Below are 56,307 nucleotides of genomic sequence, written 5' to 3' on the forward strand. Positions count from 1 at the left end.
GGACAAGCGGGAACTCGATCCCCTCTGCCACCGGGCGGCGCTCGCCGACTTTGACATGCTCGGGCGATTCCATATATTTATTCAGGAATGGTTTCAGCTTTTCCGGTATGGTCGCGGAGAAGACGTACATCTCAAGTTCTTTAGGCATACGGGAAGCCACCTGATCGATATCCTCGATGTAGCCCATATCAAAAGCGAGATCGGCTTCGTCGATGACCAGAATTTTAGCCGTATGGGCCAGCAGCGCATCCTGCTGGACGAGATCACGCAGCCTTCCGGGTGTCCCGACCGCAATGTGCGGCTGGGTCTTCAGCTTGTCGATGGAGCGCTGCTTGTCCGTGCCACCGATAAAGAGCCCGGAGCGGATGTCCGTCCCTTCTGTCATTTTTTGCAGTTCCGAATGGATCTGCTCCGCCAGTTCCCTGGTAGGCGCAGCAATGACAGCCTGGACCGTTTCGGCTTCTGTATCCGCACGTTCAACAATCGGGATCAGGAAACTGTGTGTCTTTCCGGTCCCTGTGTGGGCCTGTCCGATGGCGCTTTTTCCGGCAAGCATCAGCGGAATGACCGCTTCCTGCACCGGGGTCGGTGTTTCAAACCCTATTTTCCGGATGGCCTCTTGAACAAAAGGCTGGAGTTTCATATCTGTGAATTTCGGCATTCGTTTTCCTCCTCAACTGACCTTCATTTTAACACAGGCGGGCCGGATTCTCCCGTATCTTGCGGAGCGGCCCGATTGCGGGGAATCGGTGGCATTGCGGGGGGATCCGCATATGATTAAAGGAGAGCGTATTTTATAGAAAGGAGTCCGCCGGATGCGATATCAGTCATTTTACCCGTTTTCAGGCGGCGGAGGCGCTACCCGGATGCCGTTCGGCCAGCCTCCGCAAAGCGGCATGTTCAACGGCCCTCCAGCCGGCTTCGGAATGAATCCCGGCTTTGGTCCCGGAGGGGGTGGAGGAAGAGGTTTCGGTGGCGGCAGAGGCCCCGGCCCGGGAGGATTCGGTATGCCGGGCACAGCCGGAGGCCAGGGTGGCTCACGGCTTGAGAACTACATGAGAACCGCCGATAAATTCCTGTCCACCGCCCAGCAACTGTCTCCTCTGATCAGCCAGCTAAGCCCGATGATGCAAAACATCCCCGCGCTTTTCCAGATTTATCGGGGCTTCTCCGGAACACCGTCGGCAGGCGGAGGCGGCAGCCAGGCAGCCGGAAGCGCGCCGCAAAGTCGTGCGGATGCCGTCGCACCGAGGCCCGACGGGAATTCCGTTCCCCGCATTTTCCAGCCGCCTTTTTGAATCTTTGAATCCGCGGCCACGCTCGGCTATAATAGGGGCAGTGACCTGAAGGAGTGAAATCCATGAATGTAATCAAGATTTCGCCGAGGGGCTACTGCTATGGAGTCGTGGACGCGATGGTTATCGCCCAGAACGCCGCCATGGACAAGTCGCTTCCGAGGCCGATCTATATACTGGGAATGATCGTTCACAACAAACATGTGACCGATGCATTCGAACAAGATGGCATCATCACGCTTGATGGGCCGAACCGCAGAGAGATCCTGGAGCAAGTCGAAAACGGAACGGTCATCTTCACCGCACATGGCGTCTCTCCGGAAGTCCGGGAGATTGCCCGCCGCAAAGGCCTTGTCGCTATCGATGCGACTTGCCCGGATGTGACGACCACGCACGATCTGATAGAGGAAAAGACCGCAGAAGGCTATGACATCATCTACATCGGCAAAAAAGGCCATCCGGAACCGGAAGGCGCCATCGGCGTCGCTCCGGACAAGGTCCATCTGATCCAGACGCTGGCGGATGCCAATGCCCTGGATATCTCCGCCGACAAGCTGCTTGTCACCAACCAGACGACGATGAGCCAGTGGGATGTCGCCGAGATCATGGAACGCCTGCAGGAACGCTATCCGAACCTGGAAGTGCACCGCGAAATCTGCATGGCAACACAAGTGCGCCAGGAAGCAGTTGCCGAACAGGCAGGAGACGCCGATCTGCTGATTGTCGTCGGAGATCCGATGAGCAACAACTCCAACCGCCTGACCCAGGTCTCCATCGAGATCGCCGGCACGCCGTCTTACCGGGTCGAAGATGTCTCCGGCATCGACCTGTCCTGGCTCGAAGGCGTGGAGACTGTCGCCGTCACTGCCGGTGCATCCACTCCGACACCGATCGTCAAGGAAGTCATCAACTTCTTTGACCAGTACGATCCGAACGACCCTGCTACGCATGACACCACTTCCAAAGTGAAGCTTGAAAAGATCCTTCCGCGCATCAAGACTCCGAAGCCGGTCAAGCGGATCGATCCATACCCGGTCTGAGGGAACTAAAAGCGGGACTGCCTCCAAAAAGAGCAGTCCCGCTACATACTGCAGACAAAGTGAGCGATTTGCTCCTTTGTCTGCAGTTTTCTTTTTCTGCAATAATCAGGATTACCTCTCCTGAATGCATATGCTTTTACATAAACCTGAAAGGTTCCGTGATAATTGCCGATTCGATAAAGCCGCATTTGATGCCGGCTTTTTCCGCGTCCGTTTCCAGTCGTTCCCTGACTCCGCCGACCATAATCCGTTCAATGTGGTGTCCGGGATCGACAATGGATAAACCGAGGTTTGCTGCATCCTGGGCAGTATGGAAATCGATGTCCCCCGTCACCAGCACGTCGGCTTTTTTCCGGAGAGCCGCATCCACATACTTGCCACCCGATCCCCCGAGGACGGCCACTGTCCGGATGCCACGACCACCTCCGTCCACCACGCGCAGCGCGGGAACGGCCATTTGTTTTTTTGTATATTCGGCAAACGCATCAAGGCTCATTGTTTCAGGCAAGCTTCCGACCCGTCCGATACCATACTCTTCCATTCGTTGATCCAGGACGAAAAAGTCATAAGCGGGCTCCTCGTAAGGATGCGCCTCGATCATCGCCTGTTCAACACGGCCTCGGATCGAACCGGTCAGCACCACTTCAATTTTCGTTTCAGCAACTTCTTCTTCCTTGCCGACACTGCCGATATACGGGTCTGCACCGGCTGCCGGTGTGAAGCGGCCGGTACCCTCCAGTTCATAGCTGCAGTGGGTATAGTCCCCGATAGCACCTGCTCCGGCATCCCCCAGTGCCTTGCGAACTTTTTCCACACTGTCATGAGGCGTGAAGACGGACAGTTTAAAAAGCGGTTCCCTGTAGGTCTCTTCAAGGACGGAGATATCGGAAAGGCCAAGCCTCTCCGCAAGCATGTCGTTCACTCCGCCCGGGGCCACATCAAGATTTGTATGAGCTGCATAGACGGAGATGCCGTGACGCAGGCACAACTCGACGATTCTGCCCTGAGGGGTATCTGTGCGCACTGATTTCATCGGCCTGAACAGCACCGGGTGGTGGGCGATCACAAGTCCTGCACCTGCATCGGCCGCTTCCAGGATCACGTCCTCTGTCACATCGAGCGTGATGAGCACTTTTTCTGCAAAAGCGTCCGGCCGGCCGATCTGGAGGCCGATCGGGTCCCAGTCATAGGCCATTTTTTTAGGAGCCCATTCCTCCATCAGCCGGATGATGTCATTGACGGTTGTCTTCCCCATTTTCGAGCACCTCCAAAATTTGTCCGAGTGAGCGCCTGAGTTCCTCTTCCTTTGCATCCCTTTCTGATGAAGGGGATGCTTCTTTTATCCGATCCAGTATTTTTTGGAGTGAAGCGGCTTCATGCTCCCACTTCTTCCTGAACGTCTCAGGCTTTCGCTCGGACAATATTGGCCCGAAACGCAACTCCAGGTCATCATAGGACGCACTGCCCCGCTCAAGCACGAGGATTTCATAGATTTTCCTGTCTTCCTCGAGAATTTCCTCCTCGACAATATGCCAGCCGTTTTTTGCCGCCCAGGACCGGATAGCCAACGCGTGGATATTCGGCTGGAGAACGAGGCGGCTGACATTCTTCAGACGGTCCTTGCCGTCTTCGAGGATCGAGGCGATCAGCGGGCCGCCCATTCCCGCGATGGCGACCGTGTCGACGCCGTCTTCCTCGCGGATTGCAGCGAGACCGTCTGCCAGGCGCGCTTCCACCTTGCCGTCCAGTCCCGCATCACGGATCGTGGCCATTGCGGACTCATAGGGGCCTCTTGCCACTTCTCCGGCTATGCCCTTGCGGATCCGCCCGTCAAGCGCCAGGTGGGCCGGCAGATAGGCATGGTCACTGCCGATGTCCGCCAGCACCGCATCACGGCCGATATATGAAGCGACTGCTTGCAGCCGCATAGACAGTTTGTTCACATTCACCTTCTGACACCTCCTCTGTCAATTGTAAACAACAATCCTGAAAATGTTAAAGCCCTTATCCGGATTTCCGGACAAGGGCTCCTAAAGCAAGTTCATTATTGAAGCGAGAGGACCCATTCAGCCATCGCGTCGAGGTTCTCGTCCGGGACGAGACCGCCAGGCATTGCGCCTTTACCGTTCTTCAGAACGTCTTTGACTTCATCTGCACTTGAATCCAGGCCTACAAGGCTTGGACCGACAGAACCTTCATAGTTCTGGCCGTGGCAGGAAACACATTTACCTTGTGCCAGTGCCTCTGGATCAAAGTCACCGGAAGAAGCTTCGTCTCCGCCTTCACCACCGGCCTCGCCAGTAGCGGTATCGCCGCCGCTATCCTCGGATTGCTCCTGGTCAGCTGCAATTTCTTCCTTGTTATCCAGCCCGTAAAGAGACATGAAGAAAATAAGGCCGATTCCGAGTGCCATAATCAGGATATAAGGTACGACAGGATTTCTGTTCATCGACTAAAACCCCCTTTTCCGTGAGATAGCTGTACAATTTATATACAGTGAACAATACATATTGTACTTCATTCCCCCGAAAACTGAAAGCATTAGCCGGGAAGTTTTGCGACTTTGTGACAAATTCGGCAAAAGTCCGCGCGGCTTCGGGTCTTACACCCCAATATGGCGTGCAATGACCATATGCTGGACCTCTGATGTCCCTTCGCCGATTTCCAGCAGTTTCGCGTCGCGCATATAGCGCTCGACTTCATATTCTTTCATGTATCCATAACCGCCATGCAGCTGGATGGCCTCGTCCGCGACTTCCATGGCGATTTCGGATGCGTAGAGCTTGCACATCGCCGCTTCTTTTGAGAACGGACGGCCCTGATCTTTTAGCCAGGCGGCCTTATAGACCATCGTCCTGGCCAGTTCAATCTTCATTGCCATATCGGCAAGCTTAAACTGGTTCACCTGGAAGTCTGCAATGGCACGCCCGAACTGCTTGCGCTCCTTCGCATATTGAAGTGAACGGTCAAACGCAGCCTGCGCGATACCTACTGCCATCGCTCCGATTCCGATCCGTCCTCCATCAAGCGTCACGAGGAACTGGCGGAAGCCGTTGCCGCGCTTCCCAAGCAGGTTTTCCTGCGGAACTCGGACATTTTCAAGTACAAGCTCTGTCGTATTGGAGGCATTCAGCCCCATCTTTTCATAATTATCGATCACCTTGAATCCTTCCGCATCCGTCGGGACGATAATGGCGGAAATCTCTTTTTTGCCGTCGGCCGAACCGGTAATGGCGGTGAGCGCGAGATGTTTGGCATGGCTTGCATTCGTAATGAACACCTTGTTGCCGCTGATGACGAAATCGTCCCCTTCCGATTTCGCGGCCGTCTGCGTTCCGCCCGCATCGGAACCGGCATTCGGCTCTGTGAGGCCAAAGGCTCCCAGTGACTCCCCTGTACAGATCGGCACCAGATACTTTTCCTTCTGCTCTTCTGTACCGAATAAGTTCAGAGGCGCTCCTCCCAGTGAAATATGAGCCGAATACGTGATTCCTGTAGAAGCACAAGCACGGCTCAACTCTTCCGTCACAATGGCAAAGCTGACCGTATCTGCCCCCGCTCCCCCGTATTTCTCGTCGAACGGAAGGCCCATCATCCCCATTTCCCCAAGCTGCCGGAATATGTCCTTCGGAAATTCTTTTGTCCTGTCCCGCTCAATCGCCCCCGGAGCCACGACCTCGTCTGCAAATTCCCGAATGGTTTTTCGAATCATCTGCTGCTCATCAGTCAGGTCAAAGTTCATTTTGCATCCCCCTTTGTGAATACGCTTTCATAGATAGTATAACTGAACGAGCGCTCGCTTAACAACTCCAATAAAGCTGCTGCGGAAAGCAATTTCGTCAATGTCAACCAACCATGTTCAAACAAAACGAGCCGTCACCCCACAATCGGGTGACGGCTCGTCCACGTATTTCAGATGCCCGCCAATGCGGACGGCTGAATTTTATTCCAGAAAATCTTTAAGCCGCTTTGAGCGCGACGGATGGCGCAGCTTGCGGAGCGCCTTCGCCTCGATCTGGCGGATCCGTTCGCGAGTGACGCCGAATACCTTGCCCACTTCTTCGAGCGTACGGGTTCTTCCGTCATCAAGGCCGAAGCGGAGACGAAGAACATTCTCCTCACGGTCTGTCAGGGTATCAAGCACATCCTCAAGCTGTTCCTTGAGAAGCTCGTATGCTGCGTGGTCCGATGGGGACTGAGCCTCGGAGTCTTCGATGAAATCGCCAAGATGTGAGTCGTCCTCTTCTCCGATCGGAGTTTCCAGGGAAACAGGCTCTTGGGCAATCTTCAGGATTTCCCTGACTTTCTCTGCAGGAAGGTCCATCTCTTCCCCGATTTCCTCTGGCGTCGGTTCACGCCCAAGGTCCTGGAGCAGCTGTCTCTGGACACGGATCAGCTTGTTGATCGTCTCGACCATATGGACCGGAATTCGGATAGTCCTGGCCTGGTCCGCGATAGCGCGTGTGATTGCCTGCCGGATCCACCATGTCGCATACGTACTGAATTTAAATCCTTTGCGGTAGTCAAACTTCTCTACCGCTTTGATGAGGCCCATATTCCCTTCCTGGATCAGGTCCAGGAAAAGCATGCCGCGCCCGACATACCGTTTGGCAATTGAGACGACAAGCCGCAGGTTGGCTTCCGCCAGGCGTTTTTTAGCTTCTTCGTTCCCATCTTCGATTCGTTTGGCAAGTGAGATTTCCTCTTCCGCAGAAAGGAGGTCAACCCGGCCGATCTCTTTCAGATACATTCTGACAGGGTCATTGATTTTGACTCCGGGCGGCACGCTCAGATCATTGAGGTCAAATTCTTCTTCCTCGCCCTCTTCGCCCTTTTGGCCCTTACCTTTACGGTCGAGTTCAATGCCCTGTTCTTCGATCTGATCAAGGAATTCCTCGAAATGATCCGGCTCCATATCGAAAGCGGATAGTTTTTCCGTTACATAGTCAAAAGAAAGCTCGCCTGCCTTTTTACCTTGCTCAAGCAACTGTGCTTTCAATTCTTCAATTGTCATTTCGTGTTCGTGCTCATTAGACTGGCCTGAAAGGTCTGCCATTTTACTCCTCCTCCTGCAAAGCCGGCACTGTTACAATGCCGACAAGGACTTTCTCAATGCTATGATTTCACTGGATAATTGTAGGGCGCGGCTGAGATCACTCATCTTTTCCGCTTCCCTCGATTGCTGCAGCTTGTCGCTGATCGACATCTCGATCCTGTATTTTCTGATATGGCGGATGCTGTCCCGGATCTCTTCTTCCGCGTGTTCTCCGGAAGATCCCGCGATCGCCGTTTCCATGACGATTTTCCTCAGTTCCGGATCATCGAGGGTTTCACAGAACCGATGTACATCGGGTTCGCCATATTCCTCATAAAATCCTGCAAGTCTGACGAAAATCGCCGTATATTCATCATGAAAGAACGGGCTGCCTTCGTCTGAGTCCCTGAACCGGGCAAAAAGCGTACCGTCTCGGAGCATATGGTACAGCATAATCCGCTCTGCTCTGGCCACCGGGGATTTTCTGGGCTTCCCCTGGGGCCTGGCAGATTCGGCAGGCCTTCCAATCTCCTCGGACGGCGCATGCCGTTCTTTTCGGGTATGCCGGGCTTCCGACTTCCTGAATTGGGATGTGAGTGCATCCACGGAAACACCTGTCTCTTCGGACAGTTGCTTCAGGTAAATGTCACGCTCAACAGGAGTCGTCTTGCCTGCCAGTTCCTTCAAGACCTCGTGGATATACTGAAGAAGGTCATTTTCGTTCTTAAGGTTCTTTTCCCTTTTTGCATACATCATCGCGAACGAAAGAAGTGTGTGCGGTTGGCCGATAATACGGTCCCTGAACGCCTCGCCCCCGTACTTTTTAAGGTAATCGTCCGGGTCCAGCCCTTCCGGAACGATGGCCACCTTGGCATCAAGGCGGTTCGTCGGGAACATCCGGCTAAATCGCCTGGCAGCTTCCCAGCCCGCATTGTCACCATCCGTACAGATAATGACCTCGTTCGTCACACGGCCCAATAGCGACAAATGCTTGTCCGACATGGCGGTACCCATCAGGGCGACGCCGGACTGAATACCGGCCTCATCTGCCGAAATGACATCCATGAAACCTTCGAACAATATTACATTACCCGATTTACGGGCCGCGAGACGTGCATTGTGGTAATTATAGAGAATTTCGCTTTTGTTGAAGATAGGCGTCTCGGGGCTGTTGAGGTATTTCGGTTCATTACCGGCCTTTTGGATCACCCTTCCGGAAAACCCGACAGTTTTCCCATTCGTGTCATGGAGCGGAAACATGACCCTGTTCCTGAACCGGTCAAAAGCGCCGCTGCCATTATCGGGGATAATAGCCAGCCCCGACTCTGAAAGTTCTTCATCACTGAACCCTTTTCGTTTCAGCAAAGTGACAAGAGATTCCCGGTTGCCGAGTGACCAGCCGATTCCGAACTTCTCAATGGTATCCCGCGTAAAGCCCCGGCCGTACAGATAATTGAGCGCTTCCTCCCCTTCCACGGTGTTCAACAGCAAATGCCTGTAAAACTCTTCCGCGTACCGATGGGCTTCCAAAAGCCGGCGATGGCCCGAAGGCAACTGCTTTTCACTGCCCGCCATGTCTCCGACTTCCACTTCCACACCAGAACGCGCACCAAGTTTCGCCACCGCTTCAACGAATGACAGGTTTTCGACGTCCATAACGAACGTGATGGCGTTCCCGCCTGCCCCGCACCCGAAACAATGAAACATTTGCTTGTCTTCGGACACCGAGAAAGACGGGGAATTTTCATCATGGAACGGACAGAGTCCGAACCAGTTCCTTCCCCTTTTCGTCAGCTGTACATATTCACCGATCAGCCCGACGATATCTGTCTGGGAACGGATCGTTTCAATCTTCTCCTCCGGAATCCGCTTCATCCGTCACACCACACTTTCGGCCGTACTCTCGAATTCGAGATTCAATTTCGGAATCCTTCATCGTTCGACAAAAAAGTGCGCAGGAGAGAAGAAAATCGCCCACTACGCGCATTTTATTCACAATATCCAATTATAATACGCCTCAATGAACTTTTCCACCTTCAGATAGGCTTTTCTTTAAATTCTTCCTTAACATTCTGTACCGGCTGCCGCAAAAAAAGAACCTGCCTTTCAAAAAGGCGGTTCTGCCGTTTATCGTTCGCGGTTTTGCTTGATATTCAGGATTATATTCGCAGTTTCTTCCACTGCACGATCGGTCACATCGATGACTCTGCAGCCGATTCTGTCCGCCACCGAATAAAAATGATCGATTTCGGATTGAATCCTTTCGATTTTTGCATAGTTCGCATCGTCTTTTAAGCCAAGTGCCTTAAGACGCTCTTTTCGGATGGAATTCAGCTTTTCAGGCGAAATGACAAGACCGAAACACTTTTCCGGATCAATCTGGAACAATTCCTCCGGCGGCTCCACCTCGGGCACGAGCGGCACGTTTGCCACTTTGTATCGCTTGTGGGCAAGATACTGGGACAGAGGGGTCTTGGACGTCCGCGAGACTCCGATCAGAACAATATCGGCCAGCAACAAACCACGCGGATCACGCCCGTCATCGTACTTCACCGCAAACTCGATCGCTTCGATTTTCTGGAAATAGTCCTCATCCAGCATCCTGACGCGTCCCGGCTCTTCCGATGCCTTCTCGTTGAGCGTGCTTCCAATCACTTCGATGATCGGGCCGAGCAGGTCGATCGACGGGATATTCCTGCGCTCGCATTCCTTCTTAAGAAATGTCCTCATCTCATCCTTCACCAAAGTATAAAGGATGATGGCATTCTGTTCGGCGGCAAGCTCTGTGATTTCATGAAGCTGGTCGGTTGATTCCACATGTGGAATCCGTTTGACCGCAGTTGATTCGAAGTCTTCCCGGAACTGGCTGATGGCCGCCTTCGCCACCAGGTCGCCGGTTTCACCGATTGAATCGGATACAATATACATTTTCAGTTGATTCATAGGGCACCTCTCACAAATCGTGATTTTCCGCCAGCGACAAAAACGCCGATGTGATGTTTGTCTTCGTGATGCGACCGATGACCGAAAGGCCCTCTTCCGTTTCCTCGACGACCGGGAGCGCATCGATCTGCCGCTCGATCAGCACCTTGGCGACATGGACAAGGGCCTCGTTCTTCCTGCAATAAGCGATATTCGGCATCCTCGTCATAATCATATGGACGGGGATCTTTTCCAGGTCGGTTCCGCCGATTGCAGTTCTGAGCAAGTCTTTCCTGGACAGGATTCCGGTCAGCCTGGATTGGTCATCCACAACGATCAGGGTACCGACGTCCTCGAGGAACATCTGCGTGATCGCATCATAGACGGACAATGATTCCTTTACGACGACCGGAATCGACTGGAAGTCACGTACCTTCATATTCATCATGTTCTCGGTCAGGTGCTGATCCTTTTTCTTGCCCGAATAGAAATAGCCGACACGCGGCCGGGCATCCAGAAAACCTGCCATCGTCAGGATGGCTAGGTCGGGCCGTATCGTGGCGCGGGTCAGGCTGAGCCGTTCCGCGATCTGTTCGCCCGTGATCGGCCCGTCGGCCTTCACGATCTCCAGAATCTCATCCTGACGCTTATTGAGTTCCATACGACTCACATCCTGTACTTGATGGGTAATAGCCTAGTTCATTATATCTGAATCCCCGTCCGATTGCGAAACGATTGAACCCGTGCTACAATGTTGTCAAACTCCATACGGCACTGACGGGACAATCAAGTAGTATCCGACAACAGCGAGCAGGGACGGTGAAAGCCTGCAAGGATATGAAGCGGCATCCCCGAGCCGATCTCTCTGAAAGAGGGCCGGTCTACCGGCCAATCGGGGTGGAACCGCGGGTCATCAAGCACCCGTCCCCGGACCTTGTGTCCGGGGACGGGTGCTTTTTGAATTCAATTATTCGAGGAGGAACTGAAATGACAACAATGGAAACGATCGTCACACTGGCCAAGCACCGGGGATTTGTCTTCCCGGGATCCGACATTTACGGCGGCCTCGCCAACACATGGGACTACGGCCCACTCGGCGTAGAACTGAAAAACAACATCAAGAAAGCATGGTGGAAGAAGTTCATCCAGGAGTCCCCGTACAACGTTGGCCTCGACGCTGCAATCCTTATGAACCCCAAGGTCTGGCAGGCATCGGGCCATGTCGGCAACTTCAACGACCCGATGATCGACTGTAAAAGCTGTAAAGCCCGCCATCGTGCGGACAAACTGATTGAAAACAAACTTGAGGCAGAAGGCAACGAGATGGTGGTTGACGGCATGCCATTTGAAAAGATGCAGGAACTCATTTCTGAGCACAACATCACCTGCCCGGACTGCGGAGCACAGGACTTCACCGATATCCGCCAGTTCAACCTGATGTTCAAGACTTCGCAGGGCGTGACAGATTCTTCGTCCAACGACATCTACCTCCGGCCGGAAACAGCACAGGGAATTTTCGTCAACTTCAAGAATGTCCAGCGTTCCATGCGCAAAAAACTGCCGTTTGGAATTGCCCAGGTCGGCAAAAGCTTCCGGAATGAAATCACGCCGGGCAACTTCACTTTCCGCACACGGGAATTTGAACAGATGGAGCTGGAGTTTTTCTGCAAGCCGGGTGAAGACCTTGAGTGGTACGCCTACTGGCGCGACTTCTGCAAAAACTGGCTTGATCAGCTTAACATGACGGATGAAAACGTCCGTCTTCGTGAACATGACAAAGAAGAACTCTCCCACTATTCGAATGCGACCGTCGATATTGAATATAAATTCCCGTTCGGCTGGGGCGAACTTTGGGGAATCGCAGACCGCACCGATTTCGATCTGAAGCGTCACATGGAGCATTCCGGTGAAGACTTCACGTACACCGATCCGGAATCCGGCGAGAAATTTGTCCCTTATTGCATCGAACCTTCCCTCGGGGCGGACCGGGTCACACTTGCATTCCTTTGCGATGCGTATGATGAAGAGAAAATCGGGGATGACGACCAGCGCACGGTCCTCCGCTTCCATCCGGCACTGGCACCTTTCAAGGCAGCGGTCCTTCCGCTTTCCAAGAAACTTTCCGAAGAGGCTCAGGACGTTTGGGCGGAACTGCGCAAATCCTTCCCTGTGGATTATGACGAATCGCAGTCGATCGGGAAACGCTACCGCAGGCAGGACGAAATCGGCACTCCGTTTTGCATCACCTACGACTTTGACTCCAAGGAAGACGGCCAAGTTACTGTCCGCGACCGCGACACGATGGAACAGGTCCGCATGCCAATCAGCGAAGTACACGCGTTTATCGAAAAACGGCTTGAATTCTGATATTCAAACCAAAAGGCAGTCCGCTCCGGCGGACTGCCTTTTCATGTGTGAGGATGACTCATTTCCCTGAAAACTGTTCACGGCAGGTTTTCAGGTGCGCTACACTCGTCGTCCGGTTCCTTTTTGTCTTCCGTACCGTCCGCTGCCTGCTCCTGCCTGCCAAAGGAAGGCATGCGGTCCAGCTGATCAAGGAAAGAGGCGGATTTCAGGCGGACACCCACTTGTTCATCGTAGATCGTCCGGACAATTTTCCTCATGAACTTTTTCGTCGCGGGCTTTAGCGTCAGCTTGCCAACCTGCTCGATCGGCACATTATAAAATGTCCTGATCAAGCGGAGGTGAGACGGTGACAGGCGGATCAGATATGGATCGACATGGAAACAGCGATGGCATAGGAAGCCGATCTCCTGGAAGGAAAACGCAAACTCACCTTCAGTAGCACCGCAGCTTGCACACTGATGAAGAACCGGATGAATTCCTGCCACCGGAAGCATTTTCCATTCCACAAACAACGTAATCGCCTCAGGGTCATACTCCTCATCTATCGCATGGAATGCCTGTCTGAGTAGCTCGAATTGGCCGGATGACGGCTGGTTGTCCTCAATGAGACGGTCCATAAGCTCTGCAATATAGCTTGCATAGGCGGTTGCCATAATGTCGTGATGCAAATGGCGCATCGTCCGGAGCGCATCCCCAGACTGCAAAGTTCCCATGCCTTTCCCTTTATAGACCATGAAAATCCCGTGTGTGAATGGCTGTGTCACCGCCGCCAGCCTGCTGGCAGGTTTCTTAGCTCCCCGCGCCATCGCGGTCACCTTTCCGGCTTCTCTCGTCAGGAACGTTACGACTTTATTTGTCTCCCCATACGGTCCGGTGCGCAGGACAATTCCTTCCCACTTGTTCAGCATGCGTGTGCCTCCTTCCCGGATATGCAGAAAAGCGCGGGCACCCGGCCCGCGCCCCGTCAGTATTCATCGTCCCGGAAACCATACTCCCTAAGCTGGTTGGAGCGGTTTCTCCAGTCTTTTTGGACCTTCACCCAAAGCTCAAGGTAAACCTTGCTGCCTAGCAGCATTTCGATATCCTGCCGCGCCCTTGTGCCGACCTCTTTCAGGAGAGCACCCCGCTTGCCGATCACTATGCCTTTCTGGGAGTCACGTTCGACGATGATTGTCGCACTGACATCCACCGTATCCTGGCCTTCGCGTTTGGCGATCCGCTCAATCACGACAGCAACCGAATGCGGTATTTCTTCACGGGTAAGATGAAGCACCTTTTCCCGGATCAGCTCAGAAATAATGAACCGCTCGGGATGGTCGGTCACCTGATCTGCCGGATAATATTGAGGACCTTCAGGCAGATACTCCTTGATGACTTCCATGAGACGTTCCACATTGTTGCCCTGGAGGGCGGAGATGGGAACAATTTCGTCGAAGTCCATCAGGCCACGATAGGTATCGATGACACCGATCAGTTCGTCGGGGTGGATGAGATCGATTTTGTTCAGGACGAGGACGACCGGAGTTCCGCTGTCCCTCAGCATGTCCATGATGAACTCGTCTCCCTTGCCGAGGGATTCATCGGCATTCGCCATGAAGAGGACCAAGTCCACTTCCTTGAGCGTGTTTTTGGCCACCTTCATCATGAAGTCGCCCAGCTTGTGCTTCGGTTTGTGGATGCCTGGCGTGTCGATAAACACCATCTGGCTGTCTTCCGTCGTGACAACACCCTGGACCTTATTTCTTGTGGTCTGGGGCTTGTCGCTCATGATCGCGATTTTCTGGCCGACCACACGGTTGAGGAAAGTCGACTTCCCTACATTTGGACGCCCGATGATCGAAATGAATCCTGATTTGTATCCTTCACGGTTATTCAGCATTTTCCATATCCTCCGCCTTAAACGCGCCAGGGAGGAGTTCCCTGACCGTTGTTTCCGCGACATCCCCTTGCAGGTTCGTCAAATATACGGGCATGTCACCTTCGCAGAACTCCGAGATGACCTGGCGGCAGGCACCACATGGTGATACCGGTCCAGGGGTATCTGCCACAACCGCAAGAGCCTTGAACTCACGGTGCCCTTCAGAGATTGCCTTGAAGAAAGCCGTGCGCTCCGCGCAATTGGTCATGCTGTAACCGGAATTCTCGATGTTGCATCCGCCGAACACTTCACCATCCCGGGTCAGGAGCGCTGCACCCACCTGAAATTTCGAGTAAGGCACGTATGCGAGTTCACGGGCATTTTTGGCCCGCTCCATCAGTTGTTGTTTATCCATAAATTAACCACCTTCAAAATAAGAGATTTATCCATTTGGGAATGAAAATCATGCAGCCGATGAGAATGCTCGCCGCGGCAAAAATCAGGACCGCCCCGGCTGCAGCATCTTTCGCCTGTCCCGCCAGCGGGTGGTGTTCGGAGGATACCAGGTCCACCACCCGTTCGATGGCTGTGTTCATCAGCTCCAGGGCTAGCATGCCGCCAAACAGGATGATCAGAACAATCCATTCGGCCGTCGATAGACCGGTAATCCAGCCCGCTCCGCTAACTGACAAGGCCGCCATGATATGGATCCTGAAGTTCTGTTCGGCGGCTGCCACATGAGCAATTCCATTCCATGCATACCGGAACGAACGGAAAAGCTTACGGACGTCCATCCGTGTCACGCCCGAGTCCGAACGATTCCAATATTTCATCCTGACGGCCGAACATTCTTCGTTCGTCCGCTTCGTTCATATGGTCGTAACCGAGGAGATGAAGAAAGCCGTGAAGAGCCAGAAAACCGATTTCCCTTTCCCGGCTATGGCCATATTCTTCAGCTTGCCGGTCCGCCGTCTCGGTGGAGATCAGAATATCGCCTAGCAACCGCGGCATTCCTTCAGGCTGGTTGACCGCTACTTCCCCCTCGACCGTTTCTTCAAGTGCGAACGAGATTACGTCTGTTGCCCGGTCTTTTTCCCGGTAATCCCGGTTGACCGACCTGATCGATTCATCGTCCATAAAAGTGACGGATAGTTCCGCCTCCCCGACATCTTCCATTTTTCCGGCATGTTCCAGCAGGCGGACGACCAGTTGCTGATCCTTTTCCCTAACTGTACCGGTTTCATCCATCAAATCGATCGTCAGTGTCATTTCCAGTCCTCCAGTCGGTCATTTCGGATATTCGATCCGGTTATGGAATACTCCGTTGAGCGTCGTGCAGATCACGTCCGCCACAATCTTCAATTCCCTGAAACTGAGATCGCATTCAGAAAATTGCCCATCATTCATTTTGTCCTTGATGATGGATTGGACCAACTGCTCGATCTTCTCGGGCGTCGGCTCCTTCATCGAACGGACTGCAGCCTCACAGCTGTCAGCGATCGAAATGACTGCGATTTCCTTGGTCTGTGGCTTGGGCCCCGGGTATCTGTAGGCGGCTTCATCGACATTCTTTCCTGATTCTCCTGCTTTTACATGGAAATATTTGAGGAGCGTCGTACCATGGTGCTGCCGTGCGATATCCACAAGCTCGCTGGGCATGCCATTCTTTTTCAGAATCTCCGCTCCGTCCGCTGCATGGGCAATGATAATGTCCCGGCTCTTTTCTGGAGGCAATGTATCATGCGGGTTGGTGCCCGCCATCTGGTTCTCGATGAAAAAGGCCGGCCTCCGTGTCTTTCCGATATCATGGTAATAGCTCCCGACCCGGGCAAGCAGCCCGTTTGCACCGATTGCCTCGCAGGCCGCATCGGACAGGTTGGCGACCATGACACTGTGGTGATATGTACCCGGCGTTTCCGTCAGAATTCTTTTCAGAAGCGGATGATTCGGATTGGAAAGTTCGACAAGCTTCAGGTCGGACAGGATTCCGAACACGGATTCGAAAAAGGGCATCAGGCCTATGGTGAGCGCGCCGGACAACAGACCGGAACCAAGTGCGGCAATCATGAAGAATGACCACTCCTGCAAGCCGAAATGCGACTGGGTCATCAGGAGATAAAATGTGATGAAAACGGCATTGGCGGCCGAAACACCAAAGCTTGCCGCCAGGATCGACGATCTGCGCCCGTCTCCCTGGATCAGATAGTGCCCGGCAAAGCCGCCAAACAGGATGTACAGGACAATCTCCATATTGGCAACAGGCGAATATCCTTCCTGCAGCAGAATGCCGCCAGTTGCGGCAGTAAGTACGGTCAGGAGAATCGCCATCCTCCCATCCGTCAGAAGCCGCAGTAGAAACGGAACAAGCGCTGTCGGATAAACATAGGCAAGTGCCATATTAAAATCAATCTCTGTCGCTGCAAGCAGCTTCATGGCCAATATCGTAAGGAAATAAATAACGAGTGTAATGGCAAGCCATTTCTTTTTCACGTGCACGGGCTGTTCGAGCTGCCTGAAATGCCGGTAAATAAACCAGAAGATCAGCAGGGTGAAGAGTCCGATTGCCAGTACGGGGCGCAGTGAAGTGTTCTCGTTCAGAAGGCCGGCCAGCTCCAGCTGACGGTGGACTTCCCTGTCAATAATCTGCCCTTCCTGGACGATCACCTGCCCCTGAAGGATCCGGGTCGGTTCAACTTCCGTCTTGGCATGCTCGATGCGCGCTTCTGTCTGCTGTTCGTCCAACCTTTCATTTACCGTAATGCTGGAGCGGCCGATTTCCACGGCTGCCGGCATGAGCCCCGCCGGGATGGCCAAAGAGCGGATCCGCCCTTCCGTCTCATTCCTTGAATCGGCAAGAGCCGTATCCCGGATCGGCTGCTCCATGATCTCCGACACAATCTCACTGACGGAATCACGGACTTTCACAAGATCATCATTGCCCGAACGAATCAGCATTCCGAGAAGTTCGTCGGAAAGACGGAAGCCGCCCCCAGATTCTTCAAGGCCCTCCAGCTTCTTTCGGAGATCCGCAATCTGGCCGGCAGTGTCAGGAGGGGATTCTTTTTCATTATCATTGTCTTTTGCGGCTTCTTCTTTGGCATCCAGCGCATAGTCGAAAACAGAGCGCACAACCGCTGCACTGTTTTGGGCTGCCTCTTCGTCAAAATCATAAACAGGCGTGACCTCTGAAGCGGCACGCTGCCTTTCCTGTTCCGTCTTGACGGGATCTTCCACCGTCTTGGTCGCCCGTATCGTCTCATTGGCGAGATGGAACATCTGGATATCGTATGTCTCGTCCTTCACACTTCCAAGCATGAGTCCAAAAGCCAGAAGTGAGGAAAGTCCGAGAAGGATAATAGAGAAAACAGAAAAAGAAATCCTTTCAATAAGCGATTGCCAACCCTTGAACATATCAGCTTCCCCCTAGCGGCCTGCAGAAACGCCCTTTCCCTCTCCTTGACGGAAATCATCCCGGCCGGAAAGATAAAAAAACCGGCCGGACTCCAGCTGAGGCAGGAGGTCTCGGCCGGAGAACCGTTTTGGTCACTCCCGGTGACTGCTTGCTTCGTATGCTTCGATGATCCGGGCAACCAGCGGGTGGCGGACGACATCGGCCTGCTCAAAGTGCAGGAAGCGGATCCCCTGGACATCTTTCAGGATACGCTGAGCGACAATCAGCCCGGATTCCGTCCCGCGCGGCAGGTCGATTTGCGTCTGGTCACCTGTAATCACCATCTTCGAGCCGAAGCCGAGGCGGGTCATGAACATTTTCATCTGTGCCTTTGTCGTGTTCTGCGCCTCATCAAGAATAACAAACGCATCATCCAATGTGCGCCCTCGCATATAGGCAAGCGGTGCAATTTCAATAGTGCCCCGCTCAATCAGGCGTTCGGTCTGTTCCGCTCCAAGCACATCATGAAGCGAATCATACAGCGGCCTCAGGTACGGGTCGACTTTTTCTTTCAGATCGCCCGGCAGAAAACCGAGGTTTTCCCCCGCTTCCACGGCGGGGCGCGTCAGGATGATGCGTTTGACCTGTCCGTTCTTCAGTGCCTGTACGGCCATGACGACGGCGAGGTAGGTTTTGCCGGTACCGGCCGGGCCGATACCGAACACCATGTCATCCGCGCGGATTGCGTGGACGTATTCGCGCTGGCCGATCGTCTTGGCACGGATGGCCTTGCCTTTCGAGTTTCTTGCGATTTCTTCGTCATAAAGCTCCGCGAAGTATTCGATCGTCCCGTTCTTAGCCATTTCCAGTGCCGTGGAGACGTCGCGCAGATTAATATTGATGCCCTTGCGGATCACGCGCAAAAGCTGCCTAAGGAGCTCCTGAGCAGTTCCACGCTGCTCCTCTTCGCCCTGGATCACGATGACCCCGCCGCGCGTAAGCACCCGCACACCGAGTTCTTCTTCAATCAGTTTCATGTTCTGGTCGGAGATGCCGAGCAGCATCACCGCTTCATTCGGATCTTCCACATGCAGTTGTACCGTATTTTCTTCCAATCGATCAATCTCCTTGGGAAATGTGTTTTCTTACGGCAATATTTTCATTAATGAGAAATAATATGGTCCCCTTTACTTTATCATTATCATAATGCACTCGCAAAACTTTTTCATCCTTTACCGTTGCGTCAGGATCTAGTGTGGACAGCATTTTTTCCTTTAGCACCGACAGGATGATCGGCTCTCCGTTTTCTTCGGTCAGCCGGATTTCCCTCGCCATCCCGCTGCGGCTTTCCGACAGTGTCAGGAACGGGCTGATAAAAGAGGGCATCGGGATTTCGCGCCAGACATCAGCATTTGCTGATTTCCCTCCAATAGCTAGCTGGTACGCCGTTTCACCGGGTGCCGAATACCTGATCACGGCCGGCATCTCGAAACGGGTCTCCACATAATAATCCCCGTACACCTTGCCTTCCGCACCGGTTACGTGGCTGTCCTCTCTCTGCGTAATAATGCCGGATGCGACGATGTCCCCTTTTTCTACCGTGGTATTGGGGAGTACGTTCCTGACGCCCTTGGTGAGCTCGAAACGGGTGATCACCGCTCGCTTGGATGCCGCCAGATGAGCAGGTTGGAGGTCTCCCTCCCCTTTTTCCCCGGTTTCCGGCGCCTCAATCGGATGCACGGTCAGCCGGCCCCCTTCCCGGCTCACACGCACCCAGCTAAGGCCCGGGTCAGCGACCATCAGATCATTCCTGATCCGGGCCTCGTCCGGAACAGAGCCAATCGGGATAAAAGGCCGGATGCCGCTTTTCTCCAAGTAGTCACTGATGCGCTCCTGGCGCTCCGGTTTGCCGCCCTCGACCCCGACAGACCAGATCAGGCCGGAGCAGGCAAGGGGAACCAGCAGGAATAACAGAACAGCAGCAACGGATAATGGGGAACGATCGAGGATGATGCCTGTACGGCCTGCACTTAACCTGAGACGGACCCGGTATTTGAGCCTGAGTCTCCTGATGGCGGGCATGTCCTTGCGGAAAACAGAAAACTGCAGGCGGTTCCCCTCAGCTTCGGCATCCCGAATGCGGATGCCGGATGCGGCGCAGGCAGAGAAAAACGCCTCCGCACCGCTGCCCGACACTGTCACTCGTACAGTTTCCTTCCCGCGCAGCCGCTCAGCCGTCCGCATGGTCCCTCGTCCGGATCAGCGTGAGGCGATCCAGCCGGTCGAATGTGATCAGGGCCGCCTCGTCTCCGACCTCCTCCACAGCCACCGCTTCTCCCTCCAATGTCAGCGCATATGGAGCCAGGCGAAGGCTGATCGCACGATCGCCGATTTTCCCGATCGTGAATTTTCCGTTGAGCCGCAGTGTCCGGTGGTCCTCGATTTCCAGAAATGGGACCATCCTAAAAAATCTGCGCATACAAAAACCCCCCTTGGCCTTCAGTTTATGACAGGCCAAGAGGGGGCATTCACACCGGCCGGAGCCGGTTATCTTCTTTTTGCTTTTGGCGGACCGAGAATTTCGGCGAACACGATCGCCCGCGCGAGGTCCTCTTCGGATTCCGGCAAAAGGCGGTCAGGTTCAGCGATTTCCGTTTTGTAGATTGGCTGCTCGGTCACCGCTTTGCGATCGCGTGTGCGTTCACGGGTACGATCCTGCCTCGGATTGCGGGCAGTATCAGTCCCGTCTGCAGAGGTCCGTGTAATCTGTTGCGGCACACGCTCTGAACGCGTGACCACTTCCGGCTTTGGCTGCACAGGCTTTTTCTCTACTGTGCGGGGATCGGTCCGAAACTCCCCGGCCTCTTTCTGGATCTCCTTCTGAAGATCTTCGTAAAGTTGTTTTGTCAGGTCTTTCAGGCTGCCGCTTTTTTCAGCCGGCCTCCGGGGCACATCCTGACGGGATGGCGGCGCCTGTGTCTGCCCCGGCCTTTTTTCCGGTGGTTTCTGGTTGTCCTTTCCCTTGAACAGGGAGCCGATTATCAGAGAGATGATCAGCAGGATGATCGGTTCCATCAGCTCATCCCCTTTCCGTCACACGTCGGATCATTGGCCGTCGGGGCGCTTATCCTGCTCCTTGCCCATTTTGCCGAGGGATTCGCGCATCGAGGTATCTGCCTGGATGTTTTTGTAGTTTACGTAGTCCATGATCCCGATGTTGCCTGTGCGAAGAGCTTCAGCCATGGCGAGAGGCACTTCCGCCTCGGCTTCGACGACCTTGGCGCGCATCTCGCCGACTTTGGCGCGCATTTCCTGCTCGCTCGCAACAGCCATGGCACGGCGTTCTTCCGCTTTCGCCTGGGCAATTTTCTTATCGGCGTCTGCCTGCTCGGTCTGAAGCTCGGCACCAATGTTCTTGCCGATGTCGACATCGGCGATATCGATCGAAAGGATTTCAAATGCCGTTCCCGAGTCCAGGCCTTTTGAAAGGACTGTCTGGGAGATCATATCCGGATTTTCCAGGACGACGGTATGGTGCTTGGAAGAACCGATTGTCGAGACGATCCCTTCACCGACACGGGCAACGATCGTTTCCTCGCCGGCACCGCCGACGAGCCGTTCGATGTTTGCCCGGACAGTGATCCGGGATTTTGCCTTGACTTCGATTCCGTTCATGGCAACACCCGCGATAAACGGCGTTTCGATGACTTTAGGGTTGACCGACATGCTGACGGCTTCGAGCACGTCACGGCCGGCAAGGTCGATTGCCGCCGCCCGCTCGAATGTCAGAGCGATGTTCGCACGGTGCGCCGCGATAAGGGCGTTGACGACCCGGTCCACGTTACCTCCTGCGAGATAATGGCTCTCCAGCTGGTTGATGCTCACATCGAGCCCTGCTTTGTGGGCCTTGATGAGCGGGTTGACGATTCGGCTCGGAATAACTCGGCGGAGCCGCATCCCGATCAGTGTGAAGATGCTGATTTTCACGCCGGCTGCGAGTGCGGAAATCCACAATGTGACCGGCACGAATGTAAAGAAGATCGACAGGGCGATAATCACCAGAAACGCAACGATGATCAGCCCGATTGTTCCCAATCCTAGCATTCTGTTTCCTCCTATTCGGCGGAGGCTTCCCGGACAACGATCCTGGAGCCTTCCACTTTTGTGATCTTAACATTTTGATCTTTCCCGATAAACCTTCCTTCAGAGACGACGTCAAGATATTCTCCGTCCAGTTCGGCAGTTCCGGAAGGCCGGAGCGGTGTCACCGTTGTTGCCGTACGGCCGATAAGTTCGAGCCGGTTGGCATTGGAGACATAGCCGCTTTCTGTATCGGTGGCGTCCCTGAGGATTAGCCGGTTAAGAAGATGGAGCCGTTTGCCAAAGAATTTCATCATGATCACCATTCCCAATATCGTGATGACCAGTGCAGTGACGACAGAGATGGCCATCCAGGCCGGGTCGGCCCCTGCCATAATGATGCCCGCAACCATGGCCACAGCACCGATAATGCCCAGAATTCCTCCCGGTACAAACAGCTCGGCTATGAGCAGGCCGATACCTGCCAGGAACAGCAGAAGGGATTCATATCCTGCCAGGCCGGCAACGAGGTGTCCATAGAAAAACAGGAGCAATGCCCCGGCGCCCATCGAACCGGGGATACCGAATCCGGGCGAATACAGCTCGACGACAAGGCCCAGCCCCGCAATCGAAAGCAGGATCGGTACAACGACGGGATTCGTGATGAAACGTGCAAGTTTTTCGCTGAATGTTTCATTCATCTTGACGACTTCTGCGCCTTCAAGACCTGCGGTTGCCAGCAGTTCATCAAATGACGACACAGTTCCCTCACTGTAATTGACTTCCAGCGCCTCGTCGGCGGACAGGGTCAGCAGCTTGCCTTTCCCCGCACGGTATTCGGGAAAGTCCATGTCGGCATTGGCCATGGCAAGCGCATAGTCTGGATCCCGCCCCTGATCGGATGATTCTGCTGCCGCCTTCATCGAGGCGAGCCAAGCACTGTTGGCCTTGTCATCGGCAGCATTGCCGGACTGGTCAATTACCTGAGCAGCGCCGATCCGGCCGTTCGGGTCCATATAGATTTCGTCGGCATGGAGTGCTAGGAACGCACCGGCCGACAGGGCATCGCGGTTGATATAGGCGATTGTGCGGAGTTCCGTTTCATCCATCAGCTTGGCAATCCGGCCTGCTGCATCCACAAATCCCCCGGGTGTGTTGATCTCGAGGATAATCGTATCTGCTCCAGCCTCTTTGGCCTCACCGAATGAACGGCTCAGAAACTCATACAGCCCCCGCTCGACTTCGTTTTCCAATGGCACGTGGTATACTTTGCCGCTATCCGCTCCGGCATGGGGTATCGCCAAGAGGAACATGGCAGCGAACAGAAGGAGGCCGCGGATCAAGCGGATTCCTTTCAAGTCTTCACCCCCATTCGTCTCTCGTCCATTATAGGTGATTCTACGTATGAACAAAGCAATAAGTTTCATTAAAATGAAATAAACCGGAAAATCCCGTGGGATTTTCCGGTTTTGCATACATTATCTGATTCTGGCCATTCCTGTTATGGAGGCAGGGATGGTGAGGGGGATCAGTATTTGCGCTTGCGGGCTGCTTCGGACTTTTTCTTCCGCTTGATGCTTGGCTTCTCATAGTACTCGCGTTTGCGGGCCTCTTTAATCGTACCCGATTTGGAAACACCACGTTTGAAGCGGCGAAGAGCATCTTCAAGCGATTCGTTTTTACGAACGACAGTTTTTGTCATGTCTTTTCCCCTCCCTCCGTACGCACTTCCATACATGAAAACACGTCATGTACTCAGAAATTATAGCCTAAATCATGAAGCGGGTCAATATATATCTTTCATCTTGGCATATAACATTTTTATTCAGCAGATCAGTAATCTTCAGAAGATGTGAGACCCTGCATGATTTTGACTCCGGAGCTCGCGCCGATCCTTGTGGCGCCTGCTTCTGCCATGTTCTGCAGATCTTCCAGGCTGCGGACGCCGCCGGAAGCCTTTACGCCCATTTCCTCGCCGACTGTTAGCCGCATAAGCGCAACATCTTCCACCGTTGCGCCGCCCGTAGAGAAACCGGTTGACGTCTTGACGAAGTCCGCCCCTGCATTTTTGGAAAGGCGGCATGCGATAATTTTTTCATCGTTGGTCAGAAGGCACGCCTCAATGATGACTTTGACGATCGCTTTACCGGCAGCCGCTTCCACGACAGCGCGAATATCTGCTTCGACCGTTTCTTCATCGCCGCTTTTCAGCGCGCCGATGTTCAGGACCATATCGATTTCCTCTGCGCCTTTTTCGATGGCGTCCTTTGTTTCGAACGCTTTCGTCTCTTTTGTGCTCGCGCCGAGCGGGAAGCCGATGACCGTACACACTTTCACATCGGTTCCAGAAAGCTCGCCTGCAGCTGTTTCCACCCAGTACGGGTTCACACAGACGGAAGCAAAACTGTACTCCTTCGCTTCCGCGCATAGCTCTGCGATCTGTTCTTTCGTCACTTCGGGTTTGAGAAGCGTATGGTCGATCATTGATGCGACATTGGTATTCATAGTATTTCCTCCTTATTGGTCCTTGCCCTATTTGCTGACTTGCCTGTGAATTCCCCGTCCGGACGCAAGACGCCCGGAAGCCGGGAATCCGGCTCCGGGCGATGCCGGCTCAGGCGACCGGTACCGTACCATCTTCGATGACTCTAACAAAAGCACCCTCATTATAAGGATAGCCCGCCTTCGTGATTTTCACTCGGACAATCTTTCCGACCATTGATTCATCGGCAGGGATGACAACTTTCATATAGTTATCGGTATAGCCCTCGTAGAGCCCGCTTTCCGGATCTTCCTTGAATGGCTCTTCGGGAATCATTTCGAGTACTTGTCCCTCGTAGGCCGATGCATATTCCTTCGCGAGCTGATCGTTCAGCTGGAGAAGGCGGTGGACGCGTTCATTCTTGACGGCTTCGTCAATCTGATTATCCATCCGGGCGGCCGGCGTGCCGATCCGCATTGAGTACGGGAACACGTGCAGTTCGGCAAAACGGTGATCACGGATGAATTCGAATGTCTCCATGAACTCTTCTTCCGTTTCACCCGGGAAGCCTACAATAACATCCGAAGTCAGTGCAAAGTCCGGAAGTGCATCGCGCAGACGCTCGAGACGCTCCGCAAAGAAGGCCATCGTATACTTCCTGCGCATGCGCTTCAGCACCGTGTCGGAGCCGGATTGAATCGGAATGTGCAGGTGGCGAACAACAATGTTGGAAGCCTTCAAGACAGCGATCACTTCATCGGTCAGCTGGCTTGCCTCGATCGAGGAAATCCGCAACCGCTTAAGCCCGGGCACCTGCGCTTCGATGTCCCTGAGCAGCTGTGCAAGATTATACTCTTTCAGGTCTTCCCCGTAGCCGCCCGTATGGATGCCGGTAAGCACGATTTCCTTGTATCCTGCGTCAACAAGCTGGCGTGCCTGATGGATGACTTCCTCCGGATCACGGGAGCGCATCAGACCGCGCGCCCAGGGGATGATGCAGAATGTGCAGAAGTTGTTGCAGCCTTCCTGGATTTTCAGTGAGGCCCGGGTTCTGTCAGTGAAGGACGGAACATCCAGTTCTTCATAGACCCTGTTCTTCATGATGTTGCCGACCGCATTGATAGGCTGGCGTTCCCTGCGATACTGCTCGATATAACCGAGCAGCTTCGTCCGGTCCTGCGTGCCGACAACAATGTCTACACCCGGGATCTCCATGATCTCCGCGGACGATGTCTGCGCGTAGCAGCCGGTGACACAAACAACGGCATCCGGATTCGTCCTGATGGCACGCCGAATCACCTGGCGGCTTTTTTTGTCACTCGTATTCGTGACAGTACATGTATTGATGACGTAGACATCCGCGCGGCCCTCAAATTCCGCCCGCTCATAGTCAGCGTCCTTGAACAGCTGCCAGATGGCCTCCGTCTCGTAATGGTTTACTTTACAGCCCAATGTGTGAAAGGCGACTGTCGACATGGGGCTCACCTCTTTCCTTCTATTTCGCTTGAAATCGCGGCTAATGCATATAGCGGAGCCGTTTCCGCCCTCAGGATGCGCGGCCCGAGCGCGATGGGCCTGAACCCTGCCGCACGGAACCGCTCTGCCTCCTCGCGGCTGATACCGCCTTCAGGCCCGAAGACTGCCAGTACCTTTTGTCCATGATACACGTTTTCAATCAGAGCGGCAATCGAGCCCCCGCTGCGGACTTTGGCAGATTCCTCGTCCGCTATAAGAAGCAGATCGAATGACTCAGCAAGCCGGATAAGGCCGTCCAGGCCGGTTACATCCGAAATCTCGGGAATGATGCTCCGGTGCGACTGCTCCGCCGCCTCCTTTGCAATCTTCCGTAGCCGGTCAATCTTCTTTGCGCTCTTTTTACTGTCCCATTTCACGATGGAACGCTCTGCTTCAAAAGGAATCAATCCTGCCATGCCAAGTTCGGTGCCCTTCTGGACAATCAGGTCCAGCTTGTCTCCCTTCGGCAGTCCCGCCGCGACAGTCACGCCAATCGGCATCTCATTTGACGGCAGGGATCCTTGTGTCTTCCGGATCACCACATCGCCGTCAAGCGCAATGATTTCAGATTGAAAAGCCTCTCCATCCGAAACTGCGATCAGCTTCCCGCCTTCGGCCATCCTCATCACCTTCGTGATATGGCGGGCATCGTCTCCGGATATCAAAGCCCGGCCGCTATCATCAAACGGGTCATCAAGAAAGTATCTCTGCATCCTGTCCACCCGCTTCCGGTTTCCGTGCAATGATGGCCGTCCAGTCTTCCATCACCATCACTTCCTCGATCAGAAAGCCGGATTCCGTCAGTGCTTCTTTTACATCGTCCTTTTTCTGGGCGATGATGCCGGAAGTGATGAAGAGGCCTCCCGGCTTAATGACCTGGTAGGCATCATCCGTGAAGGTGACAATCACTTCGGCGAGGATGTTGGCGACCGCAACATCCGGACGTCCGTCGTAAGCATCCAGAAGATTGCCGTGGCGGACGTCGATTGGTGTCGTGAGCCCATTTAGCTCCACGTTTTTCCGGGCGGACTGCACAGCTACCTCATCCAGGTCGAGTGCCGTGATCCGTCCGGCACCGAGCAGGGCCGCTCCGATCGACAGGACTCCCGAGCCGGTTCCGATATCCACCACCTCGTCCCCTTCACGGACCGTTTTTTCCAGCGCCTGCAGGCACATGACCGTCGTCGGATGGGTCCCCGTTCCGAATGCCATGCCCGGATCCAGCTCGATGATCAGCTCATCCGTACTGAGCTTTTCGTATTCTTCCCATGTCGGGACAATCGTGAACCGTTTTGAAATTTTGACCGGATGGTAATAATCCTTCCAGGCGGTCGACCAGTCCTCTTCGTCCACTTCGGACTGGGTGACCGAGTTTGGACCGATGTCGAGACCGTAGGATTCCAGATTGGAGATTTCATTTTTCAACTCATTCACCGTCTCGGGAAGAAAGCTGTTGACCGGCAGGTAGGCCTTCACGATGGCACCCTCGGCCGGGTAATCTGCCCTGTCCAGTTCATACAGTTCTCCGAACCGTGTATCGTGTTCGAGGTCAGGCTCACGGGAGTCCTCAATAACGACTCCGCTTGCACCGGCTTCATAGAGAAGGTTGGAGACAGCCTCCATCGCTTCGTTGGAAGTGTGCACCGCGATTTCCGCCCATTTCAATAGAATCAGCCCTTTCAGTCACCCTTGAATGTACGCTTCAGACGGTCAAACAGCGAACTTTGATATTCATCCGGAGCATCTCCGCTGACAGCGGCAAAGTCCCGCATCAGCTGCTTCTGCTTTTCGGTCATTTTCGTCGGAGTGATCAGCTTGATGATGACATGCTGGTCGCCCGTTCCATATCCATGAACATTCGGGACACCCTTGCCCTTCAGGCGGAATGTCGTTCCTGTCTGTGTACCTGCCGGAATCTTCAGCTTCACCTTGCCGTGGACGGTCGGGACTTCGACTTCGTCGCCAAGAGCTGCCTGCGGGAAGTTGATCCGGAGTTCAAGAAGAACATCGTCTCCTTCGCGGACAAACCGCTCATGGGGCCGAACGCGGAATTCCACATACAGGTCTCCCGCAGGACCGCCGTTGATGCCGGGTTCTCCCTGGCCTGCGACACGAAGCTGCTGCCCGTCTTCGACACCCGCCGGAATATTGACTTTGATGCGCTTACGCTTGGTGACTCTTCCCGCACCGTGGCAATCGGAGCATTTCTCCGGAATGATCTTGCCCGTACCCTGGCAGGTCGGGCATGAGCGACGGTTGACCATCTGGCCGAATGGTGTATTCTGCGCCACACTGATTTGTCCTGAGCCGCCGCATTCGCCACAAGTACTGACGCTAGTGCCCGGTTTGGCCCCATCGCCGCCGCAAGTATCGCAGGTCTCTTCCTTGTCGACTTCGATTTCCGTGTCTTTGCCGAAGACCGCTTCCATAAAGTCAATCGTCATCGTATAGGCGAGGTCTGACCCCTGGCGAGGGGCATTCGGGTCACGCCGCCGGCCGCCTCCTCCCCCGAAGAACGTATTCAGGATATCGTCAAAGTCGAACCCGGCGGCACCGCCGCCGAATCCTCCCCCGCCGAATCCGCCTCCTCCAAAACCGCCGGCCGCATCGGCATGGCCGAACTGGTCATAGCGGGCGCGTTTGTCTTCATCGCTCAGAACTTCATACGCTTCGGCTATTTCCTTGAATTTCTCATCGGATCCCTCATCCTTGTTCAGGTCGGGATGATACTTTTTGGACAATTGCCTGTAGGCTTTCTTGATTTCTTCTTTACTAGCAGATTTCGTGACGCCAAGCACTTCATAGTAATCACGCTTGCTCATAGTTTCACTCCTGACTCGCTTGCATGACAATCATTGTATCATGCTGAAAATAGTCTTTCAAAATGGATCTGAACCCCACCCGTCTTCATCCGGCGGCTCCATGCCGTCCATGAAGATTTCGGACAGAAGAAAAGCCAAAGCCGAAACACCGACTTTGGCTTTTCCGAGGGCGGATTATTTGTTGTTCTTGTCATCGTCGACTTCTTCGAAGTCTGCGTCGACGACGCCGTCATCGGAGGATCCGCCGTCCTGCTGCTCCTGCTGAGCCTGAGCCTGCTGGGCAGCCTGTTCGTACATCTTCACCGACATCTGCTGGACAATTTCCATGAGCTTGTCTTTCTTCGTCCGGATATCTTCGATGTCATCCTTTTCGAGAGCGGACTTCAGCTCGTCTTTCGCTTCTTCAGCCTGCTTCTTCTCTTCTTCGGAGACATTGTCGCCTAGATCGGAGAGTGTTTTTTCTGTCATGAAAACAGCCTGGTCGGCTTCGTTGCGCAGTTCAGCCTCTTCCTGGCGCTTCTTGTCAGCATCAGCATTCGCTTCCGCTTCCTTGATCATGCGTTCGATCTCATCATCAGACAGTGAGCTGTCGGATTGGATTGTGATGCGCTGTTCTTTATTCGTGCCGAGGTCCTTCGCTTTGACGTTGACAATCCCGTTTTTATCGATGTCGAATGTGACTTCGATCTGCGGGATTCCACGTGGTGCCGGAGGAATATCCGTCAGCTGGAAGCGGCCCAGCGTTTTATTGTCGGCAGCCATCGGGCGTTCGCCCTGGAGGACATGGATGTCAACGGCAGGCTGGTTGTCTGCAGCTGTCGAGAACACTTGTGACTTGGAAGTCGGAATGGTTGTGTTCCGGTCGATCAGCTTCGTCATGACACCGCCCATCGTCTCGATACCGAGTGACAGCGGGGTGACGTCGAGAAGAACGACATCCTGTACATCGCCCGAGAGCACTCCGCCCTGGACTGCAGCGCCCATCGCAACCACTTCATCAGGGTTTACGCCGCGGTGCGGCTCTTTCCCGGTCGCTTTTTTGATGGCTTCCTGAACGGCAGGGATCCGTGTGGAACCGCCCACGAGGATAACCTGGTCAAGTTCATCCGGAGAAAGGCCCGCATCTTTCAGTGCCTGGCGGGTCGGAACCATCGTGCGCTCGACGAGATTTGCAGTCAATTCGTCGAACTTCGCACGGGAAAGCGTCATCTCCAAGTGCATCGGGCCAGCTTCGCCGGCTGTGATGAACGGAAGGGAGATTTGTGCCGAAGTGACTCCAGAAAGGTCTTTTTTCGCCTTTTCAGCCGCATCTTTCAGGCGCTGCATTGCCATCTTGTCCTTGGACAGGTCGATTCCGTTTTCTTTTTTGAATTCGTCTACGAGCCAATCCATGATCGCCTGGTCAAAATCGTCTCCCCCAAGCTGGTTGTCACCGGCTGTTGCTCGTACTTCGAATACACCATCGCCGAGTTCGAGAATCGAAACGTCGAACGTGCCGCCGCCAAGGTCATAGACCAGAATCGTCTGTTCACTTTCTGTCTTGTCCAGTCCATAGGCGAGGGCAGCTGCCGTCGGCTCATTGATGATCCGCTCGACTTCGAGGCCTGCGATGCGGCCGGCATCTTTTGTCGCCTGACGCGCAGCGTCGTTGAAGTAAGCCGGAACCGTGATGACTGCCTTGCTTACCTTTTCGCCGAGATAGTCTTCCGCGTACCCTTTCAGGTACTGGAGAATCATTGCCGAAACTTCCTGCGGAGAGTAGTCACGGTCTTCTGCGGATACTTTCTCGTTGGTACCCATCAGCCTTTTGACCGACATGATTGTATTTGGATTGGTGATCGACTGGCGTTTTGCCACTTCACCGACCTGGCGCTCGCCGTTCTTGAACGATACGACCGAAGGGGTTGTCCGGTTGCCTTCCGGGTTCGGAACGACTTTCGGCTCGCCGCCTTCCAGTACCGCTACTACAGAGTTAGTTGTTCCAAGGTCGATCCCGATGATTTTGCTCATTGTCCATTCCTCCTAAAATCAATGCATCTTGAAGCATCATTCGTGTTTTACTCGTTTACTTTAACCATTGAAGGACGCAGAATCCGGTCCTTCAGCATATACCCTTTTTGCAGTTCTTCCAAAATGGTATTGGACGGCTTGGAGTCGTCCTGGCCCTGCATGACGGCATGGTGGAAGTTCGGATCGAACTCCTTGCCTTCCGTCTCGATCTCTTCCAGCCCTTCCTTCTCCAGAGCGGAGCGGAATGACCGGGAGATCATCTCCATGCCCTTCTTAAGCGCGATGGCGTCTTCAGACGTCACCTCAGCATCGAATGCACGGCCGAAGTTGTCCAGTACAGGCAAAAGCTCAACCATGAGTTTTTGTGACCGGTACTTTTCGGAAGCTTGCATTTCGGCTGCAGAACGGCGTTTGAAATTCTCGAAATCCGAAAGAAGGCGAAGATATTTGTCTTCTTTCTGTTCCAGTTCCTTTTCAAGCTCTGCAATCCGATCCGCTTCTGTTTCAACGGCCTCTTCTGCGTGGGCTTCAGGAGCGGAAGTGCTTGCTTCTTCTGACAGGTTGTCGCCTTCCACTGCCGCCGTCTTGACGGTTTCTTCATTCATCTCTTTGTTTTCATCGATGGCCACGAAAGAATCTCCTCCAAACACTCAAACTAGACATTCTAAATAATTTTCATGTCAGAATGGAGAATCTCGAAAAACAAGATCCCCAAACTGATCGATCGGACAGACATCATTTCAGATGACGGCCCAATTCGCGGGAGAGGCCGCGGCTCATGTAATCGAGCACTGACACAACACGCGCGTAGTCCATCCTCGTCGGACCGACAATGGCGATTGCGCCCTTTCTGCCCTCGCCCGCTGTATAAGAAGCAGTGATGACACTGCAGTCTTCCATGGCCAGATGGCCGTTTTCCGACCCGATCCTGATATGGATCCCGTCACCCCCGAAATCGAACAGCAGCGCAGCAAGCGGTTCATCTTCCATGTAATGCATGACCTGACGCGCTTTCTCCGGATCATTGAACTCAGGCTGTGTGAGCATGTTCATCCGGCCGCCAAAAAATAGCCGCTCTTCATTGGTCGCGTTGAGTGACTCACGGAACGATCTGAACATGTCTCCGTACCGGCCGACATGACGCCGGAAAATGCCCGAAATCTCGGTTTCCATTTTCCTGTCGATCTCGTGGAGAGGCACCCCCACAAGATGCTCATTAAGGATGTTCACCATCCGTTCAATGTCCGACGGGTGGATATCTTCCGGAATATGGAAATTCCGGTGCTCAACATGGCCGCCGTCGGTGACGATGATCGCAACTGCATAATCATCCGAAAGCGGAATGATCTGGAACCGCCTTACCGTGTGCTGCCCCACGTCCGGCCCGAGCAGAATCGAAGTGTAACTGGTCAGCTCGGATAAGATGTCCGCAGTTTTCCGGATAATCAGTTCCGTCTCAAGCAGCCGATCGTCGAAAATGGAACGGATCCTTTCAAGATCCGTCCTCTCCAGACTCCTGGTCCGGAGAAGATGATCAACATAAAACCGGTAACCCTTCTCGGACGGCACCCGTCCGGAGGAAGTGTGGGTCTTTTCGAGAAGCCCCATTTCTTCAAGATCGGCCATGTCATTACGGATGGTCGCCGCGCTGAACGGTACGGTTTCGAGTTTGGATAATTGGCGCGATCCGACAGGCTGGGCCGACCGGATGAACCCGTCGACGATCGCTTGCAAAATATGCAATTGACGCTCTGTCAGCATGATCATCACCTCTGTTAGCACTCCTTTATATCGAGTGCTAATATCTATACCCAATTTATCAAAACCCGATGCGCCCGTCAAACAAACTGCGCATCATCCGAGAAACTTCTGAAACACTTCATTTCCAAGAAAAACTCCCTTTTGGGTGAGCCGTACGGCTTCATGGTCCTCTGCGATTAGCCCCTGCTCCGTCAGGTCACGGATTTCAGTGCCATAGACCTCGTCCAGCGGTTTGCCGAACCGGCGGCTGAAATCATCGTAGCGGACACCGGCCGTCATCCGGAGACCGAGGAACATCTCTTCTTCCATTTCTTCTTCTAGGGTCACGGTGTGATCCTCGAACACAGGCCGGCGCCCTTCGTTGACCGCATTCATGTATTTCTTGAGTGGTCCATGGTTGGAGTATCGGATGCCGTTGGCATAACCATGCGCACCTGCCCCTGCACCCGCGTACGAGCGGTTTTGCCAATAGAGCTTATTGTGGACTGATTCAAAGCCCTCAATGGCGAAGTTGCTGATTTCATACTGCCTGAGTCCGGTATCCGCCATCCGTTCGATCAGACGGGAGAACATCTTCGCCTCCGTGTCCTCTCCAGGAAGCGGAAGCAGATCCTTGTTCATGAGGTTATAAAAGATCGTCTTAGGCTCTACGATCAGAGAGTAGGCGGAGTAATGCGGCAGGCCGAGTGCAAGTGCACGGTCAAGTGTATCTTCCCACTGCTCCATCGTCTGTCCGGGCAGACCGTACATGAGATCAATGCTGATGTTCTCAAACCCTTCATCCCGGGCTTGCCGGACGACCCGTTCGGCATCCCCGGGACTGTGCGTCCGCCCGAGCCGCTCCAGAAGTCCAGCGTCAAATGACTGGACACCGATGCTGAGCCTTCTGACCCCGTTCTCCCTGAGTATGACGAGCTTGTCCGGTGTCAGTTCGTCCGGGTTCGCTTCAGTGGAAAATTCAATCAGGCGCTCCGTGGGTACAGCTCTTCGGATATGGGCGAACAGTTTTTCGAGCTGTCTGTTGTCGAGCGCGGTAGGCGTCCCTCCACCGATAAATATCGTGAGCGGTCCTTCCGCGCCGAACATACCTTCCTCGCGCATCATCATCAGCTCTTCCCCAAGACAGTCGATGTATTCGTCCACCGGCTGGTTTTTAAAGAATACCTTGTTGAAATCGCAATAGAAGCAAATCTGGTGGCAGAAAGGGATATGGATATAGAGTCCGTCTGTCATGTTGTATTTCCTTCTTTCATGCGAAAAAAGGAGGCAGGTCCGCCTCCTTTTTCCGGTGTTAGGATTTATCCTCGTCCATGCTGAGGACGGCCATGAAGGCTTCCTGCGGCACTTCAACGGAACCGACCTGCTTCATGCGTTTTTTACCGGCTTTCTGCTTCTCGAGAAGCTTTCGCTTCCTGGAGATGTCTCCGCCGTAACATTTGGCAAGAACGTTTTTGCCCATGGACTTGATCGTGGAGCGGGCAACGATCTTATTTCCGATCGCAGCCTGTACAGGCACCTCGAACTGCTGCCTTGGGATAAGCTCCTTCAGCTTCTCTACAATCGCCTTGCCCCGTTCATAGGCAAAGTCCCTGTGGACGATAAAGCTGAGCGCATCTACTTTTTCGGCGTTGAGGAGAATATCCATCTTCACCAGTTTGCTTGTCCGGTAGCCGATCAGCTCATAGTCGAACGATGCATATCCTTTAGTATGGGACTTTAGCTGGTCGAAAAAGTCATAAACGATTTCGGACAGCGGGATTTCGTAAAGGATGTTCACCCGTACCGAGTCCAGGTAATCCATCGTCAGGAAGTGACCCCGCTTGCGCTGGCAGAGCTCCATGACGGCTCCGACATAATCGTTCGGCACCATGATGGATGCCTTGACATACGGTTCCTGCACATCTTCAATTTTTTGCGGGTCAGGCATCAGGGATGGGTTGTCCACTTTCAGGACATCCCCGTCTGTCATGATGACATCATAGATAACGCTCGGCGCCGTCGTGATGAGGTCGATATTGAACTCCCGCTCGATCCGCTCCTGGATGATTTCCATATGGAGCAGGCCAAGGAATCCGCAGCGGAAACCAAAGCCGAGCGCCTGGGAGGTTTCCGCTTCATAAGTCAGCGCAGAGTCGTTGAGCTCGAGTTTCTCAAGCGCCTCGCGGAGATCGTTGTACTTCGCCGTATCGATCGGATACAGACCGCAGAACACCATCGGGTTGAGTTTCCGGTACCCCGGCAACTGTTCCGAAGCGGGATTGGCTGCACTAGTGATCGTGTCCCCGACATGTGTGTCCGCGACGTTTTTGATGGAAGCCGTCAGGTAACCGACGTCGCCGACCGTCAGTTCGTCCCGATGGGTCGCTTTCGGCGTGAACACACCTGTCTCGACTACTTCGAATTCTTTGCCCGTTGCCATCATCCGGATTTTGTCACCGGGACGCACGGACCCTTCGACGACCCTGATGTAGGTGACGACACCGCGGTACTGATCGTAAAGCGAGTCGAAGATCAGCGCTTTTAGCGGAGCCTCGGGATCGCCGGTCGGTGCCGGCACTTTTTCGATGATCTGTTCCAGGATCTCTTCAATCCCGATCCCGGCCTTTGCGGATGCATGCACCGCCTCGGATGCATCGAGTCCGATCACATCTTCGATCTCCTGTTTAACACGCTCGGGATCTGCCGCCGGGAGGTCAATCTTGTTGACCACCGGCAGGATCTCCAGGTCATTGTCCAGTGCCAGATAGACGTTGGCCAGCGTCTGGGCTTCAATGCCCTGAGCCGCGTCCACGACCAAAATCGCCCCTTCACAGGCGGCGAGGCTCCGGGAGACTTCATAGGTGAAGTCGACGTGCCCAGGTGTATCAATCAGGTGGAGGATGTATTCCTCTCCGTCCTTCGCCGTATACGTAAGCTGAACGGCATTTAATTTAATGGTGATTCCTCTCTCACGCTCGAGGTCCATCGAGTCGAGGAGCTGGTTTTTCATCTCCCGTGAGGTAAGGGTTTCGGTTTTTTCCAGTATCCGGTCGGCGAGCGTGGATTTCCCGTGATCAATGTGTGCAATGATCGAGAAATTCCGGATGCGCTCCCGACGTGCAAGTCGTTCTTCGCGGTTCATGCTGTCCACTCCTCTGTAAACTAGTATGAATTATAACAGTGGACAAAACATGATTCAATCCGGGGCCGGCCAGGAGCCCAATGTTTTTCAGCCGCCGGCCAGAACTTCGGCCGATGCCTTTGCGACAATGGCCGCTGTACGGTTCAGCTCTTCTTCCGTATTTTCCGTCCCGCCCATCTCGACCAACAGCACATTCGGACCCAGGTCCTGGTTGTAAATCCCATCCACGCCGTGGCCGCTCTTCCGGAAGATTCCTTTGGAAATGCCCGGAACGAGCTCGTTCATCCTTGCCGAGATGCGCTCGGCCAGCTGGCGATTGGCTTCGTGTCCCCTGTGATCTTCCCCGATCACGAAATAGACTTTCGCGTAAGGGCCGTCGGCATGTTCAAGCGTCGTTCTGTTTCGTCCCAGTGAGTCACGGTGAACATCCAGGACAAGTGAGTACGCGTCCGCCTGGATCTGCTTCTGGACATGTGGCCTGATGGCTTTGTAAGCCCTGCTGTGCGGGACACCGTTTTTGCTCATCTGGCCGGCATTGTCATAGTCCAGGACATCGAGTGTGATGCCGTTCATCGCGAAGTGGGAGGAAAACGCCTCCCCGAGATTCATGATGTTTTCCTTGCTATGGGAGACGGCTGCCTTGCCTTCCTTCGCGCGCAAAATCGGAGCGAAGGCTTCATGGGAATGCGTAAAATACATGAGCGCCCGACCGTTTTCGCCGGGCTCCGTCGCCTCCCCGCCGTCCTCCACCTCAAAGTCGAACAGGTTGGCAGCGTATACCAGCCGGCCTGATTCCGGAGCAGCCTCGCTCACATCCTGCTGAAGGCCGGGGATTTTCACTGTAATGAACGGCATCAGGAAAAGGAAAAGGATCAGCCATGTATAGAACTGCCACTTTTTCTTCATCAAAAAATCCCCCCTCCCGCACTATATGGCGGGAGCTGGGGATTCAGAACCTGGAGCGGATGGTGACAGCCACTTCACCACACCCGATGAAACCAATGTGGCGTACTGAAGGATCCACGTATCGGTCTCTTTCGGCGTGACGAACATGCTCTGCTCATCTGACGCCAGCACTTCCTCGAACAATTGCTGTTTGTCTTCCTTGGACCACTGTGACCATTCGCCGAAGATCGGCTTCAGAACTGTTTTGTCCGTCTCTTTTGTTTTGTCGTGTAGCCATGGCGTGACAGCGAGCGCGGATGATGGAGCGTTCTTTTCTTCAATCTTTGAAGCAATATAGTTGAACACGGATTCGATCGCGTCGGATACCATGACCGGGCCATCCACGACTGTAGGCACTCCAATCGCCGTCACGGGGATGCCGAGCACTTCCTTCGAAATCTCTTTCCGTTCGTTCCCGACGCCCGATCCGGGGTGGATGCCGGTGTCGGTCAACTGGATCGTCCTGCAGAGACGCGTGCTGTCCCTTGCCGCAAGCGCGTCGATCACAATGATCAGGTCGGGCCTGATCTTGTCTGCCAGCGCATGGACAAAATCACTCGTCTCAAAACCGGTCTGTCCGGTCACCCCCGCCGCATAGGCGATGAGGCCTGGGTCCTCCGAATAAAATGCCGGGACTGCCTCCTGTAGACGGTCGATTGCATAAGGCCCGACAGCATCCGGTGTAACCGAGCGGTTGCCGAGACCCACAACAAGCACTTTCGGATCGTCCGACAGTCCGAGCGGCTCATGCATTTCCCTAAGCTTGTCGGCAAGCAGTTCTTCAAGTTCCACAAAACCCTCGGAATCATCTGCCGTCAGGCCCGGTGCGGTCAGGGTGATATAAGTACCCGATTTTCTTCCGATTTTCTCTGCACCCGTTTCATCCACCCTGATTTCGGTCACGATAAAACGGCCTTTCCGCTTTTCCCGGAAGTCGATTCCGCTTGATTCCTTCAGCTTTTCTTTATCCTTTTCGGTCCGGTGTCTGACCATTTCTTCTGTTTCGTCTAGCAGATCTGTTCTGCCGAATTGCATCATGTCACTCACCTCCAGATCAGTATGCCCGGGTGTCAAGGGAATATTCTTTGCGTTTCATGATTGCAATCAACGTGTGGTTTTGATAAAATGTTGTCTGTTGCATAAAGGCAGGCCTTGCAAGAAGGCCTCTTCATGATCCGACCTTGAATGGAGGTGAATCCATTGGCAAACAGCAAACAAGCGATTAAACGAATCCGCCAGAACGAAGCTGTCAGCGCTCAAAACACAACGCAGAAATCTGCAATGCGTACAGCGATGAAAAAAGCAGAAGCGGCGATTGCCAACAACGACGAGAACGCACAAGAGCTTCTGAAAGATGCGATCCAAAAACTCGACAAAGCGGCTAACAAAGGGCTGATCCACAAGAACACAGTTGCCCGTCAAAAATCCCGCCTTACGAAAAAAGCCCAGTAATCTATACTCGGCTTTCCTACCGTCCTCCATCCGGCTTCCGGATGCGGGCGGTTTTTTCATGGACGGAAAGAACAAAAGCGCAAGCGCCCGTTTAGCAACGTACAAACTGGAACCCTCCGCAATGAGATAAAGGAAACACGGTGAGGAACGAACCGATGTTGACTTATCGTAGTGGAGAAGAGTGAAGTTTGCCAGTTGCTGGGCGCTGGAGCTGGACGGAACAAAAGCGCAAGCGCCCGCTTAGCAACGTACAAACTGGAGCCCTCCGCAATGAGATAAAGGAAACACGGCGAGGAACGAACCGATGTTGACTTATCGTAGTGGAGAAGGGTGAAGTTTGCCAGTTGCTGGGCGCTGGAGCTGGCCGGGGAAGTCATGTGAATAGCCATTATCCACAGAGTGACGTTTTATAATTTCCTAAGCAATCAAAAAAGCCGGTACCCCCGTAAGGAGTTCCGGCTTTTTTTCATTGCACTTGTGAGATTGGCATCGAACGCTTTTCTGCAGGTCTGAGGTAACGCCAGTATACGATTTTGTCGGACTCGTCATAGCACACCGCGATGGTCGCATGAACGAATTTTTTGGAGAATATTCCCCTGAATCCGACCGGCCGGTACTGCCAGCGGTCCATTTCTTCTTCCCATTTCTCGTATTCATAGATTGGAAGCATGCCTGCCACCCGTTTTTTCAGGCCGACTTTTTTCTTCCTGTTCATCAGGATGGCTGTTGTTTCCGACCCGACCTTGATGACCGCGCATTTGTACTCTTTCCTGAGCAAGCCGTGGATTTCATCATCCATCATTTGGATCACCTCATGGGAAGTTGTGGGTGTTGCTAAGGCATTGGCTTGTGGCGTTAACGCTAATTGATTCACATGACTCAGGACGCGGTTGACCTTAATTACCCCGTACTATACCCCCTTTCACAATAAGGAGCAACCCTTTAAAATAATCTTTTTATTCAAAGTGAAAGCCGTCCGGAAAACCGCTGAAAAAGCCTTACTTCGGCCGTGCCGGGAAAATCAAAAAAACTGCAGAACAGGCCTTTTGCCTCGGTTCTGCAGTCTGGTTTATCTGACTCCGTTCACTTTTTGCATCAGTACGAGTTCGAGCACCCGTTCCCGGTTGCCGGAAACGGTCTTCAGCCGGAGATCGGCGTCTGCAAGCCGTGAGAGGGTGGCGAGCAGGCGAGCATCATCGGCCATCTTCCTGTTTTCGAGGATAAGTTTGACACGGTACGGATGGACTTTAAGTTGCTTGGCGATCTGGTGCTGCTGATAACCTTTTTTCTTCAGGGCGTTTACCTGGATCATGAGCCTGACCTGATTGGCAAGGAGGGCATTCAGACGGATCGGCTCCTCCTTATTCTGCAGAAGGTCCCTGTAGATCATGAGAGCTTTGGCAGAGTCTCCCTGCATGTATGCGTCCAGCAGCTTGAAAGCATCGTCCTCCGGAGTCTTTGTGACGAGAAGCCCGACTGTATCTGTTCCAATCTCCTGACCCTCGCCGGAATAAAGCGAAAGCTTTTCCATCTCAGAACGGAGACGGACCATATCCTCGCCTGCCGTTTCAATCAGGAGGCGGACGGCGGCATCTGAAATCTTGCTGCCCAACCGGACGGCCTCCTGCTTGATCCATGTTTCGATATCATGAGGCTTAAGCGATTCAGCTTCCAGGCAGATCGCGTGCTTGCGGAAAGCCTTAACGACTTTTTTTCGTGCATCCAGCTTCTCGTAAGGTGCAAGAAAAAGGACGACCGCAGATTCAGGCGGATGGGCGAGCCAGTCCATCAGCCTGTCCAGGTCATGTTCAACTTTCTCCTTTCCCTTTTCGGCTGCTTTCAGGAACGATGCATTCCTCGCGATGATGAGTTTCCGCTCGCAGAAAAAAGGAAAAGTATCCGCCTCCTCGATCACCGCCTCGATTGGGGTTTCATCGAGATCAAACGTAGTCAGTTCCGACGCGGCGGCGTCGGGCATGGCATCTTTCAGCCGTTTCTCGGTTTCATCAAAAAAATACATTTCAGGTCCGCTGACCAGATAGACAGGGGCGATGTCCCCTTTGGCCATGCTTCTCCAACTATCCGTGAACATGGTGAACACTCCGTTCCGATTCAAAAGATGCTGTTGCTTTATTATACATGAAGCATGGCCGCTCCACAGTTTGTGAAAGTTTCATGAACCCCGTCAGATCTATCCTGGTTGTTTGTCTGCATTATAGCTTTTTTCGGCATCATCCCTTATAATATGGTGGAACCATAGGAGGGGTAGCAATGAACGAATTCGAACAGAACCCGCAGACGAAACGCAACGATGTCATCGACTCGGGCGTTGGCTTCATCGTATCCTTTGTATTCTTCTCACTGATCTTCGTCATTGCGACGGTCATTGAACTCGTTGCACGCTGATCAGGACGGAGGCTTCCGGTAAACCGGAGCCTCCGTTTTTTGTTGTTCTCCGATTATCTGCTGTCGGACTGAATGACACGGCCTTTGTGGTAGATGAACGTGATGGTACCCTGTTCTGCAGTTGAAACCGCCGGAAGTCCTGCTTGCCTGAACCGTTCCGTAACTTCCGGATGGGGATGGCCGTACCGGTTCCTCCGGCCGGCGGAGAAAATGGTGATCCCAGGACTGGCGGCGTCGACGAAAGCGGCGCTGCTTGATGTACGGCTTCCGTGATGGCCCGCTTTCAAGACGGTCACCGGAAGAAGAGCGCCGTATTTGGCGATGAGCCGTGCTTCCCCTTCCTCTTCCAGGTCACCCGTGAACAGCACGCTGAAATCGTGCTGTTCGAGATGGAGCACGAGAGAGTCATTATTGCCCCGGTATTCCATCTCGTATGGGCTGAGATAGCGAAACGTTATGTTGCCGTCCGTCCAGCCGGTACCTTCCATCACTTCTCTGACTGGTATTCCGGCTTGCCGGGCAGCCCGAATCACATCTGCATACCCTTCCTCCCGGTACGTGCCCGGCCCGATATGGATTTCTTTCGCACGGATCTCTCTCATCACTTCTGCTGCCCCTTCCGCATGATCGGCATCCGGATGGGTCAAAATCAGCTTGTCCACTTTCGTGATGCCTCTCCCCTTCAGAAAGGGAACAACCACCCGCTCTCCCACTCCGGAGCCGCCGGACTGTTCCTTCCCCTCTTCCTCTCCAAACCCGAGTCTTCCCCCGGTATCGATCAAAATCACCCCTTGTCTAAATGGAAGCTCGATAAGTGCCGAGTCCCCCTGCCCGACATCAATGAAGTGGACACGGATTCCCGGTGTCAGATACGGGCCTGCATGGACAATCAGGCATACCGATACCAGGACGGCGCATGCGGACCGGTTTTTTCGGGCTTCCACCAGCAGGAAAAAGAGAACAGTCGCACAAATGAGCAAAAGGAGTGCAGGCAGCCCGGGCCTGCCCGGCGTCCAGACGCTAAAAGGCAGTTCCGCAAACAGCAGGATGAGCTCCCCCAACAATTCCCTGAGCGGAACATAAAGTGAAAACAGCCACCCGGCTAAACCGGGAGCCAGAAATGTCAGCAACAGGAGCACCAGGTTTGCAGGCAACACGACTACCGAAAAGACAGGGACAAACAGAAGATTGGCAGCAAATGATGACAGGGATGTCTCGAAGAAATGATAGAGAAGAACCGGAGTTACCGCGACCTGACAGATGACCGTTACCAGCCACGCCTGATGCAGTGCGCTCCGTGCAGTTGAGAGGATAGAAGAAGAATGGATCAGTGCAAATGCTGCAAGATAGCTCATCTGGAAGCCGGGCTTGGAAACGGCGTGGGGGTCGATGAGCAAAAACAAAATCATTCCTGCTGAAAACAGCAAATCCAAACGGGGTTTTCCGGATTTGGATTCCGGCATCAGCAGCATAAGCGAAATAAGAACGGCCCGCCAGACAGGAGGGGCCCCGCCTGCCAGCATCGCATACACGGGAAGAAACAAAATGAGCCCGACCCGCACGACATTCGTCCTGATGCCGAGCCTGAGAAGGATCTCCCTCAGCAGAAAAATGAGAATGCCGACATGGAGGCCAGAGATCGCAAAAAGATGCGTGATGCCGAGCCTTCTGTAGGCGCGCTCGTCATCGGGGTCGGTGGCGGACCGCTCGCCGATGATGAGCGCTTGCGCTTCGGCAGAGACGGATGGGGGGAACTGTTTTCTGATATGGCCGCCGAGCGCCTCCCTCCACCTTCTGATTATGGCCGGCATTCCGGGTGCCGGTCCGGCATAGCCGGCCTCCTGCAAACGCAGGATTCCGGCAGCTTTTTCCGCTTGCAGCCATGCCCCCATATCAAAGGCATAGGTGTGTGCCGGCGGATCCGGTTCCTCCAGTTCAGCAAGGATGTGATAGCGGTGTCCGGCCACACCGTGCCGCAAAAAAAGGTTCCGCTCTTCTTCAGACCGGAACCTGTAGGTTACATACCATCTGTTGCCCGCAGAATCGGCGGCAAATCCTTTCAGCACGCCGTCCGCAACCGAAACTTTGTCCGTCCATCTGATTTCCTCAGGGATATCCGGACGGGCGGCAGGCTTTTCCACTGTGCTGAACCAGGCATACGCGCCTGCCGTCACGGCCAGCATAGCCATCCAGACAGGGAGCGGTTCCCGCTTCATGGCCGCTGCGATCACAGCGGGTAAAATCAGTGCCATGAATATCGGAGAGCCCGTACTTGCGGCAGCCGAGGCCAGAACGGGAAGAGCCAGGTACATCACAGGGTTGTCAGTCAGTTTCAGCCAAATAGTGCCTTCACCTTCCTGCCGTATGCCTGAAGTTCTTCCTCGGGTGCGCCGGCATCCTTCAGCCTGCTCAGCAGTTCCTCGTAAAGTCCGATCTTTTCCTCCGCGAGAAAATCAACTTCGCGCTCTTCGAACGGAACCTTGAGCACCCGCACGCCGGCCTGCTGGAGCAGCTGTTGGGCATACTCGTTATTTTTATAATCCGTAGCATATACAAGTTTGGATATCCCGGCCTGGATGATGGCTTTCGTGCACTGCAGGCACGGGAAATGGGTCACATAGATTTCAGCACCTGCCACCGGGGAGCCGTATTTCGCACATTGGAGCAGGGCGTTCATTTCTGCATGGATGGTCCTTACACAATGGCCGTCGACGACATAGCATCCTTTGTCGATGCAATGGTCCCCGCCGGATATTGACCCGTTGTATCCGCCGGCAACGATCCGGTTGTCCCTGACGATCGTCGCTCCTACCGACAGTCTTGTACACGTGCTCCTAAGTGCCAGCAAATGGCTCTGCGCCATGAAGAATTGATCCCAGCTAATCCGCTCCATTTAGTCCGCCTCCTGTAATTCAACAATTCACTACACTCAGTGTATCGGTGCACGCGCCTGGATTCAATGTCATTTTGCCGTAATGAGTTCCTCAAGCGCGGCGAATGTCTTTTCCCCGATCCCGCTCACATCCTTGAGCGACGCCGGTTCGGTAAACGGGCCATGCTCGTTTCTGTGCGCGATGATTGCCTCCGCTTTTGCCGGACCGATCCCGGGAAGCGTCATCAGTTCCTCCGCCTCGGCTGTATTGAGGTTGACCTTGCCGTCGTCCGCCCCGTAGACAGGCGGAGCCGCGGCCGCCATCCCCTCTGTCCCCTCCCCTTCCGGAACATTAAAGGGGACATAGACGACCATCTCGTCCCGGAGACGCTCGGCATGGTTGATGGCATCGGGAACGGCGTCGGGCAAAAAGCCGCCCGCCCTCGCGATGGCATCGATCACCCGGTCCCCCTCCTCCGCCTTATAGACGCCGGGTTTTCCGACAGCCCCTTTGACATCAACAAAAATGACCGCAGCGGACGCATCCGCACGGTCATCGGCACTGATCGGGTCAATCCCGTCAGAAACTGGTATGAATGAATCCGCAGGCACGCCCGCGGTTTGGGCTTTCGAATACAGGATAAAAGTCAGGATCAGGACAGAAGCCGCAATCAGGGGGATCAGCTTCCTCCAGTTCATCTTCAGCCATTCCAAGAAAGGTTCACTCCCGTGGAAGGCGGACATGGAGTCTCTTTCACTATACCCGAAGCCCCGTTCATTGGGAAGGCTCATTTTTCAGCATGGAAGAAAATACGTTCACTGTCCGACTCGGGGGCATCCCCTGTCCAGTCAGCCGTGACAGAGCGGACGCGAAAGCCTGCTTCGGACAGAAGCCGGACATAGGTGTCGGGAGGATATGACCGCTGAAGATGAAACTCCTCTTGCCTTTCGTAAAGACCATCCGGCCGGCGGATGAAAAAGCTGATTTCCGACTCGACGGAAAGCGGTTCTACACCCGGATACGTGTGCCAGATATACGAAACTGAGTCAAGATCCGCCGTAAAAGGGCCGTCCATAAACAGTTCCGTCATCTTATAGGGCGAGTGGACATCGAACAGCAAATGGCCTCCCGCATTCAGTGCATCATAAGCATGACGGAATACGGCGGCCACTTCTTCCTGAGCCGTCACATAGTTCAGAGAATCGATGGCGATCACCGCGACGTCATATCCGGAGTGCCCTTCCATGGCTTGCATCGGCTGTTCGAAAAACGTTCCTTCCAGCCCAGCTTCGGCAAAACGCTCCCTGGCGGCAGCCAGCATATCACCGGAAAGATCGATTCCCGTGACCCGGTAGCCATCCTTGGCAAACCGTTCAGAAAGCACCCCGGTACCGCAGCCGATGTCCAGAAGCGCCCGCCCTCCGGCAGGTCCGGCGATATCCCTTACCCAATCGGCATACTGTCCATACGGGATATCTTCCATGAGAAGATCATAGACCGAGGCAAATGCCCGGTATGAATCTCCCGTCATCGGTTTTCCATTTCCAGTTCCGGCGCGTCTCCCCATAGGCGCTCCAGGTTGTAATAAGCGCGCTCGTCCTTATGGAAGACATGGGCGACGACATCGCCGAGATCGACCAGGATCCAGCGTGCCGAATCAAAGCCCTCGAGACGCTTTACATTGTAGCCGGACTCTTCGGCCCTGTCTTTGATCTCGCGGGCGATCGACTGTACCTGCCGGTCGGAGTTTCCGTGGCAGATCAGAAAATAATCCGCAAGGAGCGAGACGCCCTGCATGTTCAGGACGACCATATCAGCCGCCTTTTTATCGTCAGCAGCATTGTATACCGTTTCAAGTAATGTCTGGTTTGTCATCGGTTCAAAGCATCCTTTCCTCACAAGAGACTGTCATTGTAGCATCTGAGCGTATCCGGATGGATGGCTGCACGCACTCCGGCCAGGTATTGCAGATTGTGCGCACTGCAGGCGAGCACCGCGGCGTCCAGAGAGTGCCTTGCTTCTTCCCTCAGTTTTTCCGCTCCGGGAAATGTCCGGCCGGGCTCTATCATATCAGCTGTGAATATGAGTTTTTCCAGTCCGGACATGCCGGCCCGGCCGGTCGTGTGGAAACGCACAGCAGCGAGGATATCGGCATCCGTGATCCCGAATTCTTTATGGGAAATCACCGCCCCGGCAGGACCGTGCCATAGCTCATGGTGATAACCGAGGACCCGGGCAGGATCGCCTTCCTCTTCAACGATTTGCCTGAGCTCCTCTTTCGGCATCGCTTTCGCCACATCATGAAGCAGTGCAGCGGTCTCCGCTTTTTCTTTATCTTCCCCAAAACGGTCCGCCAGAATCACAGCCGTTTCCGCGACACGGAGGACATGGGCAAATCTGCCTGCCGGGAGCCGGCGGGCCACCTCATCTTTCAGCAGCCGGAACGCCATACAGTCCCTCCTCCCTGATAAAACGGATTACCGGATCGGGAATCAGGTACCTGACCGACCGTCCCTCTGCCAGTTTTTCTCTCAGAATGGTCGAGGAAAGGTCGATCTGCGGAATACCCACAATACGCACAGGGAAGCGTCCGGAAGCGCTGGTTCCGGGGCGCGGAACACCGATAAATTCGACTTTCTCCACAAGCGCATCGATGTCATGCCAAGTATGCAGCTGCTCGATGCTGTCGCCGCCGATGATAAACGAAAAATCTGTTTCCGGTTCACGGGTGCGAAGCAGATCCATGGTTCGGGACGTATAAGAGACGCCTCCAGACTCCACCTCGATCGGTTCAACACTGAAATCCGGGTTTCCCCTAACCGCGAGCCGTGTCATTTCAAGGCGCTGCCATGCATCTGCATCGCCTTCTTTTATTTTGTGCGGCGGCACGGCATTGGGCATAAAGCGGACTTCGTCAAGCCCGGCAGCGTCCCGGACGCCTTCGGCGATCATCAGATGGCCGGAATGCGGCGGATTGAACGTACCGCCCAAAATACCGACTTTCCTGCGTTCATTCACCCGGAAGCACGAGGCGTTTGTTGTCCCTCGACATCCTGTAAAGCACGATCGTCTTGCCGATCACCTGAACAAGTTCAGAGCGTGTCCGCTTGGCGAGCATCTGTGCAACATCCTCTTTTTCCTCGGGCGCATTCTGAAGAATGGCCACTTTGATCAGCTCGCGCTTTTCGAGCGCTTCGGATATGCCGCTGATCAGCTCATCGTTGACACCCTGTTTTCCTACCTGGAATACGGGCTGCAGATGATGCGCCTCGCTTCTCAGAAACCGTTTCTGTTTTCCTGTTAGCATGTTCATTCCTCCATTTCTGCAATCAGCCGTTTTCTTGTTCCAAGCGTGTCCGGCATTTTGCCCGTCCATTCGTGGAAGGCAAGTGCCCCCTGCCAGATGAACATGCCAAGGCCGTCCACAATTACATTCCCATTGTTCATCGCAGCTTTCAGGAAATCCGTATAAAGCGGACTGTAGACAATGTCCGCAACAACCGTCCTCCGGTCCAGCCTGTCCAGAGCGATCGGCAGCCCGCCTGTCGCGGTCGACATGCCCACCGGAGTGGTCTGGATGATGATTCCGAACTCTCCCAGTCTGTCTGCCGCTTCTTCCAGCCGAAGGGCTTCGCCGCCAATCCGGCTGCATAGTGCTTCCGCTTTTTCCACGGTGCGGTTGCATACCGAAATCTTTCCGTAGCCTGCCTGTTTCATCGCAAGCGCGATTCCATTTGCCGCACCGCCGGCACCTATGATCAGAACAGGTTCCTCACTGAGTGACTGTCCGATGCGTTCTTCAAGCGACCGGACAAAGCCGGGGCCATCCGTATTCATTCCTAATAGGCGGCCATCAGGCAGGACCTTTACCGTGTTTACTGCCTGCATTTCCGCCGCAATGGGATCCACTTCATCAAGATACGGAATGATCGCCTGTTTATGGGGTACCGTTACATTCCATCCGGAAGCCCCTAGCCGGCGGAGGGCGGCTACCGCCTTTCCTGCTGTACCTGCCGGAACGTGAACCGGGATATAGGAAGCATCGATGCCGTTCTCACCGAACCAGGCCTCGTGCATGGACGGTGATTTAGAATGGGAGACCGGATCCCCGATGACCGCATACCAATTCTTCATCATTCTTCCCCCTCAGATCAGGGAAGGACGGAGCATGACCGCAACCCCTTCGGGTGCGTGGACTGCAACGACTTTCCCCGACTGCTGGACGGTGATCCAGCCAAGTCCTGAGATGACGATGTCCGTCTTTTCTTCACTGATCGAAAATTCATGGCGCACGAGCGCAGGAAAAGCGTCCGCATCGGCCGCGGGCGGCGTGAGCAGGTCGCCTTTCTGACGGGCATACAGGTCGTCCGCCTTTTCCAGCTTCGTGCGGTGGATATCAAGCGCATTGGATACATGGACGGTAAATGCAGTGCGTCCGCCTTTCAGGTAATCGAAGCGTGCCAGTCCGCCGAGGAACAGCGTCTGCTCCTCATTCAGCTGGAATACTTTTGGCTTGATCTCTTTTTTGGGTGTGATTACCTTCAGATCCTTTGCGTCCAGCAGATGCGCCATCTGGTGATGGTTGATGATTCCCGGCGTATCGAACATGGAGCTTCCGTCATCCAGCGGGATATCGATCATGTCCAGCGTGGTGCCCGGGAAGTGGGACACCGTGATCACGTCACCGCCCCCCGCCACCTGCTTGATGATCCGGTTGATGAATGTGGATTTCCCGACATTCGTACAGCCGACCACATAGACGTCGCGCCCTTCACGAAGCTCTTCGATGCGGCGGATCGCGCTGTCGATGCCGGTTCCCTTGTCGGCGCTCACGAGAAGGATGTCCTCGGGCTGAAGGCCGAGCTGCCTGGATTCTGACTTCATCCAGTGGATCAGTTTGTTCGGCTTCACCGATTTCGGCAGCAGGTCCGCTTTATTGCCTACGAGAAGCACCGGATTGGACCCGGCAAAACGGTGCATGCCCGGGATCCAGCTTCCGTTAAAGTCGAAAATGTCGACGATATAGACGACGAGCGCATCTTTTGAGCCAATCGTATTCAAGATCTTCAGGAAATCGTCATCCGTGAGCGGAACCGGCTCCAATTCATTGTAATTCCTGACCCGGAAGCAGCGCCGGCAAAGCGGCATTTCCTTTTCAAGGGTTGATGCCGGGGCAAAGCCCGGCGCTTTGTCATCTTCGGTCTGCAGGACTGCTCCGCAGCCGATACAGGTTTTCTCTTCGGTCACTTGATCTCCTCCCAATCGATGAGCCCCCGGCGCTTAAGTTTTTTCATGATGATCCGCTCGACCTTGCGGTTGAAGCGAGTCGCCAATCCGTCCGAGCTTGCGACAGGAACGACAAGCACCGTCTGGAGACCGCTGCGGTTCCCGCCGAAGATATCCGTCAGCAGCTGATCACCGATCACGACCACCTGATCTTTTGGGATGCCCATCTGCCGGACAGCCTGCCGGAACGCTTTGCCCATCGGCTTGCGCGCATTATGGATGAACGGGATGCCGAGCGGGTCTGAAAAGACCCGGACACGTTCTTCATTGTTGTTCGACACGATGGTCACATGGATGCCTGCTTCGCGCATCTCCTGCAACCATGTGATGATTTCTTCTGTGGCATCGGGCCTGTCCCATTCGACAAGTGTATTATCGAGGTCAGTAATGACACCGCGGATTCCATTTGTCTTTAGTTTATCCGGCGTCACCCGGAACACATTCTTTACATATTCATTCGGCAAGAAAAGTCGATACACCCGATTCACTCCATTGACTCTGAATTCTTTCCCGATTATACCACAGCGCCCCTGTGTCCCACACCTCGGGCCCGTCATTCTCATGATTCCGCACATTGTGTCATATGGTGGCAGAAACAATAATGGAGGTGTTGGCGTGAGCGGGATCTTCACGGCTCTGCTGCAACTTTGGACGGATATCCCCGCGCTGGTCGGCTACCTGAAAGGCCAGGCGTTCCAAAAGCCGATGAATGCGGAGGAAGAAGCGGACTGCCTGAGACGGGTTGCCCAAGGTGACGAAAGTGCCAGGGATGAACTGATCGAGCGCAATATGCGCCTGGTTGCCCACATCGTGAAGAAATTCCATCCCCGGCACGAGCAGTTGGATGACTATATCTCGATTGGTACGATCGGGCTCATGAAGGCGGTCGGCAGTTTTACTCCGGACAAGAAGACGAAGTTCTCCACATTCGCGGCGCGCTGCATCGAAAATGAGATCCTCATGCATCTCCGTGCACAGAAAAAAGTGCAGAAGGATGTTTCCCTCTATGAGCCGATCGGCATCGACAAAGACGGCTACTCCCTGCAGATCACGGATGTCCTTAAAGTCGACGAATCCACGGCTGACGACCGGCTGGAAAGGAAAGAACGGTTCGATCGCCTTTACAGGCATCTGACCAAGCTCGACGAGCGGGAGCTGGAGATCATCCAGAGACGCTATGGCCTGCTCGACGATAATCCGATGACCCAGAAAGAGATCGCCTCACAGCTGAATATCTCCCGGAGCTACGTATCGCGCATCGAAAAGCGTGCACTCGTAAAACTCTACCAGCAGTTCAAGCATGAAAAAAACCCCTCCACCGCCGAGCGCGGAGGAAGGGCCGACTAACATCACTTTTCGGAACCGAGCTGGAACATCATGACGCCAGCGAGGATCCCGGTCAAAATAAACGAACCTGCCATCAGATAAAGCACTTTGTTCACTCCTTGTCCAAGTGATCGTTTTCTCATCCGATTATAACATGCGGTTATTGAAGATACGAGACCGCACGCATGACCGCCTGCGCAGAATGTTCCGCCGCCTTAGGCAGGAACTCATCGAAAGAGACGGCCGATTCTTTTCCGGCAATGTCGGAAAGGGCGCGGATCACGACAAACGGCACTTCGAACTGGTGGCACACCTGCGCCACTGCGGCAGCTTCCATCTCCGATGCCAGCACACCCGGGAACAGTTCCCGGACACGGGAGACACGCTCCCCGTCCGACATGAACGAATCACCGGTGACGATCAGGCCTTCCGCATGAGCGTGCTCCCCGATGTCAGCGACGGCTTTCCGCGCTGCAGCGATCAGACGGTCATCCGCTTTAAAAGCGGCGGGCAGCTGAGGGACCTGACCCGGCTCATAACCGAAAGCCGTCACATCCACATCATGATGGCGGACTTCCGATGAGATGACAACTGTGCCGATGTCGTGGTGCTGGTCAAAGCCACCCGCGGAACCGGTGTTGATCACGGCATCCGGCTTGAAGCGGTCAAGCAGCACGGCCGTCGACATGGCCGCATTGACTTTGCCGATCCCGCTTTTTAGCAGGACGACTTCAGCGCCGCCCAGCTTCCCGGATGTGTATTCACTATTTCCGGCAATCGTTGTTTTTTTCTCTTCGATCCGGCTGCGCAGAAGCTCAACTTCCTCTTCCATAGCGCCGATAATTGCGATCTTCATCCAAATACCCTCCGTTCCATGACGGTCACCAGGCACCTTCAAGCGTGTTGAGCTTGTCGAGCCGAACCGGCATCCAGCCTTCACCGTCCACCCATTCGAGGTGGACATTGTATTTTTCAGCTTTATCTTTTGTTGATACGGTTCCGACGGACTTCTGCGGCCCGCCGCCATTTTTCACAAACCATACGATCATTTCATTTTCAGGAATTCCCGTAGCATAAGCCATGGCCCCGATCTTTTCCTGCCAGTCGATATGGCCTTTTTCGTAGACCGAGACGTGTTCTCCCGACTGTTCGGTTCCGATCGGCTTCCACGACGTATCAACGATCGTCTCTTCGACGATGCCTTCGTCCGATGGGGTCCGGATCACTTTTCCCGGCTGATCCGCTTCGGCAGGTTCTTCTTCGGCGCTGCCTTCGGAGGTTGCGGACTCCTCATCTTTCCCGGAGTTATCTTCTCCACCGTTTCCGGCATTTTCTTCGCCGTCTTCTGCAGGTGCGTTTCCACCTTCAGAACCGCCGTCTCCGCGGTCCGCCTGAGACTGGCCCGCTTCCTGAACGTCGTCGGCTGCCCGGTCATCCCCTCCGGTGAAGATGCCTACCGCCGTGATGACAATCAGGACGAAGACAACACCGATCAGGATATTCAGGATCCGGTTCGATTTCTGACGGTTCCGCTGTACCCTGGAATAATTCCGCTCTTCCATGCCATCTCCTCCCCCGGTAACTCTATCATAAACGATTTTCGCTTATTTGACGAAATGATTACCGCTTTGTTTCATTTTCATGAAGGAGGATTTGCCCTTGCAAAAAGCAACCGGATTCCCGGGTTCGAATGTTGATAGGTTTTAAAGCAATGAAAAAGCTGATTTCAGCGGAAGGTCCCCCGCTTGTCGCGGTTTAAGGAACCTTCTGCTTGAATCAGCCATGTTCTCTTCATCTTCAGTCTGTCTGTAAACGATCAGCTGATGGACGTGATCTCAACGTCCATTTCTCCGCCCGGTGTCATGATTTTGACGCGGTCGCCGACAGTGCGGCCGATCAGGCCTTTTGCGATCGGGGAATCGTTCGAAATAAGGCCTTCGAACGGATCGGCTTCTGCAGAACCGACAATTGTGTACGATTCTTCATCTCCGCCGGGGACTTCCTTGAATGTGACCGTCTTGCCAAGCCGGACGCGGTCGTCGTCGCCATTGTCTTCGATGATCTCCGCATTGCGGATCATCGATTCAAGTGTGGAGATCCGGCCTTCGATAAATGCTTGATCTTCTTTCGCGGAGTCGTACTCGGAGTTCTCGGAAAGGTCGCCGAAGCTGCGCGCCACTTTGATGCGCTCGACGACTTCTTTTCGTTTAACCGTTTTCAAATATTCAAGTTCCTCGATCAATTTCTCTTTTCCCGCCTGTGTCATCGGAAATTTTTTCTCTGTGGACATGAATGATCTCTCCTTCGTCTTTCCTTCATAAAAAGAATACTATGCCGCCCCGTTACCGGGAATGCGACATAGCGGAAATGTGATGGTTTTAACTGACAAGAGTATATTACAGTTGTTGTGGAGATTCAAGAATTGTTTTTATTTTCGTCACCATAAGATCGATTGCGACCTTATTTTCCCCGCCTTCCGGGATGATAAGATCCGCGTATCGCTTTGTCGGTTCGATGAATTGGTTGTGCATCGGGCGGACGACCGACAGGTATTGGTCGATGACAGATCCGATGGAGCGGCCGCGCTCTTCGATATCCCTGCGGATACGGCGGATGATCCGGAGATCCGCGTCCGTATCGACAAAGAGTTTGATATCCATCAGGTCACGGAGCCTTGCATCATCCAAAACCAGGATTCCTTCGATGATGATGACGTCTTTCGGTTCGATGGCCACCGTTTTGTCAGAGCGGGTATGCATGGCATAATCATAGACCGGACGGTTGACCGGACGTCCCTCGAGCAGTTCTTGGATATGCTCGATCAGAAGGTCTGTATCAAAGGCAAGCGGATGGTCATAGTTCGTCTTGAGCCGCTCTTCGAATGCAAGGTCGGCCTGGTCCTTATAGTAATAGTCATGTTCGATCACGATGACGGAATGCTCTTTCACGACATCATAGATCGACCGTGTAACACTCGTTTTGCCGGAGCCCGAGCCGCCGGCGATCCCGATGATGAGCGGACGCTGTTTTGTCATAATACTGCACCTTCTTCAGTTGATTCTTTTTTCGTGCTGATCATCAGTCCGTCGCCTACCGGCAGCAGAGCCGAGTCGTAGCCGGGATGGGACATGAGCCACTCCGTAAATTCCTTTAGTTTTCGGATCATCGTCCGGTTCTTTTTCGGAATGTCCTTCGGGTTTTCAGCCGCCAGCCCATGCATGAACATATTGTCACAGTAAATCACGCCGCTGTCAGACAACAGCGGCTCGTAAATGTCAAAAAACCTTTTGTACTGGCCTTTGGCGGCATCGATGAACAAGGCATCGAACGGCCCCTCCGGAAGATTATCGCCGAGCTCCAGCGCATCCCCACGGACAAGCCGGATCCTTTCTGCCGCGTCCGACTCGCCGATGTTATTTTCGGCCTTATCCTGCATGGCAGGCTCGCGCTCGATCGTTACGACCTGAGTTCCGGGCAAGGCTTCAGCCATACGGATCGCGGAATAACCGATTGCTGTACCGATCTCCAGGATCCTTTTCGGACGCTGCACACGGAGAATCTGAAGAAGTGCTTCCATTCCCTCCAGCTGCATGATCGGCACCCTGTGCTCGCGGGCGTATCGCTCCATCTCCAAGACCCGTTCCGGCCTGGAAGGAATCAGTCCCTCCGAGTACCGGCTATATTCGTGTTCCATCATTCACACCTGCTTATCCAAAAAAATACCCGTTCATCATAGCATTATTCACATGAAAAGAGAAGGAAAGCGGAAGCTCTCCTTCTCCGGGTCATTCCCCGCTCTTCAGATATTTGTCGCGGTTCTTAAGATGTTCTTCATACGTTTTTGTAAAATGGTTGATGCCGGATGGATCCGCGAGGAAATAGAGATAATCCGTCTCGGCTGGGTTCATTGCCGCATCGATCGAGGAATTTCCCGCATTAGAAATCGGGCCGGGCGGAAGTCCCTGATTCTGATAGGTATTGTACGCGTCGTCGATTTCCAGATCGCTGTACATCGTCCGCTCGAGATGCTTACCGTGAGCGTAGGCGACTGTCGGATCCGTCTGGAGCGGCATGCCTTCCTCGAGACGGTTCACGAAGACACTTGCGATGGACTTACGGTCCTCCGGAGTACGCGCCTCTTTTTCCACAAGCGAGGCCATTGTAAGCACCTGGTGGATCGTCCGCTCTTCTTCGGAGATCGCCTCACGATACGGAGAAATGCTCTGGTCTGTTGCCCCGATCATCTGCTCCACTAACATCTCCAGGGTCGGCTGCTCTTCAAAGACCGGATATGTTGCCGGGAACAGATAGCCCTCCAGCGGGAATTTAATCTGTTCGTTCAGGATCTCTTCGGTAAGGAGATTCGGGAACTTCGAGATCAGCTCATTGATATAAGCTTCATCCGTTACAAGTTCCATGAATTCATCCGCAGTGAATTCAGTGTTTTTCTCGATCACTTCCGAAATCTGGGCAAGGTTCAGACCTTCCGGTACGGTGAACTGGAATACCGGTTCACGGTAAACCTTGCCGGTCTTCAGGCTTTCAAGCAGCTCATCCGGGGTCATGGCCTGACTCATATCGTAGGTGCCTGCCTGAAAATCACTTTCATTATTGAATTTTGCGTAATACTTGAAGATCCTGTTGTCTTTGATGACACCGGCTTCCTCCAATTTCATCGCAATCGAGTCCAGGTTGGAGCCGATCGGGATTTCCACAGTGACGGTCTCTTCCGAATCCGGATCAACCGGCTTTAGCGCGCCGGCCACATACGAGTAGAGGATGGCGCCGCCGATGACCAGAAGGAGCATTGCCGCAAGGAAGACGATCAGGACAATTCGCCGGATTTTCCTGACTTCCTTCTTTTTTTCATTCATGCGTTCCAGCATGACTTGTTTTTTGGATCGGTCGCTCATAAACCGTATTCCCCCTCTGCATTCCGAGGTTATTATACATGAAACGACATCAACAGGAAAGAAGTTGCGGGACGGGCGTCAGCCGGAGTGCAGTGCCCCTGTTTTTTTCGGCGGGGAATGCCAAAAAGCCCCCGGATGCAGAGCGCTGGGCACTCGGTGCATTGGGGGCTTCCGTCCGGACATCGTCTGCCGGTGTCTTACTCTTCTTCTTCGTCGTCCTCATCGTCTTCGGCAAGGAACGTGTTGAGCATCTCTTCGATCATGTCCCACTCTGCATCGGTCTCGATCGGCTTCAGTTCACCCTGTTCGCCTTCTTCTCCTGGAATAAAGGAAGAAGCCATGATCTCGATTTCCTCATTTTCGTCTTCTTCCGCACCCACAGGATAGTAAAGGACGTACGATTTGCCGAACTTTTCTTCCTCAAATGTGAACAATACCTCGCAAAGCTGCTCGTTGCCTTCCTCATCCACGACCGTGATGTGTGCATCTCCGTGTTCCATTTAAATCACCTCATCCGTTTTTTCTGTCCAGCCAGCCCTGAAGAATCATGACTGCGGCCATCTTGTCGATGACACTCTTCCGCTTTTTGCGGCTGACGTCGGCACTGATGAGCATCCGCTCAGCCGCCATTGTCGTCAGACGTTCGTCATACAATTCCACAGGCAGGGAAAACTCTTCCCTCAGCAGGTCCGCAAATCGCTCGGAAGCTTCCGCACGCGGTCCCACCGTGTTGTTCATATTCTTTGGGTACCCGACTACGAATGAAGTTACACTATATTCGTTTACCAGTTCCCGGATCCGCCCGATGCCGAACTCGCCGGCCTCTTCGTCGATTCTGATCGTCTCGACGCCCTGCGCAGTCCATCCAAGCCCGTCACTGACGGCGACGCCGACCGTCTTGGTGCCGACGTCAAATCCCATCACCCTCATGAACGGTCTCCGTCATTGCCGGCGATATAGAATTTCACGAGTTCCTCGATGATCTCGTCGCGCTCAAGTTTTCGGATCATGTTTCGGGCATCATCATGCCGCGGGATGTATGCCGGATCTCCCGATAGGAGATAGCCGACAATCTGGTTGATGGGGCTGTATCCCTTTTCTTTCAGCGCGGTATGGACCTTCAGCAGAACTGTCCGCACTTCATCCTCCATCGGCTCTTCCGGAAAGTTGAACTTCATCGTCTTGTCGAATGAATCCATGATCAGCACCCCGCTTTCCCTCAGGATGCAATCGAACTTCGCATCCCATTATAGACGTACAGATCCGTGATTAAACGGATTTGACTAAATCATACACGGATTGAAGAGCTTCATCAAGTTTGGACGGGTCCTTTCCTCCGGCCATGGCCATATCGGGACGGCCCCCGCCTTTGCCTCCACAGATTTCGGCAACGTGGCGGACAATATT

63 protein-coding genes (2 of these 63 only partly in view) are annotated in these 56,307 nt (G+C 54.0%); 6 read left to right on the forward strand and 57 right to left on the reverse strand.

From position 1 onward, the window contains the following. Positions 1 to 661, reverse strand: the 5' portion of a protein-coding gene (locus BMX91_RS06335) for a DEAD/DEAH box helicase (RefSeq protein ID WP_092051214.1). It extends 647 nt beyond the left edge of the window; 661 of the gene's 1,308 nt are visible here — the first part of the coding sequence; its start codon is at positions 659 to 661; its stop codon lies off the left edge, out of view. Between the two features lie 154 nt (positions 662 to 815). Between BMX91_RS06335 and vrrA the strand changes: the two genes are divergently transcribed. Together vrrA and BMX91_RS06345 are read left to right on the forward strand one after the other, a co-directional pair. Continuing rightward, the gene (gene vrrA / locus BMX91_RS06340) at positions 816 to 1,298 is read left to right on the forward strand and encodes a VrrA/YqfQ family protein (RefSeq protein WP_092051216.1); all 483 of its coding nucleotides are present in this window, start codon (positions 816 to 818) and stop codon (positions 1,296 to 1,298) included. Between the two features lie 62 nt (positions 1,299 to 1,360). Then, positions 1,361 to 2,335 carry a 4-hydroxy-3-methylbut-2-enyl diphosphate reductase gene (locus BMX91_RS06345; protein WP_092051217.1) on the forward strand — a complete coding sequence of 325 codons (975 nt, stop codon included), beginning with the start codon at positions 1,361 to 1,363 and terminating at the stop codon, positions 2,333 to 2,335. A 136-nt stretch (positions 2,336 to 2,471) separates the two neighbouring features. Here BMX91_RS06345 and BMX91_RS06350 read toward each other — a convergent pair whose 3' ends face one another. The 8 genes from BMX91_RS06350 to BMX91_RS06385 all read right to left on the reverse strand — a co-directional run bounded on the left by BMX91_RS06350 (position 2,472) and on the right by BMX91_RS06385 (position 10,962). After that, positions 2,472 to 3,590: a Nif3-like dinuclear metal center hexameric protein gene (locus BMX91_RS06350; RefSeq protein ID WP_092051219.1), complete on the reverse strand. Its 1,119-nt coding sequence runs from the start codon at positions 3,588 to 3,590 to the stop codon at positions 2,472 to 2,474. Further along, complete coding sequence (locus BMX91_RS06355) at positions 3,568 to 4,284, reverse strand: tRNA (adenine(22)-N(1))-methyltransferase (RefSeq protein ID WP_092051221.1); 717 nt, start codon at positions 4,282 to 4,284, stop codon at positions 3,568 to 3,570. The genes BMX91_RS06350 and BMX91_RS06355 overlap by 23 nt, the downstream gene beginning before the upstream one ends. Positions 4,285 to 4,379: 95 nt before the next feature. After that, positions 4,380 to 4,784 carry a c-type cytochrome gene (locus BMX91_RS06360; RefSeq protein ID WP_092051223.1) on the reverse strand — a complete coding sequence of 135 codons (405 nt, stop codon included), beginning with the start codon at positions 4,782 to 4,784 and terminating at the stop codon, positions 4,380 to 4,382. 153 nt (positions 4,785 to 4,937) lie between these two features. Beyond that, the gene (locus tag BMX91_RS06365) at positions 4,938 to 6,077 is read right to left on the reverse strand and encodes an acyl-CoA dehydrogenase family protein (protein WP_092051225.1); all 1,140 of its coding nucleotides are present in this window, start codon (positions 6,075 to 6,077) and stop codon (positions 4,938 to 4,940) included. A gap of 201 nt (positions 6,078 to 6,278) precedes the next feature. Further along, on the reverse strand, positions 6,279 to 7,391 hold the full coding sequence (rpoD, locus tag BMX91_RS06370; RefSeq protein WP_092051227.1) for an RNA polymerase sigma factor RpoD: 1,113 nt from the start codon (positions 7,389 to 7,391) through the stop codon (positions 6,279 to 6,281). A 30-nt stretch (positions 7,392 to 7,421) separates the two neighbouring features. After that, complete coding sequence (gene dnaG, locus BMX91_RS06375; RefSeq protein WP_092051229.1) at positions 7,422 to 9,245, reverse strand: DNA primase; 1,824 nt, start codon at positions 9,243 to 9,245, stop codon at positions 7,422 to 7,424. A gap of 252 nt (positions 9,246 to 9,497) precedes the next feature. Continuing rightward, positions 9,498 to 10,313: a pyruvate, water dikinase regulatory protein gene (locus BMX91_RS06380; protein ID WP_092051231.1), complete on the reverse strand. Its 816-nt coding sequence runs from the start codon at positions 10,311 to 10,313 to the stop codon at positions 9,498 to 9,500. Positions 10,314 to 10,323: 10 nt separating this feature from the next. Continuing rightward, on the reverse strand, positions 10,324 to 10,962 hold the full coding sequence (locus BMX91_RS06385; RefSeq protein WP_177168301.1) for a helix-turn-helix transcriptional regulator: 639 nt from the start codon (positions 10,960 to 10,962) through the stop codon (positions 10,324 to 10,326). 317 nt (positions 10,963 to 11,279) lie between these two features. On the opposite strand from BMX91_RS06385, the gene BMX91_RS06390 reads away from it, so the two are divergent. Further along, complete coding sequence (locus BMX91_RS06390) at positions 11,280 to 12,659, forward strand: glycine--tRNA ligase (protein ID WP_092051233.1); 1,380 nt, start codon at positions 11,280 to 11,282, stop codon at positions 12,657 to 12,659. A 77-nt stretch (positions 12,660 to 12,736) separates the two neighbouring features. On the opposite strand, the gene recO is transcribed toward BMX91_RS06390, so the two are convergent. The 25 genes from recO to gpr form a co-directional block, all read right to left on the reverse strand. Continuing rightward, entirely contained in the window at positions 12,737 to 13,567 is an 831-nt protein-coding gene (gene recO, locus BMX91_RS06395) for a DNA repair protein RecO (RefSeq protein WP_092051235.1), read from the reverse strand. A 56-nt stretch (positions 13,568 to 13,623) separates the two neighbouring features. Beyond that, positions 13,624 to 14,538, reverse strand: coding sequence for a GTPase Era (gene era, locus BMX91_RS06400; protein WP_177168302.1), 915 nt, complete (start codon positions 14,536 to 14,538; stop codon positions 13,624 to 13,626). Continuing rightward, the gene (locus tag BMX91_RS06405; RefSeq protein WP_092051237.1) at positions 14,528 to 14,932 is read right to left on the reverse strand and encodes a cytidine deaminase; all 405 of its coding nucleotides are present in this window, start codon (positions 14,930 to 14,932) and stop codon (positions 14,528 to 14,530) included. The genes era and BMX91_RS06405 overlap by 11 nt, the downstream gene beginning before the upstream one ends. Positions 14,933 to 14,945: 13 nt before the next feature. Then, complete coding sequence (locus BMX91_RS06410; RefSeq protein WP_092051239.1) at positions 14,946 to 15,311, reverse strand: diacylglycerol kinase family protein; 366 nt, start codon at positions 15,309 to 15,311, stop codon at positions 14,946 to 14,948. Continuing rightward, a complete protein-coding gene (gene ybeY, locus BMX91_RS06415; RefSeq protein WP_092051241.1) occupies positions 15,298 to 15,786 on the reverse strand; it encodes an rRNA maturation RNase YbeY in 489 nt (162 codons plus the stop codon). The genes BMX91_RS06410 and ybeY overlap by 14 nt, the downstream gene beginning before the upstream one ends. 18 nt (positions 15,787 to 15,804) lie before the next feature. Further along, positions 15,805 to 17,928 (reverse strand): HD family phosphohydrolase, encoded by a 2,124-nt coding sequence (locus BMX91_RS06420; RefSeq protein ID WP_092051243.1) that lies wholly within the window; start codon positions 17,926 to 17,928, stop codon positions 15,805 to 15,807. A 132-nt stretch (positions 17,929 to 18,060) separates the two neighbouring features. Continuing rightward, positions 18,061 to 19,023: a PhoH family protein gene (locus BMX91_RS06425; RefSeq protein WP_407640870.1), complete on the reverse strand. Its 963-nt coding sequence runs from the start codon at positions 19,021 to 19,023 to the stop codon at positions 18,061 to 18,063. Between the two features lie 4 nt (positions 19,024 to 19,027). After that, positions 19,028 to 20,152: a sporulation protein YqfD gene (locus tag BMX91_RS06430; RefSeq protein WP_092051244.1), complete on the reverse strand. Its 1,125-nt coding sequence runs from the start codon at positions 20,150 to 20,152 to the stop codon at positions 19,028 to 19,030. Then, the gene (locus tag BMX91_RS06435; RefSeq protein WP_092051246.1) at positions 20,139 to 20,387 is read right to left on the reverse strand and encodes a hypothetical protein; all 249 of its coding nucleotides are present in this window, start codon (positions 20,385 to 20,387) and stop codon (positions 20,139 to 20,141) included. The genes BMX91_RS06430 and BMX91_RS06435 overlap by 14 nt, the downstream gene beginning before the upstream one ends. A gap of 68 nt (positions 20,388 to 20,455) precedes the next feature. Continuing rightward, positions 20,456 to 20,983, reverse strand: a complete 528-nt coding sequence (locus BMX91_RS06440; RefSeq protein ID WP_092051247.1) for a hypothetical protein — start codon at positions 20,981 to 20,983, stop codon at positions 20,456 to 20,458. Positions 20,984 to 21,013: 30 nt separating this feature from the next. After that, positions 21,014 to 22,012: a flotillin-like protein FloA gene (gene floA / locus BMX91_RS06445; RefSeq protein WP_092051249.1), complete on the reverse strand. Its 999-nt coding sequence runs from the start codon at positions 22,010 to 22,012 to the stop codon at positions 21,014 to 21,016. An 11-nt stretch (positions 22,013 to 22,023) separates the two neighbouring features. Next, entirely contained in the window at positions 22,024 to 23,346 is a 1,323-nt protein-coding gene (locus BMX91_RS06450) for an NfeD family protein (protein WP_092051251.1), read from the reverse strand. Between the two features lie 170 nt (positions 23,347 to 23,516). Further along, positions 23,517 to 23,690 carry a 30S ribosomal protein S21 gene (gene rpsU / locus BMX91_RS06455; protein ID WP_092051253.1) on the reverse strand — a complete coding sequence of 58 codons (174 nt, stop codon included), beginning with the start codon at positions 23,688 to 23,690 and terminating at the stop codon, positions 23,517 to 23,519. Between the two features lie 131 nt (positions 23,691 to 23,821). Further along, positions 23,822 to 24,493: a deoxyribose-phosphate aldolase gene (gene deoC, locus BMX91_RS06460; protein WP_092051256.1), complete on the reverse strand. Its 672-nt coding sequence runs from the start codon at positions 24,491 to 24,493 to the stop codon at positions 23,822 to 23,824. 109 nt (positions 24,494 to 24,602) lie between these two features. Beyond that, positions 24,603 to 25,946 (reverse strand): tRNA (N(6)-L-threonylcarbamoyladenosine(37)-C(2))-methylthiotransferase MtaB, encoded by a 1,344-nt coding sequence (gene mtaB / locus BMX91_RS06465; RefSeq protein ID WP_092051258.1) that lies wholly within the window; start codon positions 25,944 to 25,946, stop codon positions 24,603 to 24,605. Positions 25,947 to 25,951: 5 nt separating this feature from the next. Further along, positions 25,952 to 26,698, reverse strand: coding sequence for a 16S rRNA (uracil(1498)-N(3))-methyltransferase (locus BMX91_RS06470; protein WP_092051260.1), 747 nt, complete (start codon positions 26,696 to 26,698; stop codon positions 25,952 to 25,954). Continuing rightward, on the reverse strand, positions 26,679 to 27,650 hold the full coding sequence (prmA, locus tag BMX91_RS06475) for a 50S ribosomal protein L11 methyltransferase (RefSeq protein WP_092051261.1): 972 nt from the start codon (positions 27,648 to 27,650) through the stop codon (positions 26,679 to 26,681). Before prmA ends, BMX91_RS06470 begins: the two co-directional genes overlap by 20 nt. A 14-nt stretch (positions 27,651 to 27,664) precedes the next feature. Beyond that, positions 27,665 to 28,807, reverse strand: a complete 1,143-nt coding sequence (dnaJ, locus tag BMX91_RS06480; RefSeq protein ID WP_092051263.1) for a molecular chaperone DnaJ — start codon at positions 28,805 to 28,807, stop codon at positions 27,665 to 27,667. Positions 28,808 to 28,981: 174 nt separating this feature from the next. Continuing rightward, the gene (dnaK, locus tag BMX91_RS06485; RefSeq protein WP_092051265.1) at positions 28,982 to 30,817 is read right to left on the reverse strand and encodes a molecular chaperone DnaK; all 1,836 of its coding nucleotides are present in this window, start codon (positions 30,815 to 30,817) and stop codon (positions 28,982 to 28,984) included. 47 nt (positions 30,818 to 30,864) lie between these two features. Beyond that, complete coding sequence (gene grpE / locus BMX91_RS06490; RefSeq protein ID WP_281242814.1) at positions 30,865 to 31,446, reverse strand: nucleotide exchange factor GrpE; 582 nt, start codon at positions 31,444 to 31,446, stop codon at positions 30,865 to 30,867. Between the two features lie 106 nt (positions 31,447 to 31,552). After that, complete coding sequence (hrcA, locus tag BMX91_RS06495; RefSeq protein WP_092052143.1) at positions 31,553 to 32,578, reverse strand: heat-inducible transcriptional repressor HrcA; 1,026 nt, start codon at positions 32,576 to 32,578, stop codon at positions 31,553 to 31,555. A gap of 93 nt (positions 32,579 to 32,671) precedes the next feature. Beyond that, entirely contained in the window at positions 32,672 to 33,811 is a 1,140-nt protein-coding gene (gene hemW / locus BMX91_RS06500; protein WP_092051266.1) for a radical SAM family heme chaperone HemW, read from the reverse strand. 58 nt (positions 33,812 to 33,869) lie between these two features. Further along, positions 33,870 to 35,699 (reverse strand): translation elongation factor 4, encoded by a 1,830-nt coding sequence (gene lepA / locus BMX91_RS06505; RefSeq protein WP_092051268.1) that lies wholly within the window; start codon positions 35,697 to 35,699, stop codon positions 33,870 to 33,872. Between the two features lie 87 nt (positions 35,700 to 35,786). Next, a complete protein-coding gene (gene spoIIP / locus BMX91_RS06510; protein WP_092051270.1) occupies positions 35,787 to 36,605 on the reverse strand; it encodes a stage II sporulation protein P in 819 nt (272 codons plus the stop codon). 21 nt (positions 36,606 to 36,626) lie between these two features. Beyond that, on the reverse strand, positions 36,627 to 37,682 hold the full coding sequence (gene gpr / locus BMX91_RS06515) for a GPR endopeptidase (RefSeq protein WP_092051272.1): 1,056 nt from the start codon (positions 37,680 to 37,682) through the stop codon (positions 36,627 to 36,629). Between the two features lie 162 nt (positions 37,683 to 37,844). Between gpr and rpsT the strand changes: the two genes are divergently transcribed. Further along, a complete protein-coding gene (gene rpsT, locus BMX91_RS06520) occupies positions 37,845 to 38,096 on the forward strand; it encodes a 30S ribosomal protein S20 (protein WP_092051274.1) in 252 nt (83 codons plus the stop codon). Between the two features lie 466 nt (positions 38,097 to 38,562). Here the strand turns inward: rpsT and BMX91_RS06525 are convergent, their stop codons facing one another. Continuing rightward, positions 38,563 to 38,898 carry a hypothetical protein gene (locus BMX91_RS06525; protein WP_092051275.1) on the reverse strand — a complete coding sequence of 112 codons (336 nt, stop codon included), beginning with the start codon at positions 38,896 to 38,898 and terminating at the stop codon, positions 38,563 to 38,565. Positions 38,899 to 39,165: 267 nt separating this feature from the next. Continuing rightward, a complete protein-coding gene (gene holA, locus BMX91_RS06530) occupies positions 39,166 to 40,188 on the reverse strand; it encodes a DNA polymerase III subunit delta (protein WP_092051277.1) in 1,023 nt (340 codons plus the stop codon). Between the two features lie 179 nt (positions 40,189 to 40,367). On the opposite strand from holA, the gene BMX91_RS06535 reads away from it, so the two are divergent. Next, positions 40,368 to 40,502 carry a YqzM family protein gene (locus BMX91_RS06535; RefSeq protein ID WP_092051279.1) on the forward strand — a complete coding sequence of 45 codons (135 nt, stop codon included), beginning with the start codon at positions 40,368 to 40,370 and terminating at the stop codon, positions 40,500 to 40,502. 53 nt (positions 40,503 to 40,555) lie between these two features. Here the strand turns inward: BMX91_RS06535 and BMX91_RS06540 are convergent, their stop codons facing one another. From BMX91_RS06540 to BMX91_RS06590, 11 genes are all read right to left on the reverse strand, one after another. Then, the gene (locus tag BMX91_RS06540) at positions 40,556 to 42,754 is read right to left on the reverse strand and encodes a DNA internalization-related competence protein ComEC/Rec2 (protein WP_177168303.1); all 2,199 of its coding nucleotides are present in this window, start codon (positions 42,752 to 42,754) and stop codon (positions 40,556 to 40,558) included. Between the two features lie 80 nt (positions 42,755 to 42,834). Continuing rightward, positions 42,835 to 43,395 (reverse strand): ComE operon protein 2, encoded by a 561-nt coding sequence (locus BMX91_RS06545; protein WP_092051282.1) that lies wholly within the window; start codon positions 43,393 to 43,395, stop codon positions 42,835 to 42,837. Between the two features lie 69 nt (positions 43,396 to 43,464). After that, positions 43,465 to 44,088, reverse strand: coding sequence for a helix-hairpin-helix domain-containing protein (locus BMX91_RS06550; RefSeq protein WP_177168304.1), 624 nt, complete (start codon positions 44,086 to 44,088; stop codon positions 43,465 to 43,467). Between the two features lie 74 nt (positions 44,089 to 44,162). Continuing rightward, positions 44,163 to 44,906, reverse strand: coding sequence for a class I SAM-dependent DNA methyltransferase (locus BMX91_RS06555; RefSeq protein ID WP_092051284.1), 744 nt, complete (start codon positions 44,904 to 44,906; stop codon positions 44,163 to 44,165). Next, entirely contained in the window at positions 44,903 to 45,250 is a 348-nt protein-coding gene (gene rsfS, locus BMX91_RS06560) for a ribosome silencing factor (RefSeq protein ID WP_092051285.1), read from the reverse strand. The genes BMX91_RS06555 and rsfS overlap by 4 nt, the downstream gene beginning before the upstream one ends. A 20-nt stretch (positions 45,251 to 45,270) precedes the next feature. After that, a complete protein-coding gene (gene yqeK, locus BMX91_RS06565; RefSeq protein ID WP_092051286.1) occupies positions 45,271 to 45,825 on the reverse strand; it encodes a bis(5'-nucleosyl)-tetraphosphatase (symmetrical) YqeK in 555 nt (184 codons plus the stop codon). After that, positions 45,800 to 46,369 (reverse strand): nicotinate-nucleotide adenylyltransferase, encoded by a 570-nt coding sequence (locus tag BMX91_RS06570; RefSeq protein ID WP_245744343.1) that lies wholly within the window; start codon positions 46,367 to 46,369, stop codon positions 45,800 to 45,802. The genes yqeK and BMX91_RS06570 overlap by 26 nt, the downstream gene beginning before the upstream one ends. A 16-nt stretch (positions 46,370 to 46,385) precedes the next feature. Further along, on the reverse strand, positions 46,386 to 46,682 hold the full coding sequence (yhbY, locus tag BMX91_RS06575) for a ribosome assembly RNA-binding protein YhbY (RefSeq protein ID WP_092051289.1): 297 nt from the start codon (positions 46,680 to 46,682) through the stop codon (positions 46,386 to 46,388). Between the two features lie 2 nt (positions 46,683 to 46,684). After that, positions 46,685 to 47,509 (reverse strand): shikimate dehydrogenase, encoded by an 825-nt coding sequence (gene aroE / locus BMX91_RS06580; protein ID WP_092051291.1) that lies wholly within the window; start codon positions 47,507 to 47,509, stop codon positions 46,685 to 46,687. A gap of 12 nt (positions 47,510 to 47,521) precedes the next feature. Beyond that, positions 47,522 to 48,622: a ribosome biogenesis GTPase YqeH gene (yqeH, locus tag BMX91_RS06585; RefSeq protein WP_092051292.1), complete on the reverse strand. Its 1,101-nt coding sequence runs from the start codon at positions 48,620 to 48,622 to the stop codon at positions 47,522 to 47,524. Further along, positions 48,619 to 49,140: a YqeG family HAD IIIA-type phosphatase gene (locus BMX91_RS06590; protein WP_092051294.1), complete on the reverse strand. Its 522-nt coding sequence runs from the start codon at positions 49,138 to 49,140 to the stop codon at positions 48,619 to 48,621. Before BMX91_RS06590 ends, yqeH begins: the two co-directional genes overlap by 4 nt. A 136-nt stretch (positions 49,141 to 49,276) precedes the next feature. On the opposite strand from BMX91_RS06590, the gene sigK reads away from it, so the two are divergent. Then, on the forward strand, positions 49,277 to 50,008 hold the full coding sequence (sigK, locus tag BMX91_RS06595) for an RNA polymerase sporulation sigma factor SigK (protein WP_092051296.1): 732 nt from the start codon (positions 49,277 to 49,279) through the stop codon (positions 50,006 to 50,008). 139 nt (positions 50,009 to 50,147) lie between these two features. Here the strand turns inward: sigK and mtnN are convergent, their stop codons facing one another. The 10 genes from mtnN to alaS all read right to left on the reverse strand — a co-directional run. Next, positions 50,148 to 50,843, reverse strand: coding sequence for a 5'-methylthioadenosine/S-adenosylhomocysteine nucleosidase (gene mtnN / locus BMX91_RS06600; RefSeq protein WP_092051298.1), 696 nt, complete (start codon positions 50,841 to 50,843; stop codon positions 50,148 to 50,150). Positions 50,844 to 50,868: 25 nt separating this feature from the next. After that, positions 50,869 to 51,549, reverse strand: coding sequence for a YrrS family protein (locus BMX91_RS06605; RefSeq protein ID WP_092051300.1), 681 nt, complete (start codon positions 51,547 to 51,549; stop codon positions 50,869 to 50,871). 254 nt (positions 51,550 to 51,803) lie between these two features. Next, positions 51,804 to 52,277 carry a transcription elongation factor GreA gene (gene greA, locus BMX91_RS06610; RefSeq protein ID WP_092051302.1) on the reverse strand — a complete coding sequence of 158 codons (474 nt, stop codon included), beginning with the start codon at positions 52,275 to 52,277 and terminating at the stop codon, positions 51,804 to 51,806. A gap of 106 nt (positions 52,278 to 52,383) precedes the next feature. Then, a complete protein-coding gene (gene udk / locus BMX91_RS06615) occupies positions 52,384 to 53,022 on the reverse strand; it encodes a uridine kinase (RefSeq protein WP_092051304.1) in 639 nt (212 codons plus the stop codon). After that, complete coding sequence (locus BMX91_RS06620) at positions 53,019 to 53,684, reverse strand: O-methyltransferase (protein ID WP_092051306.1); 666 nt, start codon at positions 53,682 to 53,684, stop codon at positions 53,019 to 53,021. Before BMX91_RS06620 ends, udk begins: the two co-directional genes overlap by 4 nt. 88 nt (positions 53,685 to 53,772) lie before the next feature. Next, the gene (gene mltG, locus BMX91_RS06625; RefSeq protein ID WP_092051307.1) at positions 53,773 to 54,900 is read right to left on the reverse strand and encodes an endolytic transglycosylase MltG; all 1,128 of its coding nucleotides are present in this window, start codon (positions 54,898 to 54,900) and stop codon (positions 53,773 to 53,775) included. A gap of 197 nt (positions 54,901 to 55,097) precedes the next feature. Continuing rightward, positions 55,098 to 55,400, reverse strand: a complete 303-nt coding sequence (locus BMX91_RS06630) for a DUF1292 domain-containing protein (RefSeq protein ID WP_092051309.1) — start codon at positions 55,398 to 55,400, stop codon at positions 55,098 to 55,100. Between the two features lie 10 nt (positions 55,401 to 55,410). Beyond that, positions 55,411 to 55,830 (reverse strand): Holliday junction resolvase RuvX, encoded by a 420-nt coding sequence (gene ruvX / locus BMX91_RS06635; protein WP_092051311.1) that lies wholly within the window; start codon positions 55,828 to 55,830, stop codon positions 55,411 to 55,413. Continuing rightward, on the reverse strand, positions 55,827 to 56,099 hold the full coding sequence (locus BMX91_RS06640) for an IreB family regulatory phosphoprotein (protein WP_092052145.1): 273 nt from the start codon (positions 56,097 to 56,099) through the stop codon (positions 55,827 to 55,829). Before BMX91_RS06640 ends, ruvX begins: the two co-directional genes overlap by 4 nt. Before the next feature lie 70 nt (positions 56,100 to 56,169). Next, a protein-coding gene (gene alaS, locus BMX91_RS06645; RefSeq protein WP_092051313.1) for an alanine--tRNA ligase crosses the window boundary here: on the reverse strand, positions 56,170 to 56,307 show its final stretch. 2,496 nt of this gene lie beyond the right edge of the window; the window shows 138 of its 2,634 coding nt (coding positions 2,497-2,634); the start codon falls outside the window, past its right edge — the gene reads right to left on this strand; the stop codon is at positions 56,170 to 56,172.

Source organism: Bhargavaea ginsengi (assembly GCF_900109165.1).
GTDB classification, from domain to species: Bacteria; Bacillota; Bacilli; order Bacillales_A; family Planococcaceae; genus Bhargavaea; species Bhargavaea ginsengi.

Coding starts and splice junctions, on each gene's coding strand:
- vrrA (WP_092051216.1), top strand. CDS start 816: ATGCGATATCAGTCATTTTACCCGTTTTCAGGCGGCGGAGGCGCTACC.
- BMX91_RS06345 (WP_092051217.1), top strand. CDS start 1,361: ATGAATGTAATCAAGATTTCGCCGAGGGGCTACTGCTATGGAGTCGTG.
- BMX91_RS06350 (WP_092051219.1), bottom strand. CDS start 3,590: ATGGGGAAGACAACCGTCAATGACATCATCCGGCTGATGGAGGAATGG.
- BMX91_RS06360 (WP_092051223.1), bottom strand. CDS start 4,784: ATGAACAGAAATCCTGTCGTACCTTATATCCTGATTATGGCACTCGGA.
- BMX91_RS06365 (WP_092051225.1), bottom strand. CDS start 6,077: ATGAACTTTGACCTGACTGATGAGCAGCAGATGATTCGAAAAACCATT.
- rpoD (WP_092051227.1), bottom strand. CDS start 7,391: ATGGCAGACCTTTCAGGCCAGTCTAATGAGCACGAACACGAAATGACA.
- dnaG (WP_092051229.1), bottom strand. CDS start 9,245: ATGAAGCGGATTCCGGAGGAGAAGATTGAAACGATCCGTTCCCAGACA.
- BMX91_RS06380 (WP_092051231.1), bottom strand. CDS start 10,313: ATGAATCAACTGAAAATGTATATTGTATCCGATTCAATCGGTGAAACC.
- BMX91_RS06390 (WP_092051233.1), top strand. CDS start 11,280: ATGACAACAATGGAAACGATCGTCACACTGGCCAAGCACCGGGGATTT.
- recO (WP_092051235.1), bottom strand. CDS start 13,567: ATGCTGAACAAGTGGGAAGGAATTGTCCTGCGCACCGGACCGTATGGG.
- era (WP_177168302.1), bottom strand. CDS start 14,538: ATGCTGAATAACCGTGAAGGATACAAATCAGGATTCATTTCGATCATC.
- BMX91_RS06405 (WP_092051237.1), bottom strand. CDS start 14,932: ATGGATAAACAACAACTGATGGAGCGGGCCAAAAATGCCCGTGAACTC.
- BMX91_RS06410 (WP_092051239.1), bottom strand. CDS start 15,311: ATGGACGTCCGTAAGCTTTTCCGTTCGTTCCGGTATGCATGGAATGGA.
- ybeY (WP_092051241.1), bottom strand. CDS start 15,786: ATGACACTGACGATCGATTTGATGGATGAAACCGGTACAGTTAGGGAA.
- BMX91_RS06420 (WP_092051243.1), bottom strand. CDS start 17,928: ATGTTCAAGGGTTGGCAATCGCTTATTGAAAGGATTTCTTTTTCTGTT.
- BMX91_RS06430 (WP_092051244.1), bottom strand. CDS start 20,152: ATGCGGACGGCTGAGCGGCTGCGCGGGAAGGAAACTGTACGAGTGACA.
- BMX91_RS06435 (WP_092051246.1), bottom strand. CDS start 20,387: ATGCGCAGATTTTTTAGGATGGTCCCATTTCTGGAAATCGAGGACCAC.
- BMX91_RS06440 (WP_092051247.1), bottom strand. CDS start 20,983: ATGGAACCGATCATCCTGCTGATCATCTCTCTGATAATCGGCTCCCTG.
- floA (WP_092051249.1), bottom strand. CDS start 22,012: ATGCTAGGATTGGGAACAATCGGGCTGATCATCGTTGCGTTTCTGGTG.
- rpsU (WP_092051253.1), bottom strand. CDS start 23,690: ATGACAAAAACTGTCGTTCGTAAAAACGAATCGCTTGAAGATGCTCTT.
- deoC (WP_092051256.1), bottom strand. CDS start 24,493: ATGAATACCAATGTCGCATCAATGATCGACCATACGCTTCTCAAACCC.
- mtaB (WP_092051258.1), bottom strand. CDS start 25,946: ATGTCGACAGTCGCCTTTCACACATTGGGCTGTAAAGTAAACCATTAC.
- BMX91_RS06470 (WP_092051260.1), bottom strand. CDS start 26,698: ATGCAGAGATACTTTCTTGATGACCCGTTTGATGATAGCGGCCGGGCT.
- dnaJ (WP_092051263.1), bottom strand. CDS start 28,807: ATGAGCAAGCGTGATTACTATGAAGTGCTTGGCGTCACGAAATCTGCT.
- dnaK (WP_092051265.1), bottom strand. CDS start 30,817: ATGAGCAAAATCATCGGGATCGACCTTGGAACAACTAACTCTGTAGTA.
- hrcA (WP_092052143.1), bottom strand. CDS start 32,578: ATGCTGACAGAGCGTCAATTGCATATTTTGCAAGCGATCGTCGACGGG.
- hemW (WP_092051266.1), bottom strand. CDS start 33,811: ATGACAGACGGACTCTATATCCATATCCCTTTCTGCCACCAGATTTGC.
- lepA (WP_092051268.1), bottom strand. CDS start 35,699: ATGAACCGCGAAGAACGACTTGCACGTCGGGAGCGCATCCGGAATTTC.
- spoIIP (WP_092051270.1), bottom strand. CDS start 36,605: ATGAAGAAAAAGTGGCAGTTCTATACATGGCTGATCCTTTTCCTTTTC.
- gpr (WP_092051272.1), bottom strand. CDS start 37,682: ATGATGCAATTCGGCAGAACAGATCTGCTAGACGAAACAGAAGAAATG.
- BMX91_RS06525 (WP_092051275.1), bottom strand. CDS start 38,898: ATGATGGATGATGAAATCCACGGCTTGCTCAGGAAAGAGTACAAATGC.
- holA (WP_092051277.1), bottom strand. CDS start 40,188: ATGTTCACGGATAGTTGGAGAAGCATGGCCAAAGGGGACATCGCCCCT.
- BMX91_RS06535 (WP_092051279.1), top strand. CDS start 40,368: ATGAACGAATTCGAACAGAACCCGCAGACGAAACGCAACGATGTCATC.
- BMX91_RS06540 (WP_177168303.1), bottom strand. CDS start 42,754: ATGGCACTGATTTTACCCGCTGTGATCGCAGCGGCCATGAAGCGGGAA.
- BMX91_RS06545 (WP_092051282.1), bottom strand. CDS start 43,395: ATGGAGCGGATTAGCTGGGATCAATTCTTCATGGCGCAGAGCCATTTG.
- BMX91_RS06555 (WP_092051284.1), bottom strand. CDS start 44,906: ATGACGGGAGATTCATACCGGGCATTTGCCTCGGTCTATGATCTTCTC.
- rsfS (WP_092051285.1), bottom strand. CDS start 45,250: ATGACAAACCAGACATTACTTGAAACGGTATACAATGCTGCTGACGAT.
- yqeK (WP_092051286.1), bottom strand. CDS start 45,825: ATGGCGTTCCGGCTGCTGAAAGATGAGGTGGCCCGCCGGCTCCCGGCA.
- yhbY (WP_092051289.1), bottom strand. CDS start 46,682: ATGCTAACAGGAAAACAGAAACGGTTTCTGAGAAGCGAGGCGCATCAT.
- aroE (WP_092051291.1), bottom strand. CDS start 47,509: ATGAAGAATTGGTATGCGGTCATCGGGGATCCGGTCTCCCATTCTAAA.
- mtnN (WP_092051298.1), bottom strand. CDS start 50,843: ATGAAGATCGCAATTATCGGCGCTATGGAAGAGGAAGTTGAGCTTCTG.
- BMX91_RS06605 (WP_092051300.1), bottom strand. CDS start 51,549: ATGGAAGAGCGGAATTATTCCAGGGTACAGCGGAACCGTCAGAAATCG.
- greA (WP_092051302.1), bottom strand. CDS start 52,277: ATGTCCACAGAGAAAAAATTTCCGATGACACAGGCGGGAAAAGAGAAA.
- udk (WP_092051304.1), bottom strand. CDS start 53,022: ATGACAAAACAGCGTCCGCTCATCATCGGGATCGCCGGCGGCTCGGGC.
- BMX91_RS06620 (WP_092051306.1), bottom strand. CDS start 53,684: ATGATGGAACACGAATATAGCCGGTACTCGGAGGGACTGATTCCTTCC.
- mltG (WP_092051307.1), bottom strand. CDS start 54,900: ATGAGCGACCGATCCAAAAAACAAGTCATGCTGGAACGCATGAATGAA.
- BMX91_RS06630 (WP_092051309.1), bottom strand. CDS start 55,400: ATGGAACACGGAGATGCACACATCACGGTCGTGGATGAGGAAGGCAAC.
- ruvX (WP_092051311.1), bottom strand. CDS start 55,830: ATGAGGGTGATGGGATTTGACGTCGGCACCAAGACGGTCGGCGTCGCC.
- BMX91_RS06640 (WP_092052145.1), bottom strand. CDS start 56,099: ATGGATTCATTCGACAAGACGATGAAGTTCAACTTTCCGGAAGAGCCG.